52 protein-coding genes and 1 tRNA gene (1 of these 53 running past the window's edge) are annotated in these 57,671 nt (G+C 72.0%); 38 read left to right on the top strand and 15 right to left on the bottom strand.

What is annotated here, in order from left to right; translation table 11 throughout:
• The 4 genes from galE to BIU98_RS03335 form a co-directional block, all read left to right on the top strand.
• Positions 1–37 carry the final stretch of a UDP-glucose 4-epimerase GalE gene (gene galE, locus BIU98_RS03350; protein WP_071271446.1) on the top strand. The gene continues 926 nt to the left of window position 1, outside the view, so only the last 37 of its 963 coding nucleotides appear in the window; its start codon lies off the left edge, out of view; its stop codon occupies positions 35–37.
• A gap of 425 nt (positions 38–462) precedes the next feature.
• Positions 463–786: a WhiB family transcriptional regulator gene (locus tag BIU98_RS03345; RefSeq protein ID WP_083392927.1), complete on the top strand. Its 324-nt coding sequence runs from the start codon at positions 463–465 to the stop codon at positions 784–786.
• A 143-nt stretch (positions 787–929) separates the two neighbouring features.
• Positions 930–3,782, top strand: a complete 2,853-nt coding sequence (locus BIU98_RS03340; RefSeq protein ID WP_071271642.1) for a glycosyltransferase — start codon at positions 930–932, stop codon at positions 3,780–3,782.
• Complete coding sequence (locus BIU98_RS03335; RefSeq protein ID WP_071271443.1) at positions 3,779–5,173, top strand: DUF5719 family protein; 1,395 nt, start codon at positions 3,779–3,781, stop codon at positions 5,171–5,173. Before BIU98_RS03340 ends, BIU98_RS03335 begins: the two co-directional genes overlap by 4 nt.
• A gap of 103 nt (positions 5,174–5,276) precedes the next feature.
• Here BIU98_RS03335 and BIU98_RS03330 read toward each other — a convergent pair whose 3' ends face one another.
• The gene (locus BIU98_RS03330) at positions 5,277–5,717 is read right to left on the bottom strand and encodes a metallopeptidase family protein (protein WP_071271440.1); all 441 of its coding nucleotides are present in this window, start codon (positions 5,715–5,717) and stop codon (positions 5,277–5,279) included.
• Between the two features lie 60 nt (positions 5,718–5,777).
• Between BIU98_RS03330 and BIU98_RS03325 the strand changes: the two genes are divergently transcribed.
• Positions 5,778–5,999, top strand: coding sequence for a DUF3499 family protein (locus tag BIU98_RS03325; RefSeq protein WP_071271639.1), 222 nt, complete (start codon positions 5,778–5,780; stop codon positions 5,997–5,999).
• Between the two features lie 155 nt (positions 6,000–6,154).
• The gene (gene ahcY, locus BIU98_RS03320) at positions 6,155–7,633 is read left to right on the top strand and encodes an adenosylhomocysteinase (RefSeq protein ID WP_071271437.1); all 1,479 of its coding nucleotides are present in this window, start codon (positions 6,155–6,157) and stop codon (positions 7,631–7,633) included.
• Positions 7,634–7,985: 352 nt separating this feature from the next.
• On the opposite strand, the gene BIU98_RS03315 is transcribed toward ahcY, so the two are convergent.
• Positions 7,986–8,855, bottom strand: coding sequence for an RDD family protein (locus tag BIU98_RS03315; RefSeq protein WP_071271434.1), 870 nt, complete (start codon positions 8,853–8,855; stop codon positions 7,986–7,988).
• A 106-nt stretch (positions 8,856–8,961) separates the two neighbouring features.
• Between BIU98_RS03315 and BIU98_RS03310 the strand changes: the two genes are divergently transcribed.
• Positions 8,962–9,957 (top strand): stage II sporulation protein M, encoded by a 996-nt coding sequence (locus tag BIU98_RS03310; RefSeq protein ID WP_071271431.1) that lies wholly within the window; start codon positions 8,962–8,964, stop codon positions 9,955–9,957.
• 184 nt (positions 9,958–10,141) lie between these two features.
• On the opposite strand, the gene BIU98_RS03305 is transcribed toward BIU98_RS03310, so the two are convergent.
• Genes BIU98_RS03305 through BIU98_RS03285 form a run of 5 tightly spaced genes read right to left on the bottom strand, consistent with a single transcriptional unit; the run spans position 10,142 to position 15,642 of the window.
• Complete coding sequence (locus BIU98_RS03305) at positions 10,142–11,473, bottom strand: DUF58 domain-containing protein (protein WP_071271428.1); 1,332 nt, start codon at positions 11,471–11,473, stop codon at positions 10,142–10,144.
• The gene (locus BIU98_RS03300; RefSeq protein WP_083392924.1) at positions 11,473–12,468 is read right to left on the bottom strand and encodes a MoxR family ATPase; all 996 of its coding nucleotides are present in this window, start codon (positions 12,466–12,468) and stop codon (positions 11,473–11,475) included. Before BIU98_RS03300 ends, BIU98_RS03305 begins: the two co-directional genes overlap by 1 nt.
• Positions 12,465–13,772: a DUF4350 domain-containing protein gene (locus tag BIU98_RS03295; protein ID WP_071271425.1), complete on the bottom strand. Its 1,308-nt coding sequence runs from the start codon at positions 13,770–13,772 to the stop codon at positions 12,465–12,467. Before BIU98_RS03295 ends, BIU98_RS03300 begins: the two co-directional genes overlap by 4 nt.
• Positions 13,769–14,410: a DUF4129 domain-containing protein gene (locus tag BIU98_RS03290; RefSeq protein WP_071271422.1), complete on the bottom strand. Its 642-nt coding sequence runs from the start codon at positions 14,408–14,410 to the stop codon at positions 13,769–13,771. Before BIU98_RS03290 ends, BIU98_RS03295 begins: the two co-directional genes overlap by 4 nt.
• Positions 14,407–15,642, bottom strand: coding sequence for a glycerophosphoryl diester phosphodiesterase membrane domain-containing protein (locus BIU98_RS03285; protein WP_071271419.1), 1,236 nt, complete (start codon positions 15,640–15,642; stop codon positions 14,407–14,409). The genes BIU98_RS03290 and BIU98_RS03285 overlap by 4 nt, the downstream gene beginning before the upstream one ends.
• Before the next feature lie 321 nt (positions 15,643–15,963).
• Here BIU98_RS03285 and mtrA point away from each other — a divergent pair, with 321 nt between their 5' ends.
• The 6 genes from mtrA (at position 15,964) to secA (ending at position 24,682) form a co-directional block, all read left to right on the top strand.
• On the top strand, positions 15,964–16,638 hold the full coding sequence (mtrA, locus tag BIU98_RS03280) for an MtrAB system response regulator MtrA (protein WP_071271417.1): 675 nt from the start codon (positions 15,964–15,966) through the stop codon (positions 16,636–16,638).
• Between the two features lie 5 nt (positions 16,639–16,643).
• Complete coding sequence (gene mtrB, locus BIU98_RS03275) at positions 16,644–18,305, top strand: MtrAB system histidine kinase MtrB (RefSeq protein ID WP_254787779.1); 1,662 nt, start codon at positions 16,644–16,646, stop codon at positions 18,303–18,305.
• Positions 18,302–20,056, top strand: coding sequence for an LpqB family beta-propeller domain-containing protein (locus BIU98_RS03270; RefSeq protein ID WP_083392922.1), 1,755 nt, complete (start codon positions 18,302–18,304; stop codon positions 20,054–20,056). Before mtrB ends, BIU98_RS03270 begins: the two co-directional genes overlap by 4 nt.
• 127 nt (positions 20,057–20,183) lie before the next feature.
• A complete protein-coding gene (locus BIU98_RS03265) occupies positions 20,184–20,861 on the top strand; it encodes a ComF family protein (RefSeq protein WP_071271414.1) in 678 nt (225 codons plus the stop codon).
• A gap of 166 nt (positions 20,862–21,027) precedes the next feature.
• A complete protein-coding gene (gene raiA, locus BIU98_RS03260) occupies positions 21,028–21,744 on the top strand; it encodes a ribosome-associated translation inhibitor RaiA (RefSeq protein ID WP_071271628.1) in 717 nt (238 codons plus the stop codon).
• A gap of 157 nt (positions 21,745–21,901) precedes the next feature.
• Positions 21,902–24,682: a preprotein translocase subunit SecA gene (gene secA, locus BIU98_RS03255; protein WP_071271411.1), complete on the top strand. Its 2,781-nt coding sequence runs from the start codon at positions 21,902–21,904 to the stop codon at positions 24,680–24,682.
• A gap of 104 nt (positions 24,683–24,786) precedes the next feature.
• Here secA and BIU98_RS03250 read toward each other — a convergent pair whose 3' ends face one another.
• Positions 24,787–25,311, bottom strand: a complete 525-nt coding sequence (locus BIU98_RS03250; protein ID WP_083392921.1) for an Rv3235 family protein — start codon at positions 25,309–25,311, stop codon at positions 24,787–24,789.
• A 119-nt stretch (positions 25,312–25,430) separates the two neighbouring features.
• Between BIU98_RS03250 and BIU98_RS03245 the strand changes: the two genes are divergently transcribed.
• The gene (locus tag BIU98_RS03245; protein WP_071271408.1) at positions 25,431–26,930 is read left to right on the top strand and encodes a sensor histidine kinase; all 1,500 of its coding nucleotides are present in this window, start codon (positions 25,431–25,433) and stop codon (positions 26,928–26,930) included.
• Between the two features lie 90 nt (positions 26,931–27,020).
• Here the strand turns inward: BIU98_RS03245 and BIU98_RS03240 are convergent, their stop codons facing one another.
• Complete coding sequence (locus BIU98_RS03240; protein WP_017888820.1) at positions 27,021–27,269, bottom strand: WhiB family transcriptional regulator; 249 nt, start codon at positions 27,267–27,269, stop codon at positions 27,021–27,023.
• 264 nt (positions 27,270–27,533) lie between these two features.
• On the opposite strand from BIU98_RS03240, the gene BIU98_RS03235 reads away from it, so the two are divergent.
• Entirely contained in the window at positions 27,534–27,956 is a 423-nt protein-coding gene (locus BIU98_RS03235) for a hypothetical protein (protein WP_071271405.1), read from the top strand.
• An 81-nt stretch (positions 27,957–28,037) separates the two neighbouring features.
• Here BIU98_RS03235 and bcp read toward each other — a convergent pair whose 3' ends face one another.
• Entirely contained in the window at positions 28,038–28,508 is a 471-nt protein-coding gene (gene bcp, locus BIU98_RS03230; RefSeq protein WP_071271402.1) for a thioredoxin-dependent thiol peroxidase, read from the bottom strand.
• Positions 28,509–28,621: 113 nt separating this feature from the next.
• Here bcp and BIU98_RS03225 point away from each other — a divergent pair.
• From BIU98_RS03225 to BIU98_RS03190, 8 genes are all read left to right on the top strand, one after another.
• Positions 28,622–28,694: transfer RNA gene (locus BIU98_RS03225), tRNA-Lys, on the top strand.
• A 60-nt stretch (positions 28,695–28,754) separates the two neighbouring features.
• Positions 28,755–29,195, top strand: a complete 441-nt coding sequence (locus tag BIU98_RS19255; RefSeq protein WP_071271399.1) for a hypothetical protein — start codon at positions 28,755–28,757, stop codon at positions 29,193–29,195.
• Positions 29,192–29,653: an ImmA/IrrE family metallo-endopeptidase gene (locus BIU98_RS19250; protein WP_071271396.1), complete on the top strand. Its 462-nt coding sequence runs from the start codon at positions 29,192–29,194 to the stop codon at positions 29,651–29,653. The genes BIU98_RS19255 and BIU98_RS19250 overlap by 4 nt, the downstream gene beginning before the upstream one ends.
• 13 nt (positions 29,654–29,666) lie before the next feature.
• The gene (locus tag BIU98_RS03210; protein WP_071271393.1) at positions 29,667–30,593 is read left to right on the top strand and encodes a hypothetical protein; all 927 of its coding nucleotides are present in this window, start codon (positions 29,667–29,669) and stop codon (positions 30,591–30,593) included.
• A gap of 161 nt (positions 30,594–30,754) precedes the next feature.
• Positions 30,755–30,967 carry an SCO4848 family membrane protein gene (locus BIU98_RS03205; RefSeq protein WP_071271390.1) on the top strand — a complete coding sequence of 71 codons (213 nt, stop codon included), beginning with the start codon at positions 30,755–30,757 and terminating at the stop codon, positions 30,965–30,967.
• A 151-nt stretch (positions 30,968–31,118) separates the two neighbouring features.
• Complete coding sequence (locus tag BIU98_RS03200) at positions 31,119–31,796, top strand: response regulator transcription factor (protein ID WP_071271387.1); 678 nt, start codon at positions 31,119–31,121, stop codon at positions 31,794–31,796.
• A complete protein-coding gene (locus BIU98_RS03195; RefSeq protein WP_071271384.1) occupies positions 31,789–33,117 on the top strand; it encodes a cell wall metabolism sensor histidine kinase WalK in 1,329 nt (442 codons plus the stop codon). Before BIU98_RS03200 ends, BIU98_RS03195 begins: the two co-directional genes overlap by 8 nt.
• 125 nt (positions 33,118–33,242) lie before the next feature.
• On the top strand, positions 33,243–33,881 hold the full coding sequence (locus BIU98_RS03190) for a PepSY domain-containing protein (RefSeq protein WP_071271381.1): 639 nt from the start codon (positions 33,243–33,245) through the stop codon (positions 33,879–33,881).
• A 10-nt stretch (positions 33,882–33,891) separates the two neighbouring features.
• On the opposite strand, the gene BIU98_RS03185 is transcribed toward BIU98_RS03190, so the two are convergent.
• Together BIU98_RS03185 and BIU98_RS03180 are read right to left on the bottom strand one after the other, a co-directional pair.
• The gene (locus BIU98_RS03185; RefSeq protein WP_071271378.1) at positions 33,892–34,197 is read right to left on the bottom strand and encodes a hypothetical protein; all 306 of its coding nucleotides are present in this window, start codon (positions 34,195–34,197) and stop codon (positions 33,892–33,894) included.
• Between the two features lie 72 nt (positions 34,198–34,269).
• Positions 34,270–35,814 carry an amino acid permease gene (locus BIU98_RS03180; RefSeq protein ID WP_071271375.1) on the bottom strand — a complete coding sequence of 515 codons (1,545 nt, stop codon included), beginning with the start codon at positions 35,812–35,814 and terminating at the stop codon, positions 34,270–34,272.
• A 154-nt stretch (positions 35,815–35,968) separates the two neighbouring features.
• Here BIU98_RS03180 and BIU98_RS03175 point away from each other — a divergent pair, with 154 nt between their 5' ends.
• A complete protein-coding gene (locus BIU98_RS03175) occupies positions 35,969–37,141 on the top strand; it encodes a mechanosensitive ion channel family protein (RefSeq protein ID WP_071271372.1) in 1,173 nt (390 codons plus the stop codon).
• Between the two features lie 95 nt (positions 37,142–37,236).
• Here BIU98_RS03175 and BIU98_RS03170 read toward each other — a convergent pair whose 3' ends face one another.
• A complete protein-coding gene (locus tag BIU98_RS03170) occupies positions 37,237–37,428 on the bottom strand; it encodes a hypothetical protein (protein ID WP_071271369.1) in 192 nt (63 codons plus the stop codon).
• 101 nt (positions 37,429–37,529) lie between these two features.
• Between BIU98_RS03170 and BIU98_RS03165 the strand changes: the two genes are divergently transcribed.
• Positions 37,530–38,681: an SLC13 family permease gene (locus tag BIU98_RS03165; RefSeq protein WP_071271366.1), complete on the top strand. Its 1,152-nt coding sequence runs from the start codon at positions 37,530–37,532 to the stop codon at positions 38,679–38,681.
• 112 nt (positions 38,682–38,793) lie between these two features.
• On the opposite strand, the gene BIU98_RS03160 is transcribed toward BIU98_RS03165, so the two are convergent.
• The gene (locus BIU98_RS03160; protein ID WP_071271363.1) at positions 38,794–39,765 is read right to left on the bottom strand and encodes a magnesium transporter CorA family protein; all 972 of its coding nucleotides are present in this window, start codon (positions 39,763–39,765) and stop codon (positions 38,794–38,796) included.
• A gap of 106 nt (positions 39,766–39,871) precedes the next feature.
• Positions 39,872–42,484, bottom strand: coding sequence for a hypothetical protein (locus BIU98_RS19245; protein ID WP_175481279.1), 2,613 nt, complete (start codon positions 42,482–42,484; stop codon positions 39,872–39,874).
• Between the two features lie 137 nt (positions 42,485–42,621).
• Between BIU98_RS19245 and otsA the strand changes: the two genes are divergently transcribed.
• The 13 genes from otsA to BIU98_RS03090 all read left to right on the top strand — a co-directional run bounded on the left by otsA (position 42,622) and on the right by BIU98_RS03090 (position 57,305).
• Positions 42,622–44,214 carry an alpha,alpha-trehalose-phosphate synthase (UDP-forming) gene (otsA, locus tag BIU98_RS03150; RefSeq protein ID WP_071271357.1) on the top strand — a complete coding sequence of 531 codons (1,593 nt, stop codon included), beginning with the start codon at positions 42,622–42,624 and terminating at the stop codon, positions 44,212–44,214.
• Positions 44,207–45,004, top strand: coding sequence for a trehalose-phosphatase (gene otsB, locus BIU98_RS03145; RefSeq protein WP_071271354.1), 798 nt, complete (start codon positions 44,207–44,209; stop codon positions 45,002–45,004). The genes otsA and otsB overlap by 8 nt, the downstream gene beginning before the upstream one ends.
• A 91-nt stretch (positions 45,005–45,095) precedes the next feature.
• Positions 45,096–46,790 (top strand): dihydroxy-acid dehydratase, encoded by a 1,695-nt coding sequence (gene ilvD, locus BIU98_RS03140; protein ID WP_071271351.1) that lies wholly within the window; start codon positions 45,096–45,098, stop codon positions 46,788–46,790.
• Between the two features lie 46 nt (positions 46,791–46,836).
• Positions 46,837–48,660 carry an acetolactate synthase large subunit gene (locus BIU98_RS03135; protein ID WP_071271348.1) on the top strand — a complete coding sequence of 608 codons (1,824 nt, stop codon included), beginning with the start codon at positions 46,837–46,839 and terminating at the stop codon, positions 48,658–48,660.
• Positions 48,657–49,157, top strand: coding sequence for an acetolactate synthase small subunit (ilvN, locus tag BIU98_RS03130; RefSeq protein ID WP_071271345.1), 501 nt, complete (start codon positions 48,657–48,659; stop codon positions 49,155–49,157). The genes BIU98_RS03135 and ilvN overlap by 4 nt, the downstream gene beginning before the upstream one ends.
• A 46-nt stretch (positions 49,158–49,203) precedes the next feature.
• Complete coding sequence (gene ilvC / locus BIU98_RS03125) at positions 49,204–50,229, top strand: ketol-acid reductoisomerase (RefSeq protein ID WP_071271342.1); 1,026 nt, start codon at positions 49,204–49,206, stop codon at positions 50,227–50,229.
• Positions 50,230–50,452: 223 nt separating this feature from the next.
• The gene (locus tag BIU98_RS03120; RefSeq protein ID WP_071271339.1) at positions 50,453–51,643 is read left to right on the top strand and encodes a mannitol-1-phosphate 5-dehydrogenase; all 1,191 of its coding nucleotides are present in this window, start codon (positions 50,453–50,455) and stop codon (positions 51,641–51,643) included.
• 61 nt (positions 51,644–51,704) lie between these two features.
• Positions 51,705–52,169: a hypothetical protein gene (locus tag BIU98_RS03115; protein ID WP_071271336.1), complete on the top strand. Its 465-nt coding sequence runs from the start codon at positions 51,705–51,707 to the stop codon at positions 52,167–52,169.
• Positions 52,166–52,543 (top strand): hypothetical protein, encoded by a 378-nt coding sequence (locus BIU98_RS03110; protein ID WP_071271333.1) that lies wholly within the window; start codon positions 52,166–52,168, stop codon positions 52,541–52,543. The genes BIU98_RS03115 and BIU98_RS03110 overlap by 4 nt, the downstream gene beginning before the upstream one ends.
• 155 nt (positions 52,544–52,698) lie before the next feature.
• Entirely contained in the window at positions 52,699–54,288 is a 1,590-nt protein-coding gene (serA, locus tag BIU98_RS03105) for a phosphoglycerate dehydrogenase (protein ID WP_071271330.1), read from the top strand.
• Between the two features lie 8 nt (positions 54,289–54,296).
• Positions 54,297–55,364, top strand: coding sequence for a 3-isopropylmalate dehydrogenase (locus BIU98_RS03100; RefSeq protein WP_071271327.1), 1,068 nt, complete (start codon positions 54,297–54,299; stop codon positions 55,362–55,364).
• Positions 55,365–55,379: 15 nt separating this feature from the next.
• Positions 55,380–56,504, top strand: coding sequence for a branched-chain amino acid aminotransferase (locus tag BIU98_RS03095; RefSeq protein ID WP_071271324.1), 1,125 nt, complete (start codon positions 55,380–55,382; stop codon positions 56,502–56,504).
• 30 nt (positions 56,505–56,534) lie between these two features.
• Positions 56,535–57,305, top strand: coding sequence for a fumarylacetoacetate hydrolase family protein (locus BIU98_RS03090; RefSeq protein WP_071271321.1), 771 nt, complete (start codon positions 56,535–56,537; stop codon positions 57,303–57,305).
• Positions 57,306–57,671: the final 366 nt, after the last annotated feature.

Genomic DNA, 57,671 nt, shown 5'->3' with positions numbered 1-57,671 from the left:
CTCCAGCGCCTGGGAGGCCCGCCGCCGCGTCAGCTGACGCCCGGCGCGTGCGGCATGTCCGCGCGCCCGGCCCGCGCGGCCCGACTCCGGCCCGCCGGTGCGCCGCCTGTCCTCCCGGTTCGAGCCGGCGGCGCACCACCGACGTGGGCTCGAACCACGGACATCCGCGGTTCGAGCCGACATCCGTTGTGCGACGCCAGGCGACGCCAGGCGACGCCAGGCGACGCCACGCGACGCCGTCCGCCGCGGCGCCAGGCGACCCCGCACCTCGCACCCCGCACCCCGCACCCCGCACCCTTGTCCCCCAGGACGCCGACAGAACCGGTGCGACACGCCCGAATGGGGGACATGACACGCCGGAACGCTCGGTGCCTCTTATGATCCGCGACTTGACTCCGGCGAATCACACCGCTGTAATTACAGGCAACGACCGACAGCGAGACGAACCAAGGGGTGATCAGGGTGAGCGGTTCCGACTTCCACGCCGGAGTTCCGGAAGACTGGCACGTCGACCCCGTGGCGCTCGGCGTCCCCGGCGTCCGGCGTCCGGAGACCGACGACGAGGAGAACCCGCTCGCCTGGCAGGCGGACTCGCTCTGCGCGCAGACGGACCCCGAGGCCTTCTTCCCGGAGAAGGGCGGCTCCACGCGCGAGGCGAAGAAGATCTGCACCACGTGCGAGGTCCGGTCGCAGTGCCTCGAGTACGCGCTCGAGAACGACGAGCGCTTCGGCATCTGGGGCGGCCTCTCCGAGCGCGAGCGTCGCAAGCTGCGGAAGCGCGCGTAGCGTCGCGCCACCGCGCGGCATGTGCGATCTGGAGGCCCGGATCGCGCCCGCCACGCAGCCTGCCTTGATCGTCTCCACAGGTTCACGGCGCGCCGACCCACCGGGCTGCAGCCGTGCCTCCAGTCCGTAGAGTGTCGCCCGTCATGCAGCCCAGTTCCGCTCAGCCCCGTGTCACCGCCGTCCTGGTCGTCGCCAACGGGGCGGACCACCTCGACCGCACGCTGGACGCCCTCGCCGGCCAGACGCGGCACCCGGAGAACCTGGTGGTCGTCGACGTCGGCTCGACGGACGGCTCGACCGCCCAGCTCGAGTTCGGCGGTTCCGCCCAGCTGACCCGGATCCCGGCGGGCCGGTCCTTCGGTGACGCGGTCGCCGTGGCCGAGAAGGCCACGCCGCGTCCGGAGCCCGACGAGGCCGTCGACGAGTGGCTCTGGCTCATCGGACACGACAACGCCCCCACGCCGACGGCCCTCGCCGAGATGCTGGCCGCGGTCGAGATCGCCCCGTCCGTCGCGGTCGCCGGGCCGAAGCTCGTCGACCCGCGTGACCCCTCGCGCATCCGCGACCTCGGCGAGAGCATGACCCGGCTCGGCCGGTCGCTCGTCCTCGTGCAGGACGAACTGGACCAGGGCCAGCACGACCGGAACACCGACGTGATGGCCGTCGCCGCGGGCGGGATGCTCGTGCGCCGCTCGGTCTGGGTGACGCTCGGCGGCTTCGACCCGGCGCTGCCCGACGTCGACGCCGCGCTCGACTTCTGCGTGCGCGTCCGCCTCGCCGGGTTCCGCGTCGCCGTCGTGCCCGAGGCGCGAGCGACGAGCGCCGGTCCGATCGAGGAGTTCGGCCGCAAGCGCGTGTCCGAGGGCCGCCGTGTCCGGATGCACCGGCAGGCGCAGCTGCACCGCCGCATGACCTACGCGCCGCTCGGCGTGCTCTGGATCCACTGGCTGACGCTCGTGCCGTTCGCGATCGGACGGGCGATCGGGCACCTCGTGGCGAAGCACCCGGCCGCGGTGTCGGGGGAGCTCTCCGCCGCGTTCGCCGTGGCCTTCGGCGGCGGGGTCTCGCGGTCCAGGAAGTCGTTGGCGCGCACGAAGAAGCTCGGGTGGGCGGCCGTCGAACCCCTGCGCGTCAGCTGGCGCCGGGTCCACGAACGGCGGACGACCTCCCGCGACGTCGAGCTCGCCCGCGTCGAGGACGCCCCGGTCGCCCGGGCGTCGTTCCTCGGCGACGGCGGCATCTGGGTCGTGCTGGCCGCGGCCCTGCTCAGCGTCGTCACGCTCTTCCCGCTGCTCGGCTCGCCCGCGCTGACCGGCGGTGGGCTGCTGCCGCTGTCGACCTCGGTGGGGCAGCTCTGGCAGAACGTCGGCTACGGCTGGCACACCCTCGGCACCGGGTTCACCGGTCCGAGTGACCCGTTCGCGGCCGTCCTCGCGGTCCTCGGTTCCATCGTGGCCTGGTCGCCGTCGACCGCCGTCGTGCTCGTCATGCTCCTGGCGTTCCCGGTATCCGCGCTCGGTGCCTGGTTCGTCGTCCGCAAGCTGACGACCCGCACCTGGGTGCCGGTCGTCGGCGCGGCGCTGTACACCATCGCCCCCGCGCTCGTCGGCGCCGTCACCACCGGGCACCTCGGCGCGGTCATCGCGCACGTGCTGCTGCCCTGGCTGTTCCTCACCGTGCTCGAGGCCCACCGCTCCTGGGCCTCGGCCGCCGGGGCCGCGCTGCTCTTCGCCGGGGTCGCCGCGTCGGCACCGTCGCTCCTGCCGGTCCTGCTCATCGGATGGCTCGTGTCGCTGGCGGCCGGGTGGCGGCACGCACACCGACGCGTGTTCATCCCGGTCCCCGCCGCGGTGCTCTTCCTGCCGCTGGTGCTGACAGAGGTCGCACGCGGCAACGTCCTCGCGGTCTTCGCCGACCCGGGCGTGCCCTCGGCCACCCGGGCACCCTCCGCCCTGCAGCTCGCGATCGGGCAGCCCCTGCCCGACTGGAACGGCTGGCTGCCCGTCAGCTCGCCGCTGGCGGCCGTCGTCGCCGCGCTGCCGATCGCCCTCGCCGTCCTCGCGCTGCCCATCGCCGTGACCGCGATCGGCGCCGTCCTCGGTCACCGCTGGCACGTCGCGGGCGTGGCGCTCGTCACCGCGCTGCTCGGCTTCGCCACCGCGTTCGCCGCCACTCACGTCACGGTCACCGGTGTCGGGTCCACCACCACGATCGTGTGGCCGGGCAGCGGGCTGACCGTGTACTGGCTCGCGCTCGTCGTCGCGGTGTCGATCGGCATCGACACGCTGCCGCGCCGCGCCCCGGTCGTCGGCGTCGTCGCCGCGGTGTTCGCGGGTGCGGCCGTCGCCCCGGCGTTCGCCGCGTTCTACCTCGGCAACGCCGTCATCCAGCCGACCACGGGCCGGGTGCTGAGCGCCTACGTCAACGCCGAGGCCCAGGCGAACCCGGACGTCGGCACGCTGGTCGTCGAACCGCAGACGAACGGCTCGCTCGCGGTGTCGCTCGAGCGCGGGCAGGGCTCGACCCTCGACGACCAGTCCACGCTCGACGCCACCAGGCTCTCGCTGTCGACCTCGGGGTCCCGGCTGGCCACCCTCGCCGGCAACCTGGCGAGCCGCAGCGGGTACGACCCGCGCCCGGCGCTCCGGGAGCTCGGCGTCAGCTTCGTGCTGCTCGACGACGCGCCGGACGACGACCTCGCCCGGCAGGTCCACGACCGCGCCGCCGGGGCCATCGGACAGAACGCGCTCTTCACGAGCATCGGCGAGACCACGAGCGGACAGCTGTACCACTACGAGGGCGACGTCGACCGTCCGAGCACCGGCTCCGCCGCGGCGAAGACCACGCACGTGCTCTACCTCGTGGTCCTCGGGGTGGTGTTCGGCGCCGCGGCACTGCTGGCCGTGCCGACCGCCCCGCGCCGGCGCCGCGCCACCTCGAACGTGCTCGAGGCCGACGAACCCGCCACCACCTTCGACGAGGAGCGCGACGAATGACCACCCCCGCTCGCCGCTGGGTCCTCCGTGGGACCGCCACCGCGATCGCCGTGGTCGTCGCCGTCGGCACGATCGGCGCCGCGCACGCGTTCGGCACCGAGGAGACGCCCGGTCGTCCCGCCGGTCGCACGGTCACCCCGGTGCCGGCCGACGCCGAACGCGTGTGCGCGGGCAGCGCCCTCCGGCTCTCCGACGACGCCGGCAACGACGCGACGACGGCCACCCCGGTCGGGTCGGCCAGCGTCGCGACCGCCACCACGGGCAGCACCGTCGACCGCTCCGACCTGCAGTCCTCGACCACGGGCAGCAGCAACCCGACGCTGCTCACCGCGCCGGCGGCGGACACCACCCCGCAGGTCGCCGGGTCGAGCTACCAGAGCGTCTCGGACGGCGACCTGGTCGGTGTCGGCGCCGCCTCGTGCGACGACCCCTCGCAGTCGACGTGGCTCGTCGGCGGCTCGACCGAGACCGGCCGCACCAGCCTCATCACCCTGTCCAACCCCACCGACGTCAACGCCACCGTCGACCTGGCCGTGTTCGACGCGACCGGCACCGTGAGCGCCCCCGGCACGACGGGCATCGTCGTCGCGCCGAACTCGCAGAAGGTCGTGCCGCTGTCGGGCTTCGTCTCCGACCAGGGCTCGACGGTCGTGCACGTCACCTCGTCCGGCGGCCAGATCGTCGCCCACATGCAGGAGACCGTCGTCCGGACGCTCACCCCCGGCGGGTTCGACGTCGTCTCCGGCGGAGCGGCACCCGCGCGGTCCCAGGTCATCCCGGGCGTCGTCCTGCGCGACATCCAGGAGTCCCAGCGCGGTGACGACACCGCCGACGCGGCCCCGGTCGTCCGGCTGTTCGTGCCCGGCACCAAGGCCGCCCGCGTCACCCTCGGCATCACGACGGCGTCCGGTGGCGGCACCACGGTGAACACCACCGCCGAACCCGGCGTGGTCACCGACGTGGCGCTGGACGACTTCGAGAACGGTCGGTACTCGGTCACGGTCAGCTCGACGCAGCCCGTCGTCGCCGGCGCGCGGTCGACCACGCCGACGGCCGACGGCGGCACAGACGTGGGCTGGTTCGCCTCGGCGGTGCCCCTCGGCGCGCGCACCATCGCCGCGGTCGCACCCGGGGACGGCGCCGGGCTGAACCTGGTGAACCCGACGACCGAGGACGCCCGCGTGACGATCACGTCGGGCGACGACCGGCAGCGCGTCACGGTCCCGGCCGGAGCCACCTCCACCGTCGACGTGCAGACGTCGCGGCAACTCGTGATCACCGGCGCCGACCGGGTCGTCGCGGGGGTCACCTACGCCGGGGACGACGGCATCGCCGGGTTCCCGCTCCGCCCCGTGACCGAGGTCTCCAGCCCGGTCCGCGTCTACCCCTGACGCGTCGCCCGCACGAGGCTCATCGAGGGAGCAGGAATCGTCGAGTCGGCCTGCGCGACCCGACGATTCCTGCTCCCTCGATGACGGGCACGCCCGCCCCGCGTCACCAGTGGCGGTAGCGGTCCGGTGCCAGGTCCCACGGGTCCTTGTCGAGCAGCTCGGCGACCGCACGGAACACCGCGGTCTCGACGACGATGCGCCGGTCCACGTCGTCCTTCTCGGGGGAGTGGGTGACGCGTTCGACGGGGATCCGGAACACGGTCACCCGTCGCTCGTCGCGCTCGATCCGCCACCGCGGCAACGCGTCCGGGACCCCGGGCTCGGTCGGCATGTCGGCCACCTGGAACACGACGCCCTGCAGTTCGTCCGGCCAGAGCCCGAGCAGGTAGTGGGCGGTGTCGCCGACGATCCGGTCGAAGGCCTCGGCCCGCGTGATGACCGGCGCGAGCTCCGGTCCGGTGATGCTGGAGCGGTACCCCCGGCCGTGGCGGGACCGCCCGCGGCCGCGGTCGACCGGGGTGACGAGTCGGGGCTTGCGGCGCATCCCCACATCGTACGCGTGGGGCCGGACGCCGTCGGGGCGTTCGGTAGGGTCGTCGTCGAGATGGACGTACGGATCTGCAGCAAGGTCGCCTGTGGCGCGAGCGCCTCGTCGACCCTGACGTACGACTACGCCGACTCGATGGTCGTGATCGGGCCCCTCTCCACCCGCGTCGAACCGCACGGGTACGACCTGTGCGCCCGCCACGCCGCCCGCCTCCGTGTGCCGCAGGGCTGGCACGTCATCCGCCGTGAGCCGCTCCGCGAGGAGCGCGCTGCCGACTGACCCGGCCGTCCGCGTCCCGCAGGCCGGCTCACCCGGGTGGTCCGAGCCTCCCGTCCGGCCTGGAGGCCCGCCCCACCACCGCGACCACGCTCGCCCCCCGAGACGGCCGGATCCCACCTGCGGGCCGTGTCGGGGGGCCGTGGGAGACTGGGCGCATGCCCACCGACACCCGCGCCGCAGCAGCACACCGCGTGGCCGACCTCGGCCTCGCCGAGGCTGGCCGCCACCAGATCCGCCTCGCCGAGAACGAGATGCCGGGGCTCATGTCCCTGCGCGAGGAGTTCGTCCCATCGCAGCCGCTGGCCGGTGCCCGCATCGCCGGGTCGCTGCACATGACCGTGCAGACCGCCGTGCTCATCGAGACGCTCACGGCGCTCGGCGCCCAGGTCCGCTGGGCGAGCTGCAACATCTTCTCCACGCAGGACGAAGCCGCCGCGGCCATCGCCGTCGGCCCGACCGGCACCCCCGACGCTCCCGCTGGCGTCCCCGTGTTCGCGTGGAAGGGCGAGACGCTCGAGGAGTACTGGTGGTGCACGAACCAGGTCTTCGACTGGAGCGCCGAAGCGGCCGCTGCCGGGGCGACCTGGACCGGGCCGAACCTCATCCTCGACGACGGCGGCGACGCCACGATGCTCGTCCACACGGGCGCTGACGCCGAGGCCGCCGGGCGTGTGCCGGACGCCGGCGACGACGCCAGCGCCGAGTACCGCATCGTCCTCGACACGATCGCGTCCTCGTTGCGGGACTCCTCCGACCGCTGGACCCGCATCGCCGCGGACATCCAGGGCGTGACGGAGGAGACCACCACGGGCGTGCACCGCCTGTACGAGCTCGCGCGCACCGACCAGCTGAAGTTCCCGGCCATCAACGTGAACGACTCGGTCACCAAGAGCAAGTTCGACAACAAGTACGGCATCCGCCACTCGCTGCCCGACGGCCTGAACCGCGCCACCGACGTGCTCATCGGCGGCAAGGTCGTGTTCGTCGTCGGCTACGGCGACGTCGGCAAGGGCGCGGCAGAGGCCATGCGTGGCCAGGGTGCCCGCGTCATCGTCAGCGAGGTCGACCCCATCTGCGCGCTGCAGGCCGCGATGGACGGCTACCAGGTCGCGCGCCTGTCGGACGTCGTCGACCAGGTCGACATCGTCGTGACGTGCACGGGCAACCTCGGGGTCGTCGGCGTCGAGGACATGCTCGCGCTCAAGCACCTGGCGATCGTCGCGAACGTCGGACACTTCGACAACGAGATCGACATGGTCGGCCTCGAGACCCTCGCCGGCGCGGAGAAGGTCGAGATCAAGCCGCAGGTGCACGAGTGGCGTCTGCCGAACGGCCGCTCGATCCTGGTCCTCAGCGAGGGCCGCCTGATGAACCTCGGCAACGCGACCGGGCACCCGTCCTTCGTGATGAGCAACTCCTTCACGAACCAGGTGCTCGCGCAGATCGAGCTGTACACGCGGCGCGACTCGTACCCGACCGGCGTGTACGTGCTCCCGAAGCACCTCGACGAGAAGGTCGCGCGCCTGCACCTCGACGCGCTCGGTGTCCGGCTGACCGAGCTCCGGCCGGAGCAGGCGTCGTACATCGGCGTCCCGGTCGAGGGCCCCTTCAAGCCGGACCACTACCGGTACTGAGGCGGCGCGGGCCCGCCGCCGCTGGCCGCCCGCCGCGGGCGCTGCGGGTTCGCTCGCGGCGCGGATCGGCGCTGCACCACCGAAACCGGCTGGAACCACGGAACTCCGCGGTTCGAGCCGGTTCTCGTTGTGCGGCGTCACGCCGCGCCGTTCGTCGGAGCGCGCCAGTACCCGCGGGCCGCGCACCCGCGCGCCAGCACCCGCGGGCCGCGTAGCCGCGGCGGGCGCCGTACACCGGTCGTGTCGGGCCGCGCCCCGCTGCATGCATCGCGCCCCGGCACGTCGGGGCGCGATGTCCCCACCGGGGCGCGAACCGGGGCCCGTTCAGCGTCGGCGACTCAGCGCTCGCGCGTCAGCGCGGGAAGCCCGGCGGCCGCGCCCCAGCCGTCGCCGTGGCGTCGGCGAGCGTCCGCGCCCGGGACCCGAACGCCCGCAGATCCCGCTCGCGCCGGAGTGCGACGACCCCGGCCAGGAACTCCACCGCGGGCACGGGCGGCACTGGGTGCGCGTACTCGGCGACCTCGGCGGCGAGTGCGAGCGCGGTGGCGTCACGGAGTGCGGGCTGCACGGACGCAGCACCGCGGAAGAACGCCCCGAGCCGGTTCTCCAGGCGCTGCGGCAGGGCCCGGACGTCGGCGACGGCGGCCCATGCCACGAGCGACGGCGGCAGGAGCACGACCGGGTCCGTCGACCGAGGCAGCCGCTCGTGCTGGACGACCGTCCCCGCGAGCAGGTCCCCGAGGCGCCGAGGCCGCGAGCCGAAGAGCGCGACGACCATCGCCACCGAGCCGAACGTCGTCCAGAGCTCGAGCACCCCGACGAGCGACCGGGTGAACGCGTGCCGGAACGACACCGCGCCGCCGTCCACCCGCACGACCCGGGTGCCCAGGGCGTACCGACCGACGCTCTTGCCCCGCGTCACGGTCTCGACGGCCGCGGGCACCAGCACGAGCACGGTGACGAGCGAGGCGATCAGCACCGCAGCGACCCAGGCCTCGTCGACGCCGGCGGGGAAGACCCGTAGGAACCCGATCAGCAGCATGACGTATAGCGCGATCAAGCAGGCGCCGTCGAGGAGCCCCGCCGCCAGCCGGAGGGCGATGCCCGCCGGGACGACGTCGAGTGCGACGGCCTCGCCGACGACGAGCTCGTCCGTGGTCTCGTCGAGGGCGCGCACGAACCGGTCATCGGCGAGGTCCCGGGGCGTCCGTCGCTTCGGCATGGTTCCATTGTGTCGGAACGGACCCGGCACGACCACGCCGGATCGCACCACGGCACGAACGCGGCACGACCATGCCGGATCGCACCACGGCACGAGGGGGAACGGCATGGACCTGGACGCGTACTCGTCGACGCACCGTGAGCAGTGGGACGAGCTCGACCGCCTGACCCGCCGCCGCACGTCCTCGGGCGAGGACGTCGACCGGCTCCTCACCGGCTACCAGTCCGCCGCGACCGACCTCGCCCGCATCCGCGGCGTCGCCCCACGCTCGGCGACGGGGGACCGGCTCTCGCTGCGGCTGTACCGCGCCCGCCTCCGCTTCACCGGAGCGCCCACCGACCCGCTGACGATGCTCACCGCGTTCTTCGCGCTCCAGCTGCCGGCGGCGCTCTACCGGATCCGCTGGGTGACGATCTGGGTGACGGTCGCCACGGTCGCCATCGCGGTCGTCAGCGGCGTCTGGATCACCGAGACGCCGGGCGCCGTCGCCACGTTCGGCACCGACGCAGCCCTGCGCCAGTACGCCACCCAGGACTTCATCGACTACTACTCCGACCACGGCCTCGGAGCGTTCTCCGCCCAGGTGTGGACGAACAACGCGTTCGTGGCCGCGCGGATGGTGGCCTTCGGCATCACGGGCCTCTTCGTGCCGGCGGCGGTCGGGCAGAACGCGCTGAACCTCGGCGTCTCCGGGGCGATCATGCACTCGCAGGGGCGGCTCGGCGACTTCTTCCTCTACATCGCCCCGCACGGCCAGCTCGAGCTCTACTCGGTGTTCCTCGCGGCCGCTGCCGGGCTGATGATCTTCTGGTCGTGGGTCGCGCCCGGGCAGCGCACGCGGGCGCAGGCCCTCGCCGAGGACGGCCGCGCGCTCATCGCCGTGGCCATCGGGCTGGTGCTGACCCTGCTGCTGTCCGGCATCATCGAGGGCACCGTCACCCGACAGGACTGGCCGTGGCCGGTGAAGATCGGCATCGGCACGGTCGCCCTCGCCGCCGTCCTCTGCTACCAGTGGGTGGTCGGCCGCCGGGCGTTCCGGGCCGGGGAGCGCGGCGACGTCGAGGAGTTCGACCGCGGCACCTCGGCCATCGTCGCCGGCTGACCCACGACCAGAGCCGCCGCCCGATCGGAGCCACTGCCCGACCGGAGCCGCCGCCCGGAGCGCATCGCACCCCGCCACGAGCATCGCGCCCCGTCACGGCGGGGCGCGACGTCCACGCCGGGGCGCGACCCGGACGGACGCCCGGGGTGACCCCGGACGGACGCGACCCGGACCGCCGGACGCCTCAGAGCCTCCCGGCCGCCTTGGCGCGAAGGTACGCGTCGGCCACCAGCGGTGGCACCTGCTCCGGCGCCCCGTGGACGACCTCGACACCGGCTCGCCGCGCGACGTCCGCGACGCCGTCCGCGTCCAGCAGCGACCGTTCGGCGGCGGCCCGGCGGTAGACGTCACGACCACCGGCCTGGAGGCCCGCCCCGCCCCCGCCACGTCCGACGCCTCCGCCATGCCCCGCCATCGCCGCCACGGCCGGGTCGTCCACGGCCGTCACCACCACCGCGTGCCGCCGCGCGAGCGCGGGCAGCACCGTGAGCAGGTCCGCCGACGCCCCGACCGAGTCGAGACTGGTCGCCAGCACCACGAGGGAGCGCTGCGTCGTCACGCTGTCCACGAGCGCCGGCACCGCGGCCCAGTCCGTCGCGGCGAGTCCCGGCTCCGCGAGCGCGAGCGTCTCCCCGAACCGCTGCACCACGTCGACGCGGGTGGCACCGTGCACGCGGCCGCGCGGCCGGTCGTCGAGGACCACCAGGTCGACCCGGTCACCGGCCGCCGCAGCCAGCGCGCCGACGAGCAGGGCGGTCTCGATGAAGGTGTCCAGGCGGGGTTCGTCGCCCACCCGCCCGGCCCCGGCACGCCCGGCGTCGACGACGACGATGACGCGCCGGTCCCGCTCGGGCCGCCAGGTGCGCACGACGAGGTCCTGCCGCCGTGCCGTCGCCCGCCAGTCGATCGAGCGGACGTCGTCGCCGCGGACGTAGTCACGCAGGGAGTCGAACTCCGTGCCGTGCCCGCGGAGCTGCAGCGTGGTCTCGCCGTCGAGCTCCCGGAGCCGGGCGAGCCGCGAGGGCAGGTGTCGGCGCGACCGGAACGGCGGCGTCACGACGAGTTCGGCGGGTGCGGGGATGACCCGCTGCCGGGCGGCGAGCCCGAGCGGGCCGAACGCACGGACCGCGACCCCGGCGCTCCGACGGCGTCCGCGCCGGAAGGGCGTGAAGTGCATCCTGGCGGTGCGGCGTTCCTCGGCGGGCACGGTCATCCGGATGCGTCGTGGTGCGTGGCCGGCTGACGGCTCCCACATGTCGCGGACCTCGGCGCGCAGGGGGCGCCGGCCGTCGTTCGCGAGGACGAGCGTCGCGTCGGCGACGGTGTCCCGTCGGGCCAGCCGGGGCATCCGGCGCTCGACCCGCACGGCGCCGAGGTCGGCGGCGAGCAGCAGGTCGAGCACCGCGGCGAGCACGACCACACCGGCCCACGCGACACCGCCCCACCCGCTGGCGAGCAGCACGGTGGGGACGATGGCGACGGCGAGGAGCGCGACGAACCGGCCGGAGATCGCCACTAGATCGGCACCCGCACCTGCTCGAGCACCTGCTGCAGCACACCGTCGGCGCCGACGCCCTCGAGCTCGGCGTCCGCGGCCACCCGCAGTCGGTGCCGCCACACGGGCAGCAGCATCGCCTGGACGTGGTCGGGCGTGATGCCGTCGTACCCGGTGAGCCACGCCCAGGCCTTCGCGGCGGCGAGCAGGGCCGTGGCACCGCGGGGGCTGACCCCGACCCGGACGGACGGGGCCTGCCGGGTCGCACGGGCGAGGTCGACGATGTACGCGAGCACGTCGTCGCGGGCCCCGACGGCGCGGACGGCACGCTGGGCAGCGAGGACCTGTTCGGCACCGACGACCGGCACGATGCCCGCGGAGCGGACGTCGCGCGGGACGAAGCCGTCGGCGTGCCGGCGGAGCACCTGCCACTCGACGTCGCGCGGTGGGATGTCGAGGGTGAGCTTCATGAGGAAGCGGTCGAGCTGGGCCTCCGGGAGCGTGTACGTGCCCTCGAACTCGATCGGGTTCATCGTCGCCGCGACGAAGAACGGGTCGGGGAGCAGCTTCGGCGACCCGTCGACGCTGACCTGGCGTTCCTCCATGGCCTCGAGCAGCGCGGACTGCGTCTTCGGAGGCGTGCGGTTCACCTCGTCGGCGAGGAGCACGTTCGTGAACACGGGCCCCTCGCGGAACGGGAAGGTCCCGGTGGAGGCGTCGTAGACGAGCGACCCGGTGACGTCGCCGGGCATCAGGTCCGGGGTGAACTGGATGCGCTTCGTGTCGAGCGACATCGCGGCCGCGAGGCTCCGCACGAGCAGCGTCTTCGCGACGCCGGGCACGCCCTCGAGCAGGACGTGGCCCTGCGCCAGCAGCCCGACGATCATCCCGGAGACGGCGCCCTCCTGCCCGACGACGGCTTTGCCGACCTCGACGCGGACACGGGTGAAGGCGTCGCGGAGCTCGTCGGTCGACGTGGCGCCGGTGGCGCCGGGGGTGGTGGGCAGGTCGGTCACGGTCGTCCTCCTGGTCGGGGGTCGGTCAGATGTGCGGGTCCGTCAGTGGTCGGGTCGGCCGGTCTGGAGGCTCGTGGTGCGTCCCCGGCGACTGCTCGCTGCACGGTGCGTTCCAGGTCGTCGACCGCCGCCGCGCCGTCGACGAGCGCGCGGTCGTCCGGCGTCGGACCGCCGACGAGCACGGCGCCGACCTGCGCGACCGGCAGGCCGGTGGCGTCGGCCGCGCGGCGGACGACCTCGTCGACGTGGGCGGAGCGGGGGAGCCCGAGCGAGAGACCGACCCGGCGGAGGGCGGCGACACGGAGGGTGTCGAGCGCGTGGGTGCGGTCGCGGGTCCTGGCGTAGAGGCGCGCGCGGCCCTCGGTCGTCTCCGAGGCGCGGACCACGACGGGCATCGACTCGACGACGAGCGGGCCGAGCCGACGCCCGCGCCAGACGCCCGCCGCGACGGCGACCGCTGCCAGCATGCCGATCGCGCTGGGCACCCACGGGGGAGCGAGGTCGCCGAGCGAGGGTGCGGCGTCGCTGCTCCCCGCCGTCGGCACGTACCAGGACAGGTGGTCGGCGCCGCCGAGCAGACCGAGCGCCAGCGACGCGTTCCCCGCGGTCGTGACGGTGTCGTTGCGGAGCGCGTCGGTGGTACCGACGAGCGTCACGGTGCCCGTGCTGCTGCTCGACCGGACGAGCCCCCAGACGCGGTCCCGCCCGGTGCCGTCGGGGGCGCACCGGGTGCCGGCCGATGCCCGCACCGTGTAGCCGGAGCCGGTCGGGGTGACCGACCGTGCCGTCCGCGCGGCGGGGATCCCGCACGCGGCCGTCGACACCGGGTCGGTGGACTGCACCGGTCCGGCCGGTTCGGCGTCGACGCGGAAGGACTCGAGGACGCCAGGGTCGGTGGTGACGAGCACGACGTCCGACGCGGTGCGGGCGATGCGCCGTGCGACGCCCGTGGAGAGCACGCCGGCGGAGTCGTCGACGAGGACCGTGCCGTCGGGGTCGATCCGGTCCGCGTCCCGGACGACGTCGACGGTGGTGCCGCGCTGTTCGAGGACCCGGACGAGCGCCTTCGAGCCGCTCGCGGTCGGCGACCCGGGGTCGAGCGGCGTGTCGGTGGGACCGGACCCGCTGCCGACCGCGGCCGTGACCGCCGCGAGCAGGAGCCCGACCAGGACGAGGGCGACCCAGAACACGACGCGGGACCGTCGGCCTTCGCGCTGGCGGTCCGGCGTCGGTGCACCCGGGCCGGCGGGGGTACGGCGGTCAGTCGACGTCGACGTCGGCGGCGTCGTCGTGGGGGCGCTCACGCGGGGACCGCCGGGACGTCCGACCGGGCCGGTCGTGCCGTGCGGAGGCGGTGCTCGAGGTCGAGGACCTGGCGCGCCGCGGCTTCGTCCGTGTCGAGCCCGAGGTACCGCACGGCGTCGAACGTCGTCGCTGCCCGGTGCAGGTCGTCGCTGGACGCCGGGAACGGCCGGGAGGCCCTCGCCGCGATCGCACTGGCGGTGGTACCGGGGACGTCGGGGACGAGGTCGCGCTCACCGAGACCACGGGCGACGGCCCGGTAGCCCTCGAGCACGGCGGTCGACCAGTCACCGACGCGCAGGGCGGCCCGGGCGGCCTCGGCGATGGTGGCGGCGGAGCGCAGGTCGTCGTCGTCGAGGACCCCGCGGGCGTTGTCGGCCCGGAGCCGGGCGCGGCGTCGGGGCAGCCCGCGCGAGACGACGACGAGCACGACCACCGCGACGAGCACGACGATCGCCACGATGAGCAGCGTGCGGCTGATCCCGGCGCCGCCGAAGCCGTCCGGACGGAGCGAGCCGAGCCACTCCAGGAGGTTCTGCGACGCCCGGTCCCACCAGCTCACCTGGGCGCCGCTGTACTCGCCGCGTTCGAGCTCCCGTTCGAGGAGCCGTCGGGCCTGGTCGGGGTCGACGCTCGTCATCCCCGCCCGTCCGGTCGTGCCGGGCCCCACTGCGGCGGTTGCTGCTGGCCACCCCACTGCTGTGGCGGTTGCTGCTGGCCGCCCCATGGCTGCTGCTGCGGACCGCCCCGCTGCTGCGGCTGCTGGCCCAGCGGCGGCTGCGGACCCCACGGCGGGGGCGGCGGTCCCCACGGCTGCTGCTGCTGCGGCCACGGGCGCTGCGCGACGGGCTGCGCGGGGGCGAACGGGTCCGCTGGCTGGCCGGTCTCCAGGTGCGCGGCGATGCGCTGGTCGAGGGCCTCGGTCCGGATGCGGCGGTCGATCGCCAGGAAGGTCGTCACCGAGGCGCTGAGGACGTCCGTCACGCACTGCACCGCGATCGTCAGGAGGCTGCCGACCACGAGCGCGACGACGGCTCCGGCCGAGAGACCCCCGGAGCGCGAGCCGGTCTGTCCGAGCGGGTCGAACACACCCGAGAACAGCGAGACGCCGAGGGTGAGGGGTGTGCTCGCGATGCCGGCCACGATGCTGAAGGCGACCTGCACGAGGAGCAGGATGCCGAAGGTCCGCCAGAAGGCCCCGCGGGTCAGGCGCCACGACTGCGCGGCGGCGGAGAAGACCCCGCGGCCCTCGAGCGCGATGGTCGGCACCGTGAAGGCGAACCGGGTCGTGAAGAACGCCACGAGCAACCCGAAGACGAGCCCGAGCCCGAGGAGCGCCAGGATGAACCCGCCGATCGCGGCGTCCGTCGCGCCCAGGGCCCCGAAGAAGCCGATGAGCACGACCACCACGACCACACCGAGCACCGCGCCGGCCGCGAGCTGCAGGAGCATCCACCACAGCACCGACAGCCGCCGGCCCTCGAGGAGTGCCCAGAGCCCGCGGAACGTGCCGCGACGGCCGAGCACCCGCTGCCCGGTGTCGACCGCGACGGGGGCGACGAGGAACCCGCGAGCCAGGAACGCCAGGAAGGGCACCCCCACGGCGAGCAGCAGGTAGAGCGTGACCGAGCCCGCGGCGATCGCGTCGGCGTCCGAGCCGGCACCCGACCCCGTCCCCGTGCCGGTGTCGATCGCGGAGAGCATCCGCTCCTGCAGGGACCGCTGTCCGAGCGTGGTGGCGATGGTGGACGCGAGCCCGAGCACGCCCGAGAGCAGCAGGCTCCAGAGCAGCAGCACGCGCGCGTTCCGCCGGAAGACCGTGAACGCGCCGGCGAGCACGTCACCGAGGCCGAGCGGGCGCAGCGGGATCACCGGACGCGACGGTGGCGTCGGACCGGACCCGTGCCCTGGAGCCGGCCCCGTCGAGGACGGCGGCGGCGTCGTGCCGTGCTGGGGGCCTCCTGGCTGAGGACCCTGCTGTCCACCGGACTGCTGCCCACTGGCGGGGCCCCCGCCCGCCCCTGGTGCCTGCCATCCATCGCCGGCCATCGGACCGCCCCCTCACGTCGGCCGCGCAGGGAACACGCGGACCACTCCATCCTGGCGGAAAACCCGGCGTGATGGGCGCTCGGCTATCGTGAGCGGACGGTGCCTGCCCGGGCACCCCCGCACGCCACCCGGAGTCCACATCACATGACACCGCGCATCCTCGTCGTCGACGACGACCAGGCCCTCGCCGAGATGATCGGCATCGTCCTCCGCGCCGAGGGCTACGAGCCCGAGTTCAGCGGCGACGGCAACGACGCCGTCGAGGCCTTCCACGCGACGAAGCCCGACCTCGTGCTCCTCGACGTCATGCTCCCGGGCATCGACGGCATCGAGGTGTGCCGCCGGATCCGCGCCGAGAGCGGCACGCCGATCATCATGCTCACCGCGAAGGGCGACACGTCCGACGTCGTCGCCGGGCTCGAGAACGGCGCCGACGACTACGTGGTCAAGCCCTTCAACCCGAAGGAGCTCGTCGCCCGGATCCGCACCCGGCTGCGGCCGACCGCGTCCGACGCGACGGTGCTGCACGTCGGCGACCTCGTCGTCGACGTCCCCGGGCACGAGGTCCGACGCGGCGACGCCGTGATCGCGCTCACCCCGCTCGAGTTCGACCTGCTGCGGGCCCTCGCCGAGAAGCCGAACCAGGTCTTCACGCGCGAGATGCTGCTCGAACAGGTGTGGGGGTACCACTACAAGGCCGACACCCGCCTGGTGAACGTGCACGTGCAGCGGCTGCGCGCGAAGATCGAGCACGACCCGGACGCACCCCGCATCGTGACCACCGTCCGCGGCGTCGGGTACCGCGCCGGGGGAGCCTGAGCACCGTGCCGAGCTCGTCCGGGCAGCCGTCCCTGTCGCGGGCGCGTCGACGGCTCCGGTCGTGGGCCAGGCGGGGCTGGCGGGGCATCGCGTACTTCTGGCGGCGCTCGCTGATGTTCCGGTCGGTGGCCATCACGGTCACCACCACCGGACTCGCCGTCGCCATCATCGGCACCGCGGTGATGTTGAGCATCTCGAGCAACGTGTACTCGCAGCGCCGCGACCAGATCGAGGCCGAGTCGGCCCGTGCCACCAACGTCGCGCAGGGCATCTTCGACGCGGCCACCGCGGCCGAGGACAACAACCAGTCCGAGCTCGAGACGCTGCAGAACGAGGCGCAGCGGGCGATCCTGTCGAACACGACGAGCCCAGGGGGCACGAGCATCGCGATCGAGCGCTCGCCCGGGTCGTCGGGCCCGCAGACGCTGCAGAACCTCGCGAGCCAGTACTTCCCGGATGCCGTCATCACGGACGAGCTCCGGAAGGAGGTGGCGAAGAACACCGGCAAGCTCAGCATGCAGGCCGTCCAGCTGGAGGACGACGGGCGTCGACAGCCCGGACTCGCGGTCGGGTCGACGCTGCAGATCCCGAGCGCCGGCCAGTACGAGCTGTACCTGGTCTACGACCTCTCCGACGCCCAGCAGACCCTCGACTTCGTGTCGCAGACGCTGTCCATCGGCGGTGTGGCGCTCATCGTGCTCATCGCCCTCGTGACCTCGCTCGTCGTCCGGCTCGTCGTCGTGCCGATCCGCGGTGCGGCGGAGACGAGCCGGAAGATCGCGTCGGGGCGTCTGGACGAACGCATCCCGGTGAAGGGGCAGGACGACGTCGCCACCCTCGCGCGGAGCTTCAACGGGATGGCGGACGCCGTCAGCCGGCAGATCACCCAGCTCGCCGAGCTGTCCCGCGTGCAGCAGCGCTTCGTCTCCGACGTCTCGCACGAGCTGCGCACACCGCTCACCACGATCCGCCTCGCCGGTGACGTGCTCTACGACGCCCGGCACGCCTTCGAACCGGCGGTCGGGCGCTCGGCCGAGCTCCTGCACGACCAGATCGACCGCTTCGAGCTGCTCCTGTCCGACCTGCTCGAGATCTCCCGTTACGACGCGCAGGCCGTCGAGCTCGAGACCGAGCCCGTCGTGCCGGCGTCCCTGACCGCCGACATCGTCGACGAGTTCCGCCCGCTCGCCGAGCGCGCCGGCGTCGAGCTCGTCCTCGCGACCCCCGGCGGCCACACCACCATGCAGCTCGACGGTCGCCGCATCCGGCGCATTCTGCGCAACCTCGTCGGGAACGCCGTCGAGCACGGGGACGGCAAACCCGTCCACGTGGTCGTCGACAGCGACGCCAGGACCGTGGCGATCGCCGTGCGGGACCACGGCGTCGGGATGCCCGCGGAGGACACCGCCCGCGTGTTCGACCGCTTCTGGCGCGCGGACCCCAGCCGCAAGCGCACCATCGGCGGCACGGGCCTCGGCCTGGCGATCAGCCTCGGCGACGCGAACCTGCACGGCGGCCGCATCGACGTCTGGTCCCGGCCGGGGGAAGGATCGGCGTTCGTGCTCACCGTCCCGCGCACCGGGCAGGAGGCCACGGCGACGTCGGCGATCCCGCTGCCCGAACTCGACGAGCACTACGACGGCCCGCGCGGAGGAGGCACCCGATGACCAGGACCACCTCGACAACACCACGCGGCCCGGGCACCCCGGGCACGCGGGGCGCCAGCGGCCCGCGGCGACGCTCGCCTCGCGGGCTGCTCGCCGTCGCGCTCGCCACGCTCACCCTCGTCGCGCTCACCGCCTGCGCCGCCATCCCCACCGGCGGCCCGGTGCGGAGCGGTCAGGACCTCAAGGACGACACCGTGTCCGGGGTGGACTACCGCCCGAGCGGGCCGGAGAAGGGCTCGGCGCAGGACACGATCCTGCAGCAGTTCATCGAGGCCGCCACCGGCGCCCAGGACAACTACGCCATCGCCCGCGAGTTCCTCAGTGGCTCCTTCGCGCAGAAGTGGAACCCGCGCCAGAGCGTCACCGTCCGCCAGGGCGCCGGGGACGTCGACCGCACCGGGACCCGCGAGCTCACGTACACGCTCACGGCGAGCGCGACCGTCGACAGCGACGGCGAGTACACCCAGGCCGTCCGCCCCACCTCGTCGACGCTGACCTTCCAGTTCGTGAAGGAGGACGGCGAGTGGCGCATCAGCTACGCGCCGGACGGCATCATCCTGACGCCGGTCAGCTTCGAGCAGGTGTTCCAGGCGCACGCCCTGTACTTCTACGACCCCACCTACCGCTTCCTGGTGCCGGACGAGCGCTGGTTCCTCGCCCGCTCCTCGACGAGCACCCGGATCGCCAGCGCCCTGCTCGCCGGCCCGGCCGACTGGCTCAAGGGCGCCGTGGTGTCCTCGTTCCCCGAAGGCACTCAGCTGTCGCTGAACGCCGTCACGGTGGACAACGGCAGCGCCCAGGTGGACCTGTCGAGCGACGCGCTCCGGGCGACCACCGTCGACAAGGTGCGGATGCGGGAGCAGCTGGCCCGCTCGCTGTCGACGGTCGCGACCATCTCCTCGATCACCATGACCATCGAGGGCGCCACCTTCTCCGTGCCGGACTCCAGCGGCACGAGCGCCGTCGTGGACCCCGACGTCGACCCCCGCCCCCTCGTCGTCGACGACGACACCGTCGGCTTCGCGACCCCGGGCAGCGGGGACGTCTCCACGCTCGGCAACGGGCTCGGCAGCGCGATCAGCCGCCTCGACCCGACGTCGCTGTCGCTGACCGCCTCGGGGTCGGACGCCGCGTTCGGCAACACGGACGGCGTGTGGACGGTCAAGAACGGCAAGCGGCCGCTGCGCATCGTCGCCGGCGACGGGTTCGTCGACCCGTCCGTCGACGACGCGGGCTTCGTGTGGGTGGCCGAACGGTCGGACACCAGGAAGATCACGGCCTACGGCTTCGCCGGTGACTCGCACGCGGTCGCGTCGACGCTGCCGGACGGCGACCTGGTGTCCTTCCAGGTGTCCCGCGACTCCACCAGGGCCCTCGCGCTCGTCGACACCGGCGCCGGAGCCGCGCTCTACGTGATGGCGATCATCCGCGACTCGGACCGTTCGCCGACCGCGCTCGGGGCACCGGTCCGCCTGCAGGCCGCGTCCGGCGAGGCGCTCGGTGCCGCCTGGGTGAGCGACCTCGACGTCGCCTCGCTCGGGCAGACGAAGAGCGGTCCGAGCGTCGTCCGCGCCACGATCGGTGGGCAGTCGGTCGCCCTGCAGCGCCCGGAGGACGAGGCGACGCAGATCGTCGGCGGCAGCGCGCACTCCCTGCTCCTGCGGATGCGCGACGGGCAGGTCGTGCAGTCCACCGGCGGCGGGTGGGACCGCACCGGGATCTCGGCGTCGGTGCTCGGCGTGCAGCGCTGACGAGGCGGTGCAGGCGGTCCCACGACGGCCGGTCGGGCCGTTCCTCCACAGGCGGCCCGGCCGGGAGGCCCTCCACCGCCCCCGACGCCGCCCCCGCCCGGTGCCCTCCCGCGGCCAGGATCGCCCCATGACCCCGGCTCCACACCCCTGGCGCGACGCACTCGTCGCCGTCGTCGCCCTGTTCCTCCCCGTCGCCTGTCTCGGGTGTGGCACGCCCGACCGTGCCCTCTGCCGGTCCTGCCGTGCCGCGCTCGCCGGACGCCCCCACCGGGTCCGGCTCGTCGGCGGGGTGCGCCTCGACGCCGCCTTCGAGTACGAGGGCCTCGTCCGCACCCTGCTCCTCGAGCTCAAGCTCCGCGGTCGCGTCGACGTCGCCGGCCCCCTCGGCCACCGAACCGCCGCGCTGGTGCGTCAGGCGCTCGCCGAGGCCCCGCCGGGCACGGTGGTCCTCCGGGTCCCGCCGTCCCCGCGCGGTCGGCGTCGGCGCGGCTTCGACCCTGTGGTGCTCCTGCTCGCGCGGGGCGGTGTGCGGGGGACCGGGCAGCTGCACCGCGTCCGGGCGCCCGGCCGTCGGCTGTCCGGCGGCGGGCTGGCCGCCGGGGCCGGCCAGAAGGAGCGCACGGCCCTGGAGCGGGTCGCCGCCACGGTCGGCACCCTCCGCGCCGTCCGGGTGCAGGGTCGTGACGTCGTGCTCGTGGACGACGTCGTGACCACCGGGGTGACCATGGCCGAGGCGGTCCGTGCCGTCCGGGCCGCCGGTGGACGGGTGGTGCGGTGCGTCGCGACGGCGAGCGTGGAGGCATGACGCCGCCCTCGGATGAACGCCCGGTGTCCTCTGTGCATCCGGTGGGTGTCCGCCGCGACGCGCCCGCTCCCGGTGACACGTGTCCACCGGCGGGTCTAGCGTCCCTGACAAGGCGTCGGAGTTCGCCGGAACCAGGCGACGCGCCGACTCAGCGATGGGAGCCGCCATGGACGTGACGATCACAGGCCGGAACGTCGGGGTCACCGACCGATTCCGTACCTACGTCGAGCAGAAGTCCGACAAGATCGACGTGCTCGCGGACCGCGCACTCGCCTTCGAGGTGCGGATCAGCCGGCACAACGAGAAGAGCGGCGGTCAGGGCGAGGACCGCGTCGAACTGACGCTGATCGGACCAGGACCCCTCGTGCGGGCCGAGTCCGCCGCGTCGGACAAGTACGCGGCGTTCGACCTCGCCTTCGCCCGGATCATGGAGCGCCTCCGCCGGGCCCGCGACCGCCGCAAGGTGCACCGCGGTCGCCACCGCCCCACCTCCGTCGCCGAGGCGGCTGGATCGGCGTTCGACGGCATGGACGTCGTGCCCGCCGACGGCAAGCTCATCGAGGAGGTCGCCACCGGTGCGATCCCCGTGATCACCGAGGACCGCCACGAGGACGAGGAGGACGAGGTCTACTCGCCCGTCGTCATCCGCGAGAAGGTCTTCACCGCCGAGCCGATGACCGTGGACGACGCCCTGTACTTCATGGAGCTCGTCGGCCACGACTTCTACCTGTTCGTCGACGCGGAGACCCGTCGACCGAGCGTCGTCTACCGGCGCAAGGGCTGGGACTACGGCGTCATCGGGCTCGACGGCACCGACGCCGCCGACACCGACTCGTCGGCCGCCGACACCGCCCAGACGGAGCCCGCGGCCGCGCTCGCCTGAGCGTCCGAGGGACCACCCCGGTGTGCGCGGCCCGTCCGCGGGCCGCGCACACCTGTGTTCCGTCGGCGTTCCTCACAGCACAGGTCTCCGGCGGGTTGCTAGCATGACTGGCTGTTCGGACGCGCCGACCGCGCGCGACGAACCGTAAGGAGTTCACGTGGCAAACGTGCTGGAGAAGGTCCTCCGCGTCGGTGAAGGACGCACCCTCCGACGACTGAAGGCGTACGCCTCCGCGATCAACGACCTCGAGGACGACTTCGCGAGCCTCAGCGACGAGGAGCTCCAGGACGAGACCAAGGAGCTGCGCGAGCGGTACGCCAACGGCGAGACCCTGGACGACCTCCTGCCGGAGGCCTTCGCCGCCGTGCGCGAGGCCGCCAAGCGCACCCTCGGCATGCGGCACTTCGACGTGCAGCTCATGGGTGGCGCGGCGCTGCACCTCGGCAACATCGCCGAGATGAAGACCGGTGAGGGCAAGACCCTCGTCGCGACGACTGCGGCGTACCTCAACGCGATCCCGTCGCGCGGCGTCCACGTGATCACCGTGAACGACTTCCTGGCGTCGTACCAGTCCGAGCTCATGGGCCGTGTGTTCCGCGCCCTCGGCATGACGACCGGGTGCATCGTGGCGAACCAGTCGCCGGCCGAGCGTCGCGAGCAGTACGCCGCCGACATCACCTACGGCACGAACAACGAGTTCGGCTTCGACTACCTGCGCGACAACATGGCGTGGCAGGCCGTCGACATGGTGCAGCGCGGACACTTCTTCGCCATCGTGGACGAGGTCGACTCGATCCTCATCGACGAGGCCCGCACGCCGCTCATCATCTCCGGCCCGTCGTCCGGCGAGGCCAACCGGTGGTTCACCGAGTTCGCCTCGATCGCCAAGCGCCTCACGGCCGGCGAGGACTTCGAGGTCGACGAGAAGAAGCGCACCGTCGGCGTGCTCGAGCCCGGCATCGAGAAGGTCGAGGACTACCTCGGCATCGACAACCTCTACGAGTCGGCGAACACCCCGCTCATCTCGTTCCTCAACAACGCCATCAAGGCGGACTCGCTGTTCAAGCGCGACAAGGACTACGTCGTGATGAACGGCGAGGTGCTCATCGTCGACGAGCACACCGGCCGCATCCTGATGGGCCGTCGCTACAACGAGGGCATCCACCAGGCGATCGAGGCCAAGGAGGGCGTCGAGGTCAAGGCCGAGAACCAGACCCTCGCGACCGTCACGCTGCAGAACTACTTCCGCCTGTACCAGAAGCTCTCGGGCATGACCGGCACCGCGGAGACCGAAGCGGCCGAGTTCATGTCGACCTACAAGCTCGGCGTCGTCGCCATCCCGACGAACAAGCCGATGCAGCGCATCGACCAGACCGACCTCGTCTACAAGAACGAGAAGGCCAAGTTCGAGCAGGTCGCCAACGACATCGAGGAGCGCCACGAGAAGGGCCAGCCCGTCCTCGTCGGCACCACGAGCGTCGAGAAGTCGGAGTACCTCTCCAAGCTCCTCGCGAAGAAGGGCGTCAAGCACGAGGTCCTCAACGCGAAGAACCACGCGCGAGAAGCCGCCATCGTCGCCCAGGCCGGTCGCTTCGGCGCCGTCACGGTCGCCACGAACATGGCCGGCCGCGGCACCGACATCATGCTCGGCGGCAACTCGGAGTTCCTCGCCGTGCAGGAGATGCACACGAAGGGCCTCTCGCCCACCGAGACCCCCGACGAGTACGAGGCCGCCTGGGACGAGGTCTTCGCGAACACGAAGGCGATCGTCGAGGAAGAGGGCGACAAGGTCCGTGCGGTCGGCGGCCTGTACGTCCTCGGCACCGAGCGCCACGAGTCCCGCCGCATCGACAACCAGCTGCGTGGTCGTTCCGGCCGTCAGGGTGACCCGGGCGAGAGCCGCTTCTACCTGTCGCTGACCGACGACCTGATGCGCCTGTTCAACTCCGGTGCTGCCGAGAGCCTGATGGGCCGGTCGAACGTCCCGGACGACCTCGCCATCGAGAACAAGCTCGTCGGCCGCGCGATCCGGTCCGCCCAGTCGCAGGTCGAGGGCCGCAACGCCGAGATCCGCAAGAACGTCCTCAAGTACGACGACGTCCTCAACCGGCAGCGCGAGGCCATCTACAGCGACCGCCGCCACATCCTCGAGGGCGACGACCTCCACGAGCGCACCCAGAACTTCCTGAAGAACGTCGTGGACGACGTCATCGACACCCACACCGGCGAGGGCTCCCCGGACGACTGGGACCTCGACGCCATGTGGACCGAGCTCGGCACGCTGTTCCCGATCTCGATCACGATCGACGAGATCATCACCGAGGCCGGCTCGAAGGGGAAGGCGACGCGGGAGTTCCTCGGCCGCGAGATCCTCTCCGACGCCCAGCTCGCCTACTCCAAGCGCGAGGAGACCCTCGGCGAGGAAGCCATGCGCGAGCTCGAGCGTCGCGTCGTCCTCTCCGTGGTCGACCGTCGCTGGCGTGACCACCTCTACGAGATGGACTACCTCAAGGACGGCATCGGCCTCCGTGCCATGGCGCAGCGCGACCCGCTGGTCGAGTACCAGCGCGAGGGCTACGCCCTGTTCCAGACGATGATGGGGCAGATCCGCGAGGAGTCGGTCGGCTTCCTGTTCAACCTCGAGGTGCAGGTCCAGTCGGACGGCGAGAACGCGGTCATCGAGGCCAAGGGCCTCGACGAGGAAGAGGTCGCCGGCCTCGAGTTCTCGGCACCGTCCATCGACGGCGAGGTCGAGGTCCGCGACGAGCGCGGTCGCCTCGAGCAGGCCGCCACCGCCCTGGCCCAGCAGGCCCAGGCGGAGGAAGAGGCTGAGATCGCGCCCGAGAAGGGCTCCGCGTTCGGCTCGGCTGCCACGGCGACCGGCCAGGCGGCGGCGACCAACCGCGCCGACCGTCGTCAGGCCGCCAAGAAGGGCTAGTCCCGACCATCGCTCCAGACGGGAGGCCCGGTGCCAGCTGGCACCGGGCCTCCCGTCTGTCCGTGGTCGCGTCCAGCACCGCCGGGTGGGAGCCGCTGCGCCGGTCAGAGCATCCCGATGGCGGTGGCGCGCCACCGTCCCGCCCGCTCCTCGAGCCGGATCGCGACCGCTCGGGCATGACTGCGGGTGTGGACGACCACGCTCGCCTCGGCCACGCCGTCGCGCGGTCGGCTGACGACGACGCTCCCGACCCGGATCGACGGCCGTCGGTTCCGGTGTGGGGACGCCGACCGTGCCCGGGCGGCGGCGGCGGCCCGCTGGTGGAGGTGCCGCTGCACGTCGTCCGTGATCCACCGGGCGATGCTGTCGACGTCCCGCGCCCCGGTGAGGATCTCGGCGACGCACAGCGCGAGCGCCTGCGCGGTCTCCGCCGGGTCCGGCAGGGGCGGTGGCCCTGGTGCCGACCCGTCCGCTCCGACCGGTCGTGGCACGGGCGTCGTGGTCGCCGCAGCGGGCGTGGACTCGTCGGCCTCCACGTGCAGGGCTGTCTCGTCCTGGTCGACCGTCGTGCTGCCCGGTCCTCTGATCTCGTGCGGATCGTCGTCGACCCGCCGTGCTTCCCGCGCCACCCCGGCCCCTTTCGTTGGTGGGCAGAGCGTATGGGGAATGAGAAATACCGAATGAGACAGAACCTGGGCTGTGGAGAATGACGATCTGTCCACAAGCCCGCCGGACCTAGACTGGTCGGGTGTCGACCCTCAGTGATCTCGTCCTCGCACAAGGCCGCTCGTCCGAAGCGGACGTGGAGTGGCTCCACCTGCTGGTGGGGGACTGGCAGCTCCTGTCGGACCTGTCCTTCGCCGACATGGTGCTCTGGGTGCCGACGGCCGAGGACGGCTCCTTCGTGGCCGTCGCGCACGCGCGCCCGTCGTCCGCCGCGACGCTCTTCTACCGCGACATCGTCGGGCAGGAGATCCGCGAGGAGTGGCGCGAACAGGTCACCGAGAGCTTCGCGTCCGCCCGGGTCGTCGACTCCGCGGAGCCGGACTGGTACGAGGACACCCCGACCCGCGTCCGTGCCATCCCCGTGCTCCGCCGTCTCAGCGCGAAGACGAAGCAGACGACCGACCGGCCGATCGCCGTCGTCACGCGCCACTCCAACCAGGACGAGATGCGCACGCCGAGCCGCCAGGAGCTCAACTTCACCGCGAGCGCGAACGACCTGTTCGGCATGATCGCGACCGGCGACTTCCCGGACCTCGGCGCCCCGGCCGGCCCCCGACGTGGTGCACCCCGGGCGAGCGACGGTCTGCTCCGCCTCGACACGAACGGCATCGTCACGTTCGCCAGCCCGAACGGCCTCAGCGCCTTCAACCGGATGGGCTTCGAGGGCGAACTCGAGCGGAAGTCCCTGGCCGAGGTCACGACCGAGCTCCTCGGCGCCCAGCTCGACGTCGACGAGTCCCTGCCGCTCGTCGTCACCGGGCGGGCCCCGTGGCGTGCCGACATCGAGTCGAACGGCGTCGCGGTCACGCTGCGGTCGATCCCGCTGCGCGACCACGGTGAGCGGATCGGCGCGGTCGTGCTCTGCCGCGACGTCACCGAGATGCGGCACCAGGAGCGCGAGCTCATCACCAAGGACGCGACGATCCGCGAGATCCACCACCGCGTGAAGAACAACCTGCAGACCGTGGCATCGCTCCTGCGCATCCAGGCACGTCGGACGCACTCCGAGGAGGCCAAGACGTCCCTGCAGAACGCGATGCGGCGCGTGGCGGCGATCGCCGTCGTGCACGACACCCTGTCGACCGGTCTCAGCCAGAACGTCGACTTCGATGAGGTCTTCGACTCCGTGCTCAAGCTCGTGACCGAGGTCGCGGCGTCGCACAACACCACCGTGCACCCGAAGAAGACCGGGGAGTTCGGTGTGCTGCCCTCCGAGGCCGCCACGCCGCTCGCCCTCGGGCTCACCGAGCTCGTCACGAACGCGGTGGAGCACGGGCTCGACGGCCGCGACGGCGAGGTCGAGATCGTCGCCCACCGCTCCGACGACCACCTCGAGATCCAGGTCCGCGACAACGGGGTCGGGCTGCCCGAGGGCAAGGTCGGCTCTGGCCTCGGCACGCAGATCGTCCGCACGCTGATCCAGGGCGAGCTCGGCGGCACGATCGACTGGCACACGCTGACCGGCAGCGGCACCGAGGTCACCATCTCGATCCCGTTCCGCTGGGAGACCGCGGCCGCGTAGCCCCGCGGCTGCGGCCCCGCCCGCACCGCACACGACGACGCCCGCCGCACCCCGAGGGGCACGACGGGCGTCGTCGTCAGCGCAGCTGCGTCAGGAGGCGCGGCGAGCCCGGGCGGCGCGACGCTTGAGCGCGCGACGCTCGTCCTCGCTGAGGCCACCCCAGACGCCGGAGTCCTGGTTGTTCTCGAGTGCGTACTGCAGACACATCTCCGTCACCGTGCAACGAGCGCACACCGACTTGGCCTTCTCGATCTGGTCCACCGCGGGCCCGGTGTTCCCAACGGGGAAGAAGAGCTCGGGGTCTGCGGTGAGGCAAGCTGCCTTGTCACGCCAATCCATGTGGTGGTGCTCCTTGATGTCAGTGCTCGAACGGCAGGCCGGGGCCGTGGTTCGGGGCTGGAGGACTCTGCACATGCACATGTGACGAGCGGGAAGATCCTGTGGGGAGGAAACCGCGCGGGGAGAGCCTGACGCCCGCAGAACGCTCGGGGGAGGAGCGTCGAACCACGGGAGACGCACACCACATCGTGCCGTCCAAACGACCTCGAACATCGTTCCATACTGATATGACCAAATCAAGGGTTGCAATGCTGGAGGATCTCTGTGTCTGACCCCACCTCGACCGTCCCCGACGCTCCCGAGCCGCGGTCGCGGGCGATGTACGGGCTGCTCATCGTCCTCGCGCTCGAGTTCCTCGCCGTCGCGGTCGTGACGGTCGTGCTGCTCGTGGAACTCGTCGTGGCGCCGGCGACGAGCGTGGCGTCCGGCATCGCCCTCGTGGTGCTGGCGGCGATCGCGGCGCTGTGGCTCGGGTCGCTGCTGCTCGGGCTCTGGCGCAGTCGTCCCTGGGTGCGCAGCGGCATCGTCGTGTGGCAGGTCCTGCAGGGGGCGCTCGCGATCGGCGCCTTCCAGGGCGTCTTCCGCGTGCCCGCGGTCGGGTGGGCACTGCTCCTGCCGGCGCTCATCGCGATCACGCTGGTGCTGTCGAAGTCGGTGACCACCACGCTGGCTCGCCGGGTCGAGTAGCGCCAGGACCGGGCCGGCAACGCACTGGAGGCCCGGTGCCGGTCCCAGGGACCAGCACCGGGCCTCCAGTGCGTCGCGGACTCAGACCAGGCCGAGCTTCTTCCGCAGGCTGGCCACGTGACCGGTCGCCTTCACGTTGTAGAGGGGCAGCTGCACGGTGCCGTCCTCGTCGACGACGATGGTCGACCGGATCGTGCCGGTGACGACCTTGCCGTAGTTGTTCTTCTCGCCCCAGGCCGCGTAGGCCTTGTGTACCGCCAGGTCCGGGTCGCTCAGCAGCGGGAAGGTCAGGGCCTGCTCGTGCTTGAAGGTCGCCAGGGCGGGGAGGTCGTCCTTCGACACGCCGAGGACCTCGTACCCGGCGGCCTGGAGCGAGGACATGTTGTCGCGGAAGTCGCAGGCCTCGGTGGTGCAGCCCGGGGTCGACGCCGCGGGGTAGAAGTACACGATGACCTTGCGTCCACGCAGGGACCCGAGCCTGTGCTCGGTGCCGTCCTGGTCCTGCAGGGTGAAGTCGGGGGCGGTGTCGCCGGCGACGAGACGGTCCGTCATGGTGCTCCTGTTCGGTCGGTGCCCGGAGGTGTTCTCGGGCACGCGAATCCCATGCTATTGTTGATTCCCGTTGCGGAACACACACCGCAGCAGCACTTGCAAGACGAGTGCACGCACCTCTAGCTCAATTGGCAGAGCAACTGACTCTTAATCAGTGGGTTCTCGGTTCAAGTCCGAGGGGGTGCACACGACTGAGACCCTCGCTCCGGCGGGGGTTTCCGTGTATCCGGAGGGGTCGGGGGACGCATGGGCACACACGAACCGAAGGGCGGCGCGCTCGACGCCGCCGAGCTCGCACGCCGGCTCAACCTGCTGCTCGACTTCGAGGAGTCGCAGCGGGGATCGCCGGTGCCGTTCTCCGCGATCGAGGAGTGGGTCGACGCCCGCGGCGGATCCCTCTCGCGCGCCAAGTGGACCTACATGATCTCGGGCGACGGTCGTCGCAACCGGGACACGGCGCTGCTGCAGCTCCTGGCCGAGTTCTTCGAGGTCGACGAGCGCTTCCTGCTCGAGGACAGCCAGATCCCGGAGCGGATCGGCGCGCAGCTCGCCCTCGTCCGCTCGCTCCGCTCGGCCCGGGTCAGCGGGTTCGCCGCCCGGACCTTCCCCGGCGAGCTCTCACCCGACGCCCTCCGCCGGATCGCCGCGGTGATCGAAGAGGAATCGCAGCGCGGGATCCTGCCGTGACCGCGGCGCGGGTCGACGCCTTCTGGCAGCGCGGTCAGGACGAGCGTTGGGCGGACGTCGATGACGCCGTGCGCGTGGCCTCGGAGATCGTCGGCAAGCCGATCGTCGTCCGGGAAGAGGCCTTCCTGGCCGACGAGCCCGTCTGCGGCTTCGTCGCCACGCTCGAGCACCAGCACCTCATCATGATCTCGCCGTCCCCGTCGCGCACGTTCCGCGCGTTCGTCATCGGGCACGAGCTCGGCCACGTGCTGCACGCCCATCAGGACGCCTCGGCGCAGTCGGCGTACATCCGGGACGTCATCCCGGACCTGCCCGAGTACAAGGTCGAGCGGGCCATGGCGCGCGGGCTGTTCGAGAACACCTTCGAGCGCGAGGCCGAGCACTTCGCCGACCGCCTCGCCCAGCTCATCCGCGACCACCGCAGCCGGCCGAGCGCCTTCCGCGGCGTCTTCGGCTGACCGAGCGCCCGCGATGATCCTCGCCGTCGCCCAGGCCGTCCTGCTCGTCGCGGGCGCGGTCGTCCTGTTCGTCCTGCAGCGGGGGCAGGACCGCACCCTCGCGGTGACGTTCCTGCTGTTCTCCGCCACGATCGTGACGAACGTGGACCCGCTCTACCGGTGGCTCGACCCCCTCGTCGGCGGCCGGAACGTCGTCACGGTGGTCAGCGACTGCCTGATGATCGCGGGCACGAGCACGCTGCTCTGGGGCGTCGCGAAGGCCGTCGGCGCCGACAGCCGGTGGCTGCGGAACGCGATCGTCGTGTCGTGCGCCGTGGTCGGCGTCGTGATCGTCACTGCGTTCGTGGTCCTGCCCAAGCCCCCGACGACGACCACCTTCATGCTCGTCGCCGGGGCCGAACCGGCAGCGGCGGTCTACTCGATCGCGCAGACGGTCTACCTCGGGGTCGCCCTCGCCGCCACCGGGTGGATCTGCGTGCTGCACGTCCGCGAGGCCCGCACGCGCACGGACCTCGTCGGGCTGTGGGTGCTCGTGCTCGGTGGGGTGGCCGGGGTCGTGCGGATGGTCGTGGTCATCGTGATGGACCTCGCGCACGTGCTCGGGGACGTCGCCCTCACCCGCCGGCTCTCGCTGCCGTACGACATCGCCACCCCGGGCGCGGTCCTCTGCGTCGCGTCGGGCATGCTGCTGCTCGTGGTCGGGCACCGGACCGCCCGTGCGCGGCGGGCCCGTGCCGTGGAGTCCGCGATCGCGACCCTCACGCCGTTGCACGCTCGCATGGGCAGCGACAACGAGTACCCGGCCTCCGCCGACCCCGCCACCAGGCTCAGCCGCCTGATCGTCGAGATCAACGACGGCGTCCGCAGCTCCCGGTCCACGCTCGACGACCACGAGCGGACCGCCCTCGCCCGGGCCGAGTCGGCACTCGACGCCTCCTGACCCCACCGAGGTGCGCACGGGTCGACGGAGGACGCCACGCCGTGTATGTTTGTAGGCATTGCTACACATCGTGTGGTGATCGCCGGTGGGACTCGGCCGCGTTGGGGGCGGCCGAGCACCCCGGCCCTGAGCACCCCGGACCCCCTCGGTAGACTCCTCCGGTGCTCGTCTTCGCCGCAGTCGTCCTGTTCATCGGTGCCCTGTTCAACCTCGTCGCCTGGCCCCGCTTCTTCCAGCGGGTCGCGAAGGACACCCGCGCCCGTGACGCCGCCGGCCGCCCGACGACCTTCTACCGCGTGCACCTGGTCCTGCTCCTGATCGCCCTGGCGATCACCGCCGCTTCGATCGTCGCCGGCATCCTGCTGCTGGTCTGACGCCGGTCCCACCCGGCGGTGACGTCGGCGCCGACCCGGCCCACCACCGGACGGGAGGCCCGGTGCCGGCCCGCCCCGAGCCTCCAGGCCGTGGGTGGTCGCGACCACCGCTTCAGGCGCGCTTCAGCGCCGGCCGAGGACAATGGCGCCCATGCGTGTCCTGGTGGTCGATGACGAGGTCCGGCTCGCCGACGGTGTGCGCCGCGGGCTCGAGGCCGAGGGCTGGGCGGTCGACGTCGCCCACGACGGCATCGACGGCCTGTGGCACGCGCGCGAGTTCCGCTACGACGCCGTCGTGCTCGACCTGATGATGCCGGGCCTGAGCGGCTGGGCGGTCTGCGGGCAGCTGCGTGCCGAGGGGAACTGGACGCCGGTGCTCATGCTGACGGCGAAGGACGGCGAGTGGGACCAGGTCGAGGCACTCGATGCCGGTGCCGACGACTACGTCACGAAGCCGTTCTCGCACCCGGTGCTCGTCGCCCGCCTCCGCGCCCTGGTGCGCCGTGGTGCGCGGGAGCGGCCCGCCGTCCTGACCGTGGGGGACCTGCGGGTCGACCCGGCGGCACGGACCGCCGCGCGCGGCGAGACGCCCCTCGACCTGACGAGCCGTGAGTTCGCGGTGCTGGAGTTCCTGGTCCGCCGGGCCGGGCAGGTGTGCTCGAAGCGCGAGGTGATCGAGAACGTGTGGGACGTCGACTTCGACGGCGACCCGAACATCGTGGAGGTCTACGTCGGGCACCTCCGCCGCAAGGTCGACCGGCCGTTCGGACGCGCCACGATCGAGACGGTGCGGGGTGCCGGCTACCGGTTGGCGGACGAAGGTGCCTGAGCGGGGTCGGTTCGGCCGTCCCCGCAGCCTGCGGGCGCGGACGACACTCGCCGCGGTGCTCGTGGTGCTGGCGGCCCTGGTCGTGGGGTCCGTGGCGTTCGTCACCGTCCTGCGGCTCGTGCTCGTCGATGGCGTCCGCGCCGGGGCGGAGAGCGGTCTCGAGCAGGCCGCCGCCCGGGTCGAGGCCGACGGGGCCTCGGCGGTGGACGGCTACGACGAGGTCCTCGTGCAGGTCGTCGGGGACGGCGGCCGTGTCCTCGCCCACGGGGACGACGCCGACCCACCGGCGCTGGCGACGGCGGACGAGTCGCGGGTCACGCTCGACGGGGAGCGGTGGCTGCTCGTGGCGGACGACGTCGACCTGCCCGGCGGGTCCGAGGCCACCATCGTCTACGGCGCCTCGCTCGACGCCGCCGACACGGCGACGACGGCGGTGGTGACCCTGCTCGCGATCGGGGTCCCGCTCCTCGTGACGCTGATGGGCATCGGGACGTGGATCGTCGTCGGGCGCTCGCTCCGGCCCGTCGAGCGGATCCGCCGCGAGGTCGCCACGGTGCGGGCGGAGTCCCACGGCGTCCGGGTCGCGGTGCCGGAGACCGGGGACGAGGTCGCCCGCCTGGCGGACACCATGAACGACATGCTCGACCGGCTCGAGCGGGCAGCGGTGGCGCAGCGCCGGTTCGTCGCCGACGCCTCGCACGAGCTGCGGTCGCCCATCGCGTCGGTGCGGCAGCACGCCTCGGTCGCCAGGGCCCATCCCGACCGGATCGACGTCGACGAGCTGACCGAGGTCGTGCTCGCGGAGAACGACCGGCTCGCGGGCCTCGTGGACGGGCTGCTCGAGCTCTCCCGGCTCGACGAGCGGGGGATCGGGGAGCGGCGTGCGGTGGACCTCGACGACCTGGCGCTGGCCGAGGTGTCCCGGATCCGGGCCGCCGGCGTCTGCACCGTCGACGGCACGGGGATCGGTGCCGCCCGGGTGCTCGGCGACGAGCGGGTGCTGGGCCGTGTCGTGCGGAACCTCGTGGACAACGCCTGCCGGCATGCGCGCGACCGGATCGCCGTCGCCGTCCGCGAGGCCGGGGGAGCGGCGGAGCTGACGGTCGACGACGACGGCAGCGGCGTGCCGGAGGCCGAGCGTGAGCGGGTGTTCGACCGCTTCGTCCGCCTCGACGAGTCCCGCAGTCGCGACGCGGGCGGCTCGGGCCTCGGGCTGGCCATCGTGCGGGACGCGGTCCGGGCACACGGCGGGTCCGTCGAGGTCGGGACGTCACCGCTCGGGGGCGCGCGGTTCGTGGTGCGGCTGCCGCTCGGCGGTTGACCCGGCGGTTGACGCGGCGGCTGACCCGGCGGCTGCCCGGCGGCTGTCGGCCGGGTGCTGTCGGCCGGGTGGCTGCCCAGGGGGCTTCAGGTCTGCTTCAGCACCTGACCGCGAGGGTGGTGCCCATGAACATCACCGACATGACCCGCACCCGTACCCGCCGCCTCGCCCTCTCCGCCTCCGTCCTCCTCGCCGGGGCGCTCGTCGTGACCGGCTGCGCGAACGACGACCGCGACGACGACGACCGCGCTGCCGGCACCGGGACCGCGCAGTCCTCCGGTGCAGCCGCCGGCTCGCCCAGCGGCGCCGCCACCTCGGCTGCCGCGTCGAACGACGCCATGGTCGCCGCCGTCGCGACCGCTCGGGACGCCGTCGGTTCCGGCACCGTCATCGGCGTCGAGCAGGAGGGCGGCGGGACCTCGTGGCAGGTCCTCGTCGTGACGTCCGACGGCCAGGAGCACGAGGTGCACACGAACGCCGCCGGGTCCTCCGTCGCGGGCACCCCGACGGTCGACGACTCCGACGCGGACGACGTGCGCGAGAACGAGCGCTTCGTCGACGCCGCGAAGCTCGACGTCGGCGACGCCGCCGGCAAGCTCCAGGACGTCGTCGCCGGGACCGTCACCGAGCTCGGGCTCGACGACCACCTCGGGAAGGTCGTCTGGGAGGGCGACGTGCGCGACGACGCCGGCACGAAGCACAGCATCCGCATCGACGCCGGTTCCGGTGCGACCGTCACGAACACGGTCGACACGGACGACTGAGCGGCGTCCCTCAGGACTCGGTCGGAGCCGGTTCGCCGAGGACGCGCTGCAGCGCCAGGGCCGCGACGCCCCGGTCGGACGTGTCGAGCAGCACGCGGTAGGTGTCCTCGGGCGTCACGAACTCCACGCAGACCGCGTCGAAGTCGCACGGCTCGATGCGCCAGCCCTGCACCTGCTCCATCGGCACCGCCGTGAGGCCCTCGCGCTCGTAGCTCGTCTCGGCGTGCACCCGGTCCGGGAACACCCGGACACGGCCGAAGGTGCCACGCCAGGAGAGCTGGAGGTCGAGCGTCGGGGAAGCAGAGAGGTCCGGCACCCGCTGATCGTAGCGGCGGGTGCCGGACCTCTCTGCGTCACGGGGACGCTCGTCGCGTTGCGCGGACAAGCATCAGGAGCGGGAGTCGCCCCCGTCGTCGCCGCGACGGACCTGGTTCGCCGGGTCGCGACCGGTGATCGGGTACGGGCCGGTGACGCCCTGGCGGAGCGAGGCGATGCGGAGGATCCGGTCGCGCTGCAGGAACCAGCCGACCACGAGCAGCGGGATGATGATCACGAGCGAGGCGATGGTGAGCGTGCCGACGGGCCAGTCGATCGCCATCAGCACGAGCACCGACACCAGGAACGCCAGGGTCAGCCACGAGGTGACGGGAGCGCCGGGCAGCTTGAACGAGGGTTCCTTCGCCAGGCCCTGCTTCGCCCACTGCCGGAGCTTCATCTGGCAGAGGATGATCGTGCCCCACGCCGTGATGATCCCGAGGCTGGCGACGTTCAGCGCGATCTCGAACGCCTGGCTCGGGACGAAGTAGTTGAGCGCGACGCCCGCGACCGTGAACGCGGCCGTCAGCAGGATGCCCGCGAACGGGACGCCGCCCTTGGTCATCTTCGTGGTCCACTTCGGGGCGGACCCGTTCATGCCCATGGAGTGCAGGGCGCGTCCGGTGGAGTACAGCCCCGCGTTGAGCGAGGAGAGCGCGGCGGTCAGGACGACGAAGTTCATGATCGAGCCGACGACCACCCCGACCTGCGGGTTGCCCAGCGACGAGAAGAACGTCACGAACGGGCTCTGGCCCTCCTTGTACGACGTGTACGGGAGCAGCAGCGAGAGCAGCACGACGGAGCCGACGTAGAACACCGCGATGCGGAGGACGACGGAGTTGATGGCGCGGGGGATGACCTTCTCGGTGTCCTGGGTCTCGCCGGACGCGGTGCCGACGAGCTCGATCGCGGCGTACGCGAACACGACGCCCTGGACCACCAGCACGGCGGGCAGCAGGCCGTTCGGGATCAGCCCGCCGTTGTCCTGCCAGATCGAGAAGCCGGTGCGCACCGCTTCGCCGCCGGTCTCGACCGGGAACGCGAAGATCAGCCAGACCAGTGCCACGACCAGGAACGCGACCAGCGCGACGACCTTGATGATGGCGAACCAGAACTCCAGCTCACCGAAGACCTTCACCGCCACCATGTTCGCCGCCAGGACGACGATCAGGGCGATGAGTGCCAGCAACCACTGCGGCGCCGCCGTGAAGGCCCGCCAGTACTGCAGGTACAGCGCGACCGCGGTGGTGTCGACGATCGAGGTCATCGCCCAGTTGAGGAAGTACATCCAACCGGCGGCGTACGCGAACTTCTCGCCGTAGAACTCGCGGGCGTAGGAGATGAACGACCCGGAGGACGGGCGGTGCAGGACGAGCTCGCCGAGCGCGCGGAGGATGAAGAACGCGAACACGCCGGCGATGAGGTACACGACGGCCAGGGCGGGCCCGGCGGTGTGCAGTCGCCCACCGGCGCCGAGGAAGAGCCCGGTGCCGATCGCGCCGCCGATGGCGATCATCTGGAGCTGCCGGGGCTTCAGTCCGTGCTGGTAGCCCTCCTGCTCGTGCGAGAAGTCGTTGGCGGGCGCATGGTCCGCCCCGGTGTCGTTCTGCGCTGTCATGGCCGACACGCTACATGCGGATCGGGCCGATGCGGCACATCCACCTCCGAACCGGCTGGGTCCTGTCCACCAACCTGCCGACATCGCACACGACCCCTCGCCGGGTCTGTCCGTCTCCTGGACGACCTCCGACGGACGTTGCCACGATGGTCGGATGGACATCCTCATCCGCCTCCTGGTCGCGGTCGGGTTCGCCCTCCTCGTCACCGCCGTCGTCGCCCTCGTCCTGCACCTGGTCTTCCGGGCACTCGGCCGTCGTGAACGCTGGGCCGCCTCGCTGTCCCGACGCTCGCGTCACGCCACCAGGACGATGCTGCTCGTCGCCCTGCTCTGGGTCGCGTTCGCCTCCTCGATCCCGGACACCGACCGGTACCCCTGGCGCGACGCGGTCTCCCACGTCTTCCTCGTCGCGACCATCGGCGTCGGCACGTGGCTCGCGTGCGTGCTCGCGGTGTTCCTCGAGAGCCTCGGGCTGCACAAGTACCGCGTCGACGTCCCCGACAACCGGGTCGCCCGCCGGATCCGCACCCAGGTCCTCATCCTCCGCCGGCTCACCGTCGCGGTGCTCGTCATCATCGGCGTCGGCGCGATCCTCCTGACGTTCCCCGGGGTCGAGGCCGCCGGTGCGAGCGTCCTCGCCTCGGCCGGGCTCATCTCGGTCATCGCCGGACTCGCCGCGCAGTCGACGCTCGGCAACGTGTTCGCGGGCATGCAGCTGGCGTTCTCCGGGTCGATCCGCGTGGACGACGTCGTCGTGGTCGAGCAGCAGTGGGGCCGCATCGAGGAGATCACCCTGACGTACGTGGTCGTCCACCTCTGGGACGACCGCCGCTTCGTGCTGCCGTCGACGTACTTCACGTCGACGCCCTTCGAGAACTGGACCCGCACGAGCAGCGAGCTCCTCGGCGCCGTCGAGTTCGACCTCGACTGGCGGGTCAGCCCCGCGGAGATGCGCACGGAGCTCGACCGCATCCTCGAGACGTCGACGATCTGGGACCGCCGCACGAAGGTGCTGCAGGTCACGGACGCGGTCGGCGGGATGGTGCGCGTGCGCATCCTCGTGACCGCACCGGACGCCGGCGGCCTGTTCGACCTGCGCTGCTACGTCCGCGAGGAGATGGTCGACTGGCTGCAGCGCACCCACCCGGACGCGCTCCCGGTCCAGCGCGTCCAGCTCGCGGAGCCGGCCGCTCCGGCCCGTCGGCGCAGCCGGTCGTCGGAGGGCGACGCGTCGCTCTTCGGCGAGGGCGACGAGCGCGCCGCCCTCTTCACGGGCCCGATCCAGACCTCGGACATCCGGGCGTCGGACGTCCCGCCGGAGCGGTAGGAGCGGTCGCGTCCGCCGGACGGTCCAGCAGGACGGACGGGAGGCTCGGTGCCAGCTGGCACCGAGCCTCCCGTCCGTCCCGTGGGGACGTCAGATCACGGCTGCCGCGAGCGGACCGCGCGGTCGTCCTCGACGACCGTGCCGATGGCGACGATCGTCGTCGAGATCCACGCCACCCACGTCAGGGCGAGACGCCAGTCCCGGGGTCCCTGACGGGTGGTCTGCAGAACGCTGTAGCCGCTGATGAGGGAACTCCACACCGCACCGTTGAACATGAACTTGCGCACAGATGCCTCCTGTTGTCGTCGGACCAACGCTACCGGTGGGTACATTGGAACGCCGCCGGGCGCACAGGCACCTCCGGCTCACCACCGCGAGGAGAACCACCGTGCGCCAAGCCGTCATCGGAGCCGCCCTGCTCGTCGCCGGGGCGGTGTGCGTGGCCCTCGGGCTGCTGCCGCTGACCGACCTCGGGGAGCTCGCCGCCCGGGTGCTGCCCGTGCTCGGGTTCGTCCTCGGGCTCACGATCGTCTCCGAGCTCGCCGCGGACGCCGGGGTGTTCGACCGCCTGGCCGACGTCGCCGCCCGCATCGGCGGAGGCCGCACCATCGGACTGTGGGGCGCCGTCGTCGTCCTCGCCGTCCTCTGCACCGTCTTCCTGTCCATCGACACGACCGCCGTGCTCCTCACGCCGATCGTCATCGCGCTGGCCCGCCGGGTGGGGCTCCCGCCGATGCCGTTCGCGCTGACCACCGTGTGGCTGGCGAACACGGCCTCGCTGCTGCTGCCCGTGTCGAACCTGACGAACCTGCTCGCCGTCGACCGCATCGGTCTCGACGGCCCGCTGCCCTTCGCCGGTCTGATGGTCTGGGCCGCGCTCGCCGGGGTCGTCGTGCCGTGCGCGGTGCTGCTCGTCGTGTTCCGCGGCAAGCTCTTCGGCCGGTACACGCCGGTCGAGGTCCGTCGTCCCGCCGACCCCGTCTTCTTCGGCGCGGCGTCGGCGGTGCTCGTGGCGCTCGTCATCGCGCTGACCGTGGGCGTCACGGTGTGGATCGCCGCACTGGCTGCCGCGGTGCTGCTCGTCGTGGTCGCGGCGTTCCGGGCGCCGTCCGAGCTGAAGCCGTCCCGGGTGCCGTGGTCGACGCTCGTGTTCGCGGCCGGGCTGTTCGTCGTCGTCGAGACCCTGCACACCACGGGCGTCACCGACCCGCTCGTCCAGGCGGTGTCGGGCGGCACGGGGACCGGGTCGCTGCTGTTGCTCGGCGGTGCGGGCGCGGTCACCGCCAACGTGATCGACAACCTGCCCGCCTACCTGGTGCTCGAGCCCTCGGCGGGGCACGAGGCCCTGCGGTACGCCGCGCTCCTCATCGGGGTGAACGCCGGCTGCCTCATCACGCCGTGGGCCTCGCTCGCAACGCTGCTGTGGCACGCCCGGCTCAGCGCCGAGGGCGTGCACCTGTCGTGGGGGCGCTACATGGCGCTCGGCTGCGTGGTCGCACCGCTCACGGTCGTCGCCGGCGTGCTCGCGCTGCGGCTGTAGCGCGGGGCCGTTCCATCGAGGGAGCAGAAAGCGTCGGGTGGGTCGCGCCGACCCGACGCCTTCTGCTCCCTCGATGCCGCGCGCGGCGACCCCGCGGCGCGTTCGCCGCGCGCTACAGCCAGTCGCGGTGCTTGAACGACCGGTAGAGCACCAGCGACGTCACGATGATGAGCGACAGGGACGCGTACAGGCCGCTCCAGTGCCCCTCGCCGGGGAACGACACGTTCTGCCCGAAGAAGCCGGTGATCGCGGTGGGGATGGCGATGATCGCCGCCCAGCTCGTCACCTTCTTCATCACGGTGTTCTGCCGGTTCGACGCCAGGTTGAGGTTCGTGTCGAGCACGCTGCCCACGGCGTCGCGGAGCTGGTCGACAGAGTCCGCGATGGAGACCAGGTGGTCCTCGACGTCGCGGAAGTACGGTCGGATGCCGTTGACGATGGTCTCCGCGTCCCCGTGCAGGAGCGACGCCACGCTGTCCTTCGTCGGCACCACCTGACGCCGGAGCACCCCGAGCGCCTTGCGCAGTCGGAAGGACCGACGCTGGATCTGCTGCTCGCGGGGGTCGCCGTGCTCGAACAGGTCGTCCTCGAGCGCGTCGATGTCCTGCTCGATCTGCTCGACCACCGCGGTGGCGTGGTCGACGACGGCGTCGAGGAGCGCCCACACGAGCCACGGCACCCCGTGCTCGGCCATGTCGGAGTTCGACGCCAGCCGACGCTCGACCGCGGCGATGTCGACGTCCGCGCCGTGGATCGTCACCAGGGCGCGCTTCGTCACGAAGGCCTTGACCTCGCGCGTGACCAGCTCGCCCTCGGCGTCCCGCCCGTGCACGTCGTACACGACCAGGAACAGGCTGTCGCGGTACCGGTCCAGCTTCGGACGCTGTCCGTGCTCGACGGCGTCCTCGACGGCGAGCGCGTGGATGCCGAGCTCTTCCTCGACCTGCTCGAGGTCGGCGGCCGACGGGTCCGTGTAGTCGATCCAGACGAAGGCGTCCTCATCGGCGACCAGGTCCGAGACGCGGTCGACGGGGAAGTCCCGCTCCGCGTCCGAACCGTTCCGCCACGAGCGAGTGCTGACCATGCGCCAGAGCCTAGTGAGCGACGACTGCGCGCCAGGACCGGGACGTCCGGCCCTGGCGCGCAGTCCGCTCAGGTTCCGCCGCTGGCGGGGCGTTCGTGCCGACGGCTCAGTAGGGGCTGACGAGCTCGCCGTCCTCGACCTTCAGGAACTCGTACACGTCGAAGGTGTCCTCGCCGTGGGTGCGCTTCCCGGAGTACGTCGTGTAGTCGTACTCGACGACGCCGTCCGACGTGCTCGTCACCTGCACGCTCCCGGACCCCGAGCCGACCACGCGCAGCTCGGGCTGCTTCGTGACCTCGTACTCGACCGCCCCCTCGGCGTCGTACGGGCCGTACCAGGGGCAGCCGCGGAGCGCGTCGACGCTGGTCTTCGCCGCGCACGCCGAGATCGCGTCGGCGACGAACGCCTCGGCGTCCTTCGTCAGCTTCTTCGTCGGCGTCGCGGTGAACGTGGCGAACCCGCTGCCGGACGCCCCGACCGACACCGTCTTCGTGCCGCCGGTGAAGTACTCCGACCCGCCGACCCGGACCGTGTACGACCCGGGGTAGGCGAGCGAGCGGAAGGAGCCGTCGCGGATGGTCCCGACCCGCTTGCCGCCGACCGTCACCGGTGCGCCCTCGAGCGTGGGCACGGCGGAGACGGACACGCTCTCGGCGAGCGGCGTGGTCACCCGCCACTCGTCCTTGACGAGCCAGCTCGTCCCGGTGCGTCGGAGTTCGACCTGCCCCGACCGGTTCTTGCCGTCCTGCGTGTAGCTGACGACCGCCATGGCCTGGTCACCGGTCGTCGTCACACGTCCGACCCGCACGTTCTCCGGCCGGTCCTCGGCGCTGCGGAGCACGACGCTCGTGAGCATGGGCGCGTCGTCCGGCAGCTCGCTCATCCGCTCGGCGGTGGCCGCGTCACCCGCGGCGATGGCGTCCACGTAGCTCCGGACGGTCGGCGCCGGTCCCCAGACGTTCGAGCGCAGGAGTCCGGTCGTCACCGCGCCGGCCACCACGACGACGACGACCGCGCCCGCGGCCACCAGGGAGCGGACGAGCACCCGCTTCGTCCGGGGCGACATCGGCGTGACGGCGCTCGCCGCGTCCGCCCCGATGAACGGCGTGGGACCACCGGCGGGGCCCTGCGCCCACGACGGCGCAGCAGCACCCGACGGCGCAGCGGCCCCCACCGGTGCAGCGGATCCTGCCGGCGTGGCGTTCCACGACGGTGCAGCGGCGCTCGACGGCGCAGCGGTGCCCGTCGGGCCGACCGTGCGCGGCGTGCCGAGGCCGGCCGGCGCTCCGCCGACGCCCCACGCGGGCACCGGCCTGGGGTCGGAACCCACGAGCCGTGCGGTCACCAGCAGCACGCGGCCGCCGAGCCGGGGGAGCAGGAGTGGTGCCAGGTACCGCGCGACGGCCTCGATCGCCGCGCCCCACAGCGCGAACACGACGGGCGTCCACGGTGCGACCCCGACGGATCCGGCACCGCCGACCGTCCGCGCGCCGGACACGTCGTACGACACCACGCCCGTGCCGAGCACGAAGGCGACCAGCCCGACGAGGAGCCAGGCGGCGGGGGAGACGACCCAGTCCAGCGTGGTGCGGGCCCGGTCGTTCCGGCGGACGGCGAGCGCCAGGCCAGCGGCGACCGCGGTGAGCACGACGAGCAGGACGACGAGCCACAGCCACCCGGATGAACCGAACACCGAGACGGTGTCGGAGGCGTTCCCGAACCCGGACACGCCGAGGCCACCGAGGAACCCGAGCGACACGACCGCCAGGGCGACGTTGCCGACGAGGAGCGGGAGCGCAGCACCCCAGCTGGGCTGGGCCACGAGCGCGACCACCGCGATGACGACCGTCACGAGGACGACGAGCATCCCGACCTGGGTCACGGCGACCCGTGCGGTGCCGAGTGCCCGCGCGGCCCACACGCGCCCGCGTCCGAGCAGCGACGGCCGGGCGAGGAGTGCGGCGAGCGCCCCGACGACGAACGCGCCCAGGACGCTGCCGACACCGACGGCGTGCACGGCGCTGATCGTCGCCCCGGTGCCGCGGGGGAACCGGATCGCCAGCGCCAGCGCGGCGAGCGAGGTGAACGCGGTGAGCACGAGCCCGGTGACCGCCGAGGTCAGGAGCACCTGCGGGAGCGCGAGCGACCTGGACCGCATGCGCCGGGTGATGACGACCGCCAGGACCACCTGCGCGGCGAGCACGAGTGCCGGCACCACGCCGAGCGACGCCGCTCCGGAGACACCGAGCAGCGGCACCGAGCCGGAGACGTGGAGCCGGCCGAGGTCGGCGAGGGCCACGAGCTGGGCGGGGGCGCCGAGGAGCACGCTGATGCCGGACAGCAGGCTCTGCAGGTCCGGCGCCGCGGAGCCGACCGCTCCCGGCCCGTCGTCGAGCGACCCGGAGCCGAGCGACGCGCTCCCCGAACCGCTGACGCCGACCGCCACCACGGTGAGCAGGAGCGACAGGGCGGCGACGACGTAGGCGGCGACCCACGCCGACGCGCCGGCGAGGACGGCGACCAGCCAGTCGCGACCGCCGACCGAGCGCAGCAGCCGGCCGAACGGGTCCGGCTCACGCCGGGCGGCAGAGCCAGCGGCAGCGCCAGCGGCGGGCCCAGCGGCCGGGCCACCGCCAGCGGCCGGGCCACCGCCGCCGCTGGGGACGGATCCGGCGGCAGCGCTCGGGTCGCTCGGTGGGACGGACGGGATGTCGCTCACGGCGGGGGTCCTCTCCGGCCGGGCGGCCGCGTGCCACCCCTCGGGCACGCTGTGTCCCCCCGACACGAACGGCAGCATATCGGCATCCCGCGGATCCACCGGGAGCGGCCTGTCGGCACGCTGGTAGTTTCGGTGGCGTGTCAGCTCCGCATCCTTCGTCCACCAAGTACTCCTTCGTCGTCGCCAGCAACCGTCTCCCCGTGGACCGCGTCGTCGACGAGGACGGCACCGAGGGCTGGCGGCACTCTCCCGGTGGCCTCGTCACCGCGCTCGAACCGGTCATGCGCGCCAACGACGGCGCCTGGGTCGGTTGGGTCGGTCAGCCCGACGTCGTGGTCGAGCCCTTCGACAACGAGGGCATCCACATCGTCCCGGTCCCGCTCAGCGCGAGCGAGGTGCAGGACTACTACGAGGGCTTCAGCAACGACACCCTCTGGCCGCTCTACCACGACGTCATCGAGCACCCGAGCTACCACCGCGACTGGTGGAACGCCTACAAGAGCGTGAACAAGCGCTTCGCGGAGCAGATCGCGGACATCGTCGAGCAGGACGGCATCGTCTGGGTGCAGGACTACCAGCTGCAGCTCGTCCCGGCCCTGCTGCGCGAGCTCCGCCCCGACGTCACGATCGGCTTCTTCAACCACATCCCGTTCCCACCCGTCGGCATCTACGCGCAGCTGCCGTGGCGCGCCCAGATCCTCGACGGCCTGCTCGGCGCCGACGTGATCGGCTTCCAGCGACAGGACGACGCGAGCGACTTCCTGCGTGCGGTCCGCCACATCAAGGGCTACACGACCAAGGGCACGACGATCGACGTCCCCGTCGACGACCCGGCCGCACCGCGGAGCCGCAAGGGCATCACCGTCCGCCACGTCGAGGCCCGGCACTTCCCGATCTCGATCGACGCCGAGAGCTTCGAGGACATCGCCAGGAAGCCCGAGGTGCAGGAGCGCGCCCGCGAGATCCGCGCCGGCCTCGGGAACCCGAAGACCGTGCTGCTCGGGGTCGACCGCCTCGACTACACCAAGGGCATCCGGCACCGCATCAAGGCGTTCGGCGAGCTCATCGAGGACGGCCGCGTCCGGGTCGAGGACGCCACCCTCGTGCAGGTCGCGAGCCCGAGCCGCGAGCGTGTCGACACCTACCGCACCCTGCGCGACGAGATCGAGCTGAGCGTCGGCCGGATCAACGGCGACCTCGGCACCATCGGCCACCAGCCGATCTCGTACCTGCACCACGGCTACCCGCGCGAGGAGATGGTCGCGCTCTACCTGGCCGCCGACATCATGCTCGTGACGGCGCTCCGCGACGGCATGAACCTCGTCGCCAAGGAGTACGTCGCCACCCGCTTCGACAACGACGGCGTGCTGATCCTCTCCGAGTTCGCCGGTGCCGCCGACGAGCTGAAGCAGGCGGTGATCATCAACCCGCACGACATCGGCGCCATGAAGGACGCCATCGAACGGGCGATCGAGATGCCGCGCCGCGAGCGCTCCACCCGCATGCGCGCGCTCCGCAAGCGCGTCCGCGACAACGACGTGGCGCGCTGGTCGCGCTCGTTCCTCGAGGCCCTCGACCGGCACGCCCCGCGCAACGCGCGGATCGACGCGTCGGCGACGGAGCCGGCCGACCGCCACCGCGAGGCCCAGACCGACGGCATGTCGATCTTCGACCAGGACGCCCAGAAGGCGCGTGCAGCAGAGGACACCCGGGAGGCCCGTGATGCGTGACGAGACCACGAACGACGACGAGACCACGGCTCCAGGGCTCGACACGGCCCTGGCGGACCTGGCTGCGGTCGACACGCTGCTGGTCGCCCTCGACTTCGACGGCACCCTGGCACCGTTCGCCGACGACCCCGGGCACGTCGGCGCGCTGCCCGGCAGCTGGGCCGCCGTGCTCACGCTGCAGCGCGCGAAGGACACCGAGGTCGTGCTCGTCTCGGGCCGGCCGCTCGACAGCCTCGCCGCGGTAACGCAGGCGCCGGACGACATGGCGCTCGTCGGCTCGCACGGTGTCGAGTGGCGGGTCGACGGCCACGCCGAGGCCGCCCTCACCGACGACGAGCAGCAGCGGGTCGCCCGGGTCGGTGCCGCGCTCGACGCGGTCGGCGCACGCTTCCCGGGCGTCGTCATCGAGCACAAGCCCGCCGGGCACGGCGTCCACACCCGCCGGGTCAGCGCCGAGGTCGCCGCCGAGGTGAACGCCGCGGCGAGTGCGGCGGCGCACGAGGCCGACGCCGACGTGCTCGAGCGCGGCGGCAAGGACATCCTCGAGTTCGCCGTGCGGCACGTCACGAAGGGCGACGCGATCGCCCGGCTCCGTGACCTGCGCGGGTCGGACGCCGTCTTCTTCGCGGGTGACGACGTCACCGACGAGGACGCCTTCCGCGTGCTCGGCGACGGCGACGTCGGCGTGAAGGTGGGGGAGGGCGACACGCTCGCCGGTTTCCGCGTCGCCGACCCGGCGGCCCTGACCGACGTCCTGAAGCAGCTCGCACGCCTGCGTGCGGTGCGCTGACCAGGTGATCCGAGCCTCCAGACCGGGTCGGTGACCATGCGGATGCATGGACGTGCGCCGCTGGTATCCCAATCCGTCCTAGACTCAGCGCATGCCTGACATCGACGTGAAGCCGCGGAGCCGGGTCGTCACCGACGGGATCGAAGCAACCACCTCGCGTGGCATGCTGCGGGCCGTCGGGATGGGCGACGAGGACTGGGAGAAGCCGCAGATCGGCATCGCCTCGTCCTGGAACGAGATCACCCCGTGCAACCTGTCCCTCGACCGACTCGCCCAGGGCGCCAAGGAAGGCGTCCACGGCGGTGGTGGCTACCCGCTGCAGTTCGGCACCATCTCCGTCTCCGACGGCATCTCGATGGGCCACGAGGGCATGCACTTCTCCCTCGTCTCGCGTGAGGTCATCGCGGACAGCGTCGAGACCGTCGTCAACGCCGAGCGCCTCGACGGCACCGTGCTGCTCGCCGGCTGCGACAAGTCGCTGCCGGGCATGCTCATGGCCGCGGCCCGCCTCGACCTGGCGAGCGTCTTCCTCTACGCCGGCTCGGTCATGCCGGGCTACGTCAAGCAGGCCGACGGCTCGATGAAGGAAGTCACGATCATCGACTCCTTCGAGGGCGTCGGGGCCTGCAAGGCCGGCACCATGAGCGAAGAGGAGCTCAAGAAGATCGAGTGCGCGATCGTCCCGGGCGAAGGCGCCTGCGGCGGCATGTACACGGCCAACACCATGGCGTCCGTCGCCGAGGCCCTCGGGATGTCGCTGCCCGGTTCGGCCGCGCCGCCCAGCGCCGACCGTCGTCGTGACTACTACGCGCACCGCTCCGGCGAGGCCGTCGTGAACATGCTCCGACTCGGCATCACCGCGCGCCAGATCCTGACGAAGGAGGCCTTCGAGAACGCCATCGCCGTCGCCATGGCCCTCGGCGGCTCGACCAACGTCGTGCTGCACCTGCTCGCGATCGCGCACGAGGCCGAGGTCGAACTCAGCCTCGACGACTTCAACCGCATCGGCTCGAAGGTCCCGCACCTTGCCGACATGAAGCCCTTCGGCAAGTACGTCATGCTCGACGTGGACCGCAACGGCGGCATCCCGGTGATCATGAAGGCGCTGCTCGACGCCGGCCTGCTGCACGGCGAGTGCATGACCGTGACGGGCAAGACCGTCGCGGAGAACCTCGCCGAGATCGACCCGCCCGAGCTCGACGGCAAGGTCTTCCGCACGCTCGACAACCCGATCCACGCCACCGGCGGCCTGACGATCCTGCAGGGCTCGTTCGCTCCCGAGGGCGCCGTCGTGAAGACGGCCGGCTTCGACGCCGAGGTCTTCGAGGGCCCGGCGCGCGTGTTCGACCGCGAGCGCTCCGCGATGGACGCCCTGACCGAGGGCCGGATCCAGAAGGGCGACGTCGTCGTCATCCGCTACGAGGGCCCCAAGGGCGGCCCCGGCATGCGCGAGATGCTCGCCATCACGGCGGCCATCAAGGGCGCGGGCCTCGGCAAGGATGTACTACTCTTGACCGACGGTCGATTCTCAGGCGGCACAACCGGCCTCTGCATCGGCCACATCGCACCGGAGGCAGTGGACGCAGGTCCAGTCGCCTTCGTTCGTGATGGCGACCGCATCCGTGTCGACATCGCGGCTCGGACGCTCGACCTACTGGTCGACGCCGCCGAGCTGGAGGCCCGCCGTGACGGCTGGGCGCCGCTGCCCCCGCGCTACACCCGCGGAGTCCTCGCGAAGTACGCCAAGCTCGTCCAGTCCGCCGCCAAGGGTGCGGTCACGGGCTAGCGTCGACACCCGCATCATCGCCACCTCTCCAGGCAGGAAACCCCACATGCCCACGGAAGCAACACCGCTGTCCGCGGCCACCGGAGCGCGTCGCACGCCGGAGGTCCTCACCGGGTCGGGAGCCGTCCTGCGGTCCCTCGAGCACCTCGGGATCACCGACGTCTTCGGACTCCCCGGCGGCGCGATCATCCCGTTCTACGACGAGCTCATGGCGTCGGAGACGATCCGCCACATCCTGGTCCGACACGAGCAGGGCGCCGGGCACGCCGCCGAGGGCTACGCGTCCTCGTCCGGCAAGGTCGGCGTCGCCATCGCCACGTCCGGCCCCGGTGCGACGAACCTCGTCACCGCGATCGCCGACGCCTACATGGACTCGGTGCCGTTCATCGCGATCACCGGCCAGGTGTTCTCGACGCTGATGGGCACCGACGCGTTCCAGGAAGCGGACATCGTCGGCATCACGATGCCGATCACGAAGCACTCGTTCCTGGTCACGAAGCCCGAGGACGTCCCCGCGACGATCGCGGCGGCCTACCAGATCGCGACGACGGGCCGACCCGGTCCGGTGCTCGTCGACATCACCAAGGACGCCCAACAGAAGTCGGCGCCGTACGTCTGGCCGCCCAAGGTCGACCTGCCCGGCTACCGCCCGGTCACGAAGGCCCACGGCAAGCAGATCACCGCCGCGGCCCAGCTGCTCGCGGAGTCGTCCCGCCCGGTGCTCTACGTCGGCGGTGGCGTGATCCGCTCCGGCGCGTCGAAGGAGCTCCTCGCCTTCGCCGAGGCCACCGGCGCCCCCGTCGTCACCACGTTGATGGCACGCGGCGCGTTCCCGGACTCGCACGCCCAGCACCTCGGCATGCCCGGCATGCACGGCACGGTGCCGGCGGTGCTCGGGCTGCAGGGGAGCGACCTCATCATCGCGCTCGGTGCCCGCTTCGACGACCGCGTCACGGGCAAGGTCGACGACTTCGCCCCGGGTGCCAAGGTCGTGCACGTCGACATCGACCCGGCCGAGATCTCGAAGATCCGGTACGCGGACGTCCCGATCGTCGGCGACGCCCGCGAGGTCCTGGTCGACCTCACCGCGGCCTGGGCCGACGTGTCCGTCGACGACCGTGCCTCGACCGCCGACTGGTGGGCGCACCTCGAGCAGCTGCGCACCGACTTCCCGCTCGGCTACACCGAGCCGACCGACGGACTCCTCGCCCCGCAGGCGATCATCAAGCGGATCGGCGAGATGACCGGACCCGAGGGCGTCTTCGCCTCCGGGGTCGGCCAGCACCAGATGTGGTCGGCGCAGTTCATCAAGTACGAGCGCCCGAACGCCTGGCTCAACTCCGGCGGCGCCGGCACGATGGGCTACTCCGTCCCGGCCGCGATGGGCGCCAAGGTGGCCCAGCCCGACCGCGTCGTCTGGGCGATCGACGGCGACGGCTGCTTCCAGATGACCAACCAGGAACTCGCGACCTGCGTCATCAACGACATCCCGATCAAGGTCGCGATCATCAACAACTCGTCGCTCGGCATGGTGCGGCAGTGGCAGACGCTGTTCTACGACGGACGCCACTCCTTCACCGACCTGCAGACGGGCCACGGCACCAAGCGGATCCCGGACTTCGTGAAGCTCGCCGACGCGTACGGTGCCCTCGGCATCCGCGTCGAGAAGGCGGACGAGGTCGACGCCGCCATCCAGCTCGCGCTCGACACGAACGACCGCCCGGTCGTCATCGACTTCGTCGTCAGCCGCGACTCCATGGTGTGGCCGATGGTCCCGCAGGGCACCGGCAACTCCTCCATCGAGTACGCCCGCGAACTCGCGCCCACCTGGGACGACGAGGACGCCGACATGACGGGAGAACCCGCATGAGCCACGTCCTGTCCCTCCTGGTGGAGGACAAGCCCGGTCTGCTGACGCGCGTCGCCGGGCTGTTCGCCCGACGGGGCTTCAACATCGAGTCCCTCGCCGTGGGCAACACCGAGGTGGAGGGCCTGTCCCGCATCACGGTGGTCGTCGACGTCGAGGACCTGCCGCTCGAACAGGTGACCAAGCAGCTCAACAAGCTCGTCAACGTCATCAAGATCGTCGAACTCGACTTCCCACAGTCGGTCCAGCGCGAGCACATGCTCGTGAAGGTCCGTGTCGACAACCAGACGCGCTCGGCCGTGCTCGAAGCAGTGACCCTGTTCCGTGCCCAGGTCGTCGACGTCGCGAACGACTCGCTCATCGTCGAGGTGACCGGTGACCCCGGCAAGATCCAGGCGATCCTCCGCGTGCTCGAGCCCTACGGCATCAAGGAGCTCGCCCGCGCGGGTCTCCTCGGCATGGGCCGCGGACCGAAGAGCATCACCGACCGGGTGCGCTGAGCACCGCCACGCACCCGCACGAACACCGACCCAGGAGAACCACACCGTGACTGACATCGTGTACGACGCCGACGCCGACCTGACGCTCATCCAGGGCAAGAAGGTCGCGGTCATCGGCTACGGCTCGCAGGGCCATGCCCACGCCCTCAACCTCCGCGACTCCGGCGTCGAGGTGAAGATCGGTCTGCAGGAGGGCTCCAAGAGCCGCCAGAAGGCCGAGGAGGCTGGCTTCGAGGTACACACGCCCGCCGAGGCCACGAAGTGGGCCGACGTCATCGTGATCCTCGCGCCCGACCAGGTCCAGCGCATCGTCTACAAGGACGACATCGAGCCGAACCTGCAGCCGGGTGCCACGCTCGTCTTCGGCCACGGCTTCAACATCCGCTACGGCTACATCGAAGCGCCCGCCGGCGTCGACGTCACCCTCGTCGCCCCGAAGGGCCCGGGTCACACCGTGCGCCGCGAGTACGAGGCCGGCCGCGGCGTCCCCGTGATCGTCGCCGTCGAGGTCGACTCGTCCGGCAGCGCCTGGGACCTCGCCTGGTCCTACGCGAAGGCCATCGGCGGTCTGCGCTCCGGCGGCATCAAGACGACCTTCACCGAGGAGACCGAGACCGACCTGTTCGGCGAGCAGGCCGTCCTCTGCGGTGGCACGTCGCAGCTCATCCAGTACGGCTTCGAGACCCTGGTCGAGGCGGGCTACCAGCCGCAGATCGCGTACTTCGAGGTCCTGCACGAGCTCAAGCTCATCGTCGACCTGATCTGGGAGGGCGGCCTCACCAAGCAGCGCTGGTCGATCTCCGACACGGCCGAGTTCGGTGACTACGTCTCCGGCCCGCGCGTGATCTCGCCCGAGGTCAAGGAGAACATGAAGGCGGTGCTCGCGGACATCCAGAACGGTGCCTTCGCGAAGCGCTTCATCGACGACCAGGACGCCGGTGCCCCGGAGTTCAAGGCCCTGCGCGAGAAGGGCGAGGGCCACCCGATCGAGGCCACCGGCCGCGAGCTCCGCAAGCTGTTCGCGTGGAAGCAGTCGGACTCCGACTACGTCGACGGTTCGGCCGCGCGGTAGTCTTCTCGAGAACCACTCGACGACGAGGCGGCGGTGTGCACCCGTGCACCGCCGCTTCTCGATGTGACCCGAACCACATGCAGCCCTTCTCCACCACCCCCGGCGCCGCGCACAGGCGTCCCTCCGCCCCTGCCCAGGACGTCGAGCGACGCCGCTCGTCCTCGCTGGGCGGTCCCCGCACCGCGTGGCAGGACCAGCCCGACCAGCATGGGATGATCGTTCGATGGCGGTGACGAAGCGAGCGGTCCACATCGGCGCCGGCAAGATCGGGCGCGGCTTCGTGGGCCAGTTCCTCGTGGCGAGCGGCTACGAACTCACCTTCGTCGACGTCGACGAGCGTGTCGTGTCCGCCCTCAACGAAGCCGGCCGCTTCGTCGTGCACGAGGTCGGTGAGGCCCCGGTCGAACACGTCGTGCACGGCTTCCGCGCACTCAGCAGCAAGTCCGACCGCGCCCGGGTCGTGCAGGCCATCGCCGAGGCGGACGTCGTCACCACCGCCGTCGGTGCCCGCACCCTGCCGCTCGTCGCCCCGATCATCGCCGAAGGCCTCGCGGCACGCCCGGTCGAGGCCGGGGTCGTCACGATCGTGGCGTGCGAGAACGCCTACAACGCCACCGACTCCCTGCACGCCAGCATCCGTCGCGCTCCGGTGCTCGAGGACCGTGACGTCGCCGCGGTCTTCGCCAACTGCGCGATCGACCGCATCGTCCCCGACCAGTCCGGCGTCCTCGGACAGTCCGGCGGGCTCGACGTCGTGCTCGAGCCCTTCTACGAGTGGGTCATCGAGCGCACCCCGTTCGCCGGGACCGACGCCGAACCGCCGGCGATCGAGGGCGTCACCTGGGTCGACGACCTCCAGCCGTTCGTCGAACGGAAGCTCTACACGGTGAACACCGCCCACGCGACGGCCGCCTACCACGGCTACGTCCGCGGGATCCGGCTCATCCGCGAGGCCCTCGACGACCCCGCGGTGCGCGCCGCGGTGGACGGCGTCCTCGCGGAGACCACCGAGCTCCTCGTCGCCAAGCACGGCTTCGACCGCGCGGACCACGCCCGCTACGTCGCCGCGAACCTGTCCAGGATCGCGAACCCGCACCTGCCGGACACCACCGCGCGCGTCGGGCGGAACCCGCTCCGCAAGCTCGGTCGCCGCGAACGCTTCGTCGGTCCTGCCGCCCAGCTCGCCGAGCGGGGGATGCCCGTCGAGCACCTCGTCGGCGCGGTCCGCGTGGCGCTCGCCTTCGACGACCAGGACGACCCCGAGTCGATCGAGCTGCACGCGCTGCTCCGCTCCGGTGCGACGGCGCACGCGCTCACCGAGATCCTCACCGGACTCATGGAGAGCCACCCGCTGTTCCCGGCCGTGCGCGACGTGGTCGCCGAGGTCCTGCAGACCGAGGCAGCGGACGTCTGAGCCGTCCACAGGACGCCTCGTCCGGTCACGGCTGTCCGCGGCCTCTCGTAGGATCGACGGCATGACCCCGGCACCACCTGCACACGACGGCGCCGCCGCGTCCCCGCCGGATCCGGCCGTCGACCACGACGACGACGCCGCGCTCTCGTGGGGCGACGCCGCCGACGCCACCCACGTGGACGCCGCGCACAACCCGGTCCGGGTCCGTGCGGGCCGCGAGTCCGACGCCGAGCAGCCGCTCGGGTCCGGGGCGCTCATCGGCACGGGCGTCTTCGGCGGCGTCTACCTGCTCTACACGGTCGCCTGGCTCGTCAGCGCCAGCGTGCTGACCATCACCGGGACGGGCGTCGTCGGCATCCTGGCGGAGGTCATGCGCGTCCTCGCGATCACGGCACCGGCCGTCTGGTTCGCCGCCACGCTCTGGCTCGGACAGCACAGCCGCACCCGCACCCGGTTCACCTGGCTGCTCGTCGGCGCGCTCGTGTTGATCCCGTGGCCCTTCATCATGACCAGGAGCTTCGGATGACCGCCGAGCTGACCGACCGTCCCCGCGTCGTGACGACCGGCAAGGTGGTCGTCTGGGTCGTCGCGGCGCTCTGCCTGGCCCTGGTGACCTGGCTCGCCGTCGGCAACCTCGTCGGCGTCTCCCGGTCCGTCGCGGACTTCAACGCCTTCGTGCACAAGAACGGCGGCACCGGCCTCGAGACCTCGACGCCGTGGGTCGCGCTCGTCATCGACGTCGCCATCGCGCCGGTCGCCTTCGTCGTCGCCTGGGTCGTGTCCCGCCGGATGGACCTCGTCCGCACGGTCGTGGTCTTCGTCGCCGCGTTCTGCGCGGTCTCCGCGCTCTGGTTCACCCTGCTGCAGTACGTCGGGTCGACCCTGCGCATCGGGTCCTGACCCGGCCACCAGCCGGACAGGAGGCCCGTGGCGGCGCCGCCACGAGCCTCCAGCCCGTCATGTGGTCCTCCACAGGGCCGCGCCGACGGTCGTAACGCGCCCGTCGGCGTCGATACGATGGGCGGACACCGCCCGTCTCGTGTGAGGAAACAGCTGTGCCGAAGCCGGTCGTCCTGATCGCCGAAGAACTCTCGCCCGCCACAGTCGACGCCCTCGGGCCCGACTTCGAGATCCGGAACGTGGACGGCACCGACCGTGCCGCACTCCTGGCCTCCCTTGCCGACGCGCACGCCGTCCTGGTGCGTTCCGCCACCAAGGTCGACGCCGAGGCGATCGCCGCGGCACCGAACCTCAAGGTCGTCGCCCGTGCCGGCGTCGGGCTCGACAACGTCGACATCAAGGCGGCCACCACCGCCGGTGTGATGGTCGTCAACGCGCCGACATCGAACATCATCTCGGCGGCCGAGCTCACGGTCGGGCACATCCTGTCGCTCGCGCGCCACATCCCGGCCGCGCACGCCTCCCTGGCTGCCGGCGCGTGGAAGCGGTCCGCGTACACCGGCGTCGAGCTCTACGAGAAGACCGTCGGCATCATCGGCCTCGGTCGCATCGGTGCCCTCATCACGCAGCGGCTGCAGGCCTTCGGCGTCTCGGTCATCGCGTACGACCCCTACGTCACCACGGCCCGCGCCCAGCAGCTCGGCGTCGAGCTCGTCTCGCTCGACGACCTGCTCCGCCGTGCCGACTTCGTCACGATCCACATGCCGAAGACCCCCGAGACCCTCGGGATGATCTCCGACGACCAGTTCGCGGTGATGAAGCCGACCGCGTTCGTCGTGAACGTCGCCCGCGGCGGCCTGATCGACGAGGACGCCCTGCACCGGGCCCTGACCGCCGGGCAGATCGCCGGCGCCGGCCTCGACGTCTTCGTCACCGAGCCCCCGACGGACTCGCCGCTGCTCGCCCTGCCGAACGTCGTCGTCACGCCGCACCTCGGTGCCTCGACCGACGAAGCCCAGGAGAAGGCGGGTGTCTCGGTCGCCAGGTCCGTGCGGCTGGCCCTCGGCGGAGAACTCGTCCCCGACGCCGTCAACGTCGCCGGTGGCGTCATCGACCCGTACGTCCGCCCGGGGATCCCGCTGGTCGAGAAGCTGGGCCAGGTCTTCACCGCGCTCGCCACCTCGCCGGTCACCAGCATCGACGTCGAGGTCCACGGCGACCTCGCCGGGTACGACGTCAGCGTGCTGAAGCTCGCGGCGCTCAAGGGCGTCTTCACGGACGTCGTCAGCGACCAGGTCTCCTACGTCAACGCCCCGCTCATCGCGGAGCAGCGCGGCGTGACCGTGCGGCTCATCACGGACACCGACAGCACCGAGTACCGCAACGTCCTGACGATCCGCGGCGCCCAGTCCGACGGCCCCGCGATCAGCGTCTCGGGGACCCTGACCGGCCCGAAGCAGGTCGAGAAGCTCGTCGAGATCAACGGCTACGACGTCGAGGTCGCACTCGACAAGCACCACGTGGTCATGGACTACACCGACCGCCCGGGCATCGTCGCGGTCTACGGCAAGGAGTTCGGCGAGGCCGGCATCAACATCGCGGCGATGCAGATCGCGCGCCAGGCCGCCGGCGGACAGGCCCTCAGCGTCCTGACCGTGGACTCGCCCGTGCCCGCGGAGATCCTCGAGCACGTCCGTTCGACGATCGACGCCTCGTCGCTCCGCGAGATCGACATCACCCTCTAGGGGCCCGCATGACGCAGACACTCCAGCTCGCGGTCATCCGCGGCGACGGCATCGGCCCCGAGGTCGTGGACCAGGCCCTCCGGGTCCTGCACGCCGTCGCCCCGGACGACCTGGTCGTGCACGAGACGCCCTTCGCCCTCGGCGCGACCCGGTACCTCGAGACCGGGGAGATCCTGACGCAGGACGACCTCGACGCCCTCGCCACGCACGACGCGATCCTGCTCGGCGCCGTCGGCGGCGACCCCCGCGACCCGAGGCTCGCCGGCGGGATCATCGAGCGGGGACTGCTGCTGCGGCTCCGGTTCGCGTTCGACCACTACGTCAACCTGCGCCCGACCAAGGTCCACGACGCCGTCGCCTCCCCGCTCGCGGCGCCCGGCGCCGTCGACTTCGTGGTGGTGCGCGAGGGCACCGAGGGGCCGTACGTCGGCAACGGGGGAGCGATCCGCGTCGGCACGCCGCACGAGATCGCGACCGAGGTCTCGCTGAACACGGCGCACGGTGTCGAGCGCACCGTCCGCTACGCGTTCGACCTGGCCAGCCGACGCGAGCGCAGGCACCTGACGCTGGTGCACAAGAGCAACGTCCTGGTGCACGCCGGGGCCCTCTGGCAGCGCACCGTCGACGCTGTGTCGCAGGAGCACCCCGACGTCACCGTCGACTACCAGCACGTGGACGCCGTGACCATCCACATGGTCCGCGACCCCGGTCGCTTCGACGTCATCGTCACGGACAACCTGTTCGGCGACATCATCACCGACCTGGCCGGCGCGATCAGCGGCGGCATCGGTCTGGCGGCCTCCGGGAACATCAACCCGGACGGCACCTTCCCCAGCATGTTCGAGCCGGTGCACGGTTCCGCGCCGGACATCGCCGGCCAGCAGCGAGCCGACCCCACGGCTGCGATCCTGTCCGTCGCCCTCCTGCTCGACCACATCGGTCGCGCGGACCTGGCGGCGGTCGTGACGGCCGCGGTCGAGGCCGACCTGGCCGACCGGGGCACATCCGAGCGGAGCACGACCTCGATCGGCGACGCCGTCGTCAGCGCGGTCACCGCACGCACCACCACCGCCTGAGAAGGAGCCACCCCGATGAGCAGCGACACCGTCAACGCCGACTCGGTCTTCGGACTCGAGTTCTCCACCACCCCGTCGGCGCAGCGTCGCGCGGAGGCCGAGCGTGAAGTGATCCTCGCGGACCCCGGCTTCGGCAAGCACTTCACCGACCACATGGCCACCATCGAGTGGACGGTCGACGACGGCTGGCACGACGCCTCGATCCACCCGTACGGACCGCTCTCGCTCGACCCGAGCGCCAGCGTCCTGCACTACGCGCAGGAGATCTTCGAGGGGCTGAAGGCCTACCGGCACGCCGACGGGTCCGTGTGGACCTTCCGCCCGGAGGCCAATGCCCGCCGCTTCCAGCGGTCCGCGCGTCGCCTGGCGCTGCCGGAGCTCCCGGTCGAGGCCTTCGTCGAGTCCATCCGGCAGCTCGTCCGCACCGACGTGGACTGGGTGCCGTCGGCCCCGGAGACCAGCCTGTACCTGCGACCGTTCATGATCGCGACGGAGTCCTTCCTCGGGGTGCGCGCTGCCCAGGCCGTGGCGTACCACTGCATCGCCAGCCCGGCCGGTGCGTACTTCACCTCGGGCCCGAAGCCCGTGTCCATCTGGCTCTCGACGAACTACGCCCGGGCCGGCCGCGGTGGCACCGGTGCCGCGAAGACGGGTGGCAACTACGCCGCGTCCCTGCTCCCGCAGCAGGAGGCCTACGAGCACGGGTGCCAGCAGGTGATGTTCCTCGACTCGGAAGAGGGGCGCTACCTCGAGGAGCTCGGCGGCATGAACGTCGTGCTCGTCAAGGCGGACGGCACCCTGGTGACGCCCGACTCGCCCTCGATCCTCGAGGGCATCACGCGCGACTCGATCCTGCAGCTGGCCGAGGACCGCGGCCTGACGGTGGAACGCCGACGCGTGACGCTCGACGAGTGGCGTGACGGCGTGGCCGACGGCTCGATCACCGAGGCCTTCGCGTGCGGCACGGCCGCCGTGGTGACCCCGATCGCCGAGCTCCGCGGCGACGGCTTCACGATCGGGTCCCCGACGGTTGGGGCCGGCGAACTCACCATGTCCCTGCGCGAGGAGCTCACCGACATCCAGTCCGGCCGTCGTCCCGACCCGCACGGGTGGATGACCAAGCTGACCGACGCGTCCTGATCGCGGCGCGGACGTCGGTAGGGTCGAACGGTGAAGATCGCACGGTTCAGCAGCAAGGGTGAAGACCCCCGGTACGGCATCCTCGACGAGCGCGCTCTGGTGGTGCTCGCGGGAGACCCGATGTACCAGGGCTTCGAGACGACGGGAGAGCGGGTGCCGCTGTCGGACGTCAAGCTCCTCGCACCGGTGATCCCGCGGTCCAAGGTCATCGGCGTCGGGCTCAACTACGCCGAACACGCGGCCGAGATGGACGACGTGTCGAGTGACGACCCCGTGGTGTTCCTCAAGCCGAACACGTCGGTGATCGGTCCCGACGAACCGATCCGCCTGCCCGAGGGCATCGGACGAGTCGACCACGAGGGCGAGCTCGCCATCGTGATCGGCTCCCTCGCGAAGAACGTCAAGCGCGAGGACTTCGCCAGCGTGATCCTCGGGTACACCATCGCGAACGACGTCACCGCTCGTGACCTGCAGGCACGCGACGGTCAGTGGGCCCGGGCGAAGGGCTTCGACACGTTCTGCCCGCTCGGCCCCGTGATCGAGACCGAGATCGACCCGTCGGACATCCGCCTGGAGACCCGCGTCGACGGTGACCTGCGCCAGGTGGCCTCGACGAGCGAGATGGTGCACGACATCCCGTCGCTCATCGAGTTCGTGTCGGCGATCTGGACGCTGCTGCCCGGTGACGTGATCCTGACCGGCACGCCGTCCGGTGTCGGCGAGATCCGCGACGGCGAGGTCGTCGAGGTCACCGTCTCGGGGATCGGCACGCTGAAGAACCCCGTCATCGCACGCCACTGAACGACCCCGACCGCACGGTCACGAGGGCCCGACGTCCACCCGGATGTCGGGCCCTCGGTCGTTCCCGGAGCCCGATCCCCGTCGTTCCGGGCGACACGCCGTCGTGCGGCTCCGGTTTGCCCGATCCGCGGATCGTGCGTAATGTTCTTACTCGTCACCCCAAAGGTGCGGCGGAGACGCCGAGACGGTCACCGGAGCGAGAGCCCCCAACGACGCAGTCCGGATCGCGCCGACCTCAAGCGGGGGCCACCCACTCCAATGAAGCCGGTCATCATGACCGCCACTGAAGTAGTGGTACAGTACCGAAGTTGCCTGGACGGGCATCCCGCAAGGGGAAGAAGTCCGGTGCGTCTGGTCCTTGAGAAC

Origin of the sequence: Curtobacterium sp. MMLR14_010, from assembly GCF_001865015.1 — a bacterium.
Taxonomy (GTDB): Bacteria; Actinomycetota; Actinomycetes; order Actinomycetales; family Microbacteriaceae; genus Curtobacterium.
Note: the sequence above shows the minus strand (reverse complement) of the source record. Positions and strands in the feature narration are given on the sequence as shown.

Excerpts from the sequence above, each read along its gene's own strand:
- BIU98_RS03100 (WP_071271327.1), top strand. The coding sequence starts at position 54,297 with ATGACGCAGACACTCCAGCTCGCGGTCATCCGCGGCGACGGCATCGGC.
- ilvN (WP_071271345.1), top strand. The coding sequence starts at position 48,657 with ATGAGCCACGTCCTGTCCCTCCTGGTGGAGGACAAGCCCGGTCTGCTG.
- bcp (WP_071271402.1), bottom strand. The coding sequence starts at position 28,508 with ATGACGGACCGTCTCGTCGCCGGCGACACCGCCCCCGACTTCACCCTG.
- BIU98_RS03270 (WP_083392922.1), top strand. The coding sequence starts at position 18,302 with ATGACCAGGACCACCTCGACAACACCACGCGGCCCGGGCACCCCGGGC.
- BIU98_RS03190 (WP_071271381.1), top strand. The coding sequence starts at position 33,243 with ATGAACATCACCGACATGACCCGCACCCGTACCCGCCGCCTCGCCCTC.
- BIU98_RS03340 (WP_071271642.1), top strand. The coding sequence starts at position 930 with ATGCAGCCCAGTTCCGCTCAGCCCCGTGTCACCGCCGTCCTGGTCGTC.
- BIU98_RS03210 (WP_071271393.1), top strand. The coding sequence starts at position 29,667 with ATGATCCTCGCCGTCGCCCAGGCCGTCCTGCTCGTCGCGGGCGCGGTC.
- BIU98_RS03120 (WP_071271339.1), top strand. The coding sequence starts at position 50,453 with ATGGCGGTGACGAAGCGAGCGGTCCACATCGGCGCCGGCAAGATCGGG.
- mtrA (WP_071271417.1), top strand. The coding sequence starts at position 15,964 with ATGACACCGCGCATCCTCGTCGTCGACGACGACCAGGCCCTCGCCGAG.
- BIU98_RS03095 (WP_071271324.1), top strand. The coding sequence starts at position 55,380 with ATGAGCAGCGACACCGTCAACGCCGACTCGGTCTTCGGACTCGAGTTC.
- ilvD (WP_071271351.1), top strand. The coding sequence starts at position 45,096 with ATGCCTGACATCGACGTGAAGCCGCGGAGCCGGGTCGTCACCGACGGG.
- BIU98_RS03115 (WP_071271336.1), top strand. The coding sequence starts at position 51,705 with ATGACCCCGGCACCACCTGCACACGACGGCGCCGCCGCGTCCCCGCCG.
- BIU98_RS03290 (WP_071271422.1), bottom strand. The coding sequence starts at position 14,410 with ATGACGAGCGTCGACCCCGACCAGGCCCGACGGCTCCTCGAACGGGAG.
- BIU98_RS19255 (WP_071271399.1), top strand. The coding sequence starts at position 28,755 with ATGGGCACACACGAACCGAAGGGCGGCGCGCTCGACGCCGCCGAGCTC.
- BIU98_RS03330 (WP_071271440.1), bottom strand. The coding sequence starts at position 5,717 with ATGCGCCGCAAGCCCCGACTCGTCACCCCGGTCGACCGCGGCCGCGGG.
- BIU98_RS03265 (WP_071271414.1), top strand. The coding sequence starts at position 20,184 with ATGACCCCGGCTCCACACCCCTGGCGCGACGCACTCGTCGCCGTCGTC.
- BIU98_RS03160 (WP_071271363.1), bottom strand. The coding sequence starts at position 39,765 with ATGGTCAGCACTCGCTCGTGGCGGAACGGTTCGGACGCGGAGCGGGAC.
- otsB (WP_071271354.1), top strand. The coding sequence starts at position 44,207 with ATGCGTGACGAGACCACGAACGACGACGAGACCACGGCTCCAGGGCTC.
- BIU98_RS03175 (WP_071271372.1), top strand. The coding sequence starts at position 35,969 with ATGGACATCCTCATCCGCCTCCTGGTCGCGGTCGGGTTCGCCCTCCTC.
- BIU98_RS03135 (WP_071271348.1), top strand. The coding sequence starts at position 46,837 with ATGCCCACGGAAGCAACACCGCTGTCCGCGGCCACCGGAGCGCGTCGC.
- BIU98_RS03180 (WP_071271375.1), bottom strand. The coding sequence starts at position 35,814 with ATGACAGCGCAGAACGACACCGGGGCGGACCATGCGCCCGCCAACGAC.
- BIU98_RS03310 (WP_071271431.1), top strand. The coding sequence starts at position 8,962 with ATGGACCTGGACGCGTACTCGTCGACGCACCGTGAGCAGTGGGACGAG.
- BIU98_RS03325 (WP_071271639.1), top strand. The coding sequence starts at position 5,778 with ATGGACGTACGGATCTGCAGCAAGGTCGCCTGTGGCGCGAGCGCCTCG.
- raiA (WP_071271628.1), top strand. The coding sequence starts at position 21,028 with ATGGACGTGACGATCACAGGCCGGAACGTCGGGGTCACCGACCGATTC.
- BIU98_RS03335 (WP_071271443.1), top strand. The coding sequence starts at position 3,779 with ATGACCACCCCCGCTCGCCGCTGGGTCCTCCGTGGGACCGCCACCGCG.
- BIU98_RS03110 (WP_071271333.1), top strand. The coding sequence starts at position 52,166 with ATGACCGCCGAGCTGACCGACCGTCCCCGCGTCGTGACGACCGGCAAG.
- BIU98_RS03240 (WP_017888820.1), bottom strand. The coding sequence starts at position 27,269 with ATGGATTGGCGTGACAAGGCAGCTTGCCTCACCGCAGACCCCGAGCTC.
- BIU98_RS03200 (WP_071271387.1), top strand. The coding sequence starts at position 31,119 with ATGCGTGTCCTGGTGGTCGATGACGAGGTCCGGCTCGCCGACGGTGTG.
- BIU98_RS03315 (WP_071271434.1), bottom strand. The coding sequence starts at position 8,855 with ATGCCGAAGCGACGGACGCCCCGGGACCTCGCCGATGACCGGTTCGTG.
- ahcY (WP_071271437.1), top strand. The coding sequence starts at position 6,155 with ATGCCCACCGACACCCGCGCCGCAGCAGCACACCGCGTGGCCGACCTC.